This is a genomic window from Youngiibacter multivorans, from assembly GCF_017873395.1.
Lineage (GTDB): Bacteria > Bacillota > Clostridia > Clostridiales > Clostridiaceae > Youngiibacter > Youngiibacter multivorans.
The window spans coordinates 1-56,774 of sequence record NZ_JAGGKC010000028.1; the positions used below are offsets into that span (position 1 = coordinate 1).

At 46.8% G+C, this 56,774-nt stretch carries 43 protein-coding genes, 1 pseudogene, 1 riboswitch and 1 other annotated feature; of the genes and pseudogenes, 33 read left to right on the forward strand and 11 right to left on the reverse strand.

Annotated features, from left to right (window positions below; translation table 11 throughout):
- Nucleotides 1–136: 136 nt before the first annotated feature.
- Nucleotides 137–3,178: pseudogene (locus J2Z34_RS14080) on the reverse strand (vitamin B12-dependent ribonucleotide reductase); the annotation flags it as partial.
- Nucleotides 3,179–3,328: 150 nt separating this feature from the next.
- Between J2Z34_RS14080 and J2Z34_RS14085 the strand changes: the two are divergent.
- From J2Z34_RS14085 to J2Z34_RS14095, 3 genes are read left to right on the forward strand one after another with little or no spacing between them, the layout of a single operon-like run.
- A complete protein-coding gene (locus tag J2Z34_RS14085) occupies nucleotides 3,329–3,841 on the forward strand; it encodes a gamma carbonic anhydrase family protein (RefSeq protein WP_209460507.1) in 513 nt (170 codons plus the stop codon).
- A complete protein-coding gene (locus J2Z34_RS14090; protein WP_209460508.1) occupies nucleotides 3,838–4,689 on the forward strand; it encodes a CvfB family protein in 852 nt (283 codons plus the stop codon). The genes J2Z34_RS14085 and J2Z34_RS14090 overlap by 4 nt, the downstream gene beginning before the upstream one ends.
- A 1-nt stretch (nucleotide 4,690) precedes the next feature.
- A complete protein-coding gene (locus J2Z34_RS14095) occupies nucleotides 4,691–5,170 on the forward strand; it encodes a GAF domain-containing protein (RefSeq protein ID WP_209460509.1) in 480 nt (159 codons plus the stop codon).
- 150 nt (nucleotides 5,171–5,320) lie between these two features.
- Here J2Z34_RS14095 and J2Z34_RS14100 read toward each other — a convergent pair whose 3' ends face one another.
- Complete coding sequence (locus tag J2Z34_RS14100) at nucleotides 5,321–7,987, reverse strand: cation-translocating P-type ATPase (protein WP_245250794.1); 2,667 nt, start codon at nucleotides 7,985–7,987, stop codon at nucleotides 5,321–5,323.
- 95 nt (nucleotides 7,988–8,082) lie between these two features.
- Nucleotides 8,083–10,002 carry an NAD(+) synthase gene (locus tag J2Z34_RS14105; RefSeq protein WP_209460510.1) on the reverse strand — a complete coding sequence of 640 codons (1,920 nt, stop codon included), beginning with the start codon at nucleotides 10,000–10,002 and terminating at the stop codon, nucleotides 8,083–8,085.
- A gap of 479 nt (nucleotides 10,003–10,481) precedes the next feature.
- Here J2Z34_RS14105 and J2Z34_RS14110 point away from each other — a divergent pair, with 479 nt between their 5' ends.
- The 18 genes from J2Z34_RS14110 to J2Z34_RS14195 all read left to right on the forward strand — a co-directional run bounded on the left by J2Z34_RS14110 (nucleotide 10,482) and on the right by J2Z34_RS14195 (nucleotide 29,684).
- On the forward strand, nucleotides 10,482–14,162 hold the full coding sequence (locus J2Z34_RS14110; RefSeq protein WP_209460511.1) for a phosphoribosylformylglycinamidine synthase: 3,681 nt from the start codon (nucleotides 10,482–10,484) through the stop codon (nucleotides 14,160–14,162).
- 23 nt (nucleotides 14,163–14,185) lie between these two features.
- Complete coding sequence (purE, locus tag J2Z34_RS14115) at nucleotides 14,186–14,665, forward strand: 5-(carboxyamino)imidazole ribonucleotide mutase (RefSeq protein WP_209460512.1); 480 nt, start codon at nucleotides 14,186–14,188, stop codon at nucleotides 14,663–14,665.
- Nucleotides 14,665–15,369 (forward strand): phosphoribosylaminoimidazolesuccinocarboxamide synthase, encoded by a 705-nt coding sequence (gene purC, locus J2Z34_RS14120; RefSeq protein WP_245250795.1) that lies wholly within the window; start codon nucleotides 14,665–14,667, stop codon nucleotides 15,367–15,369. Before purE ends, purC begins: the two co-directional genes overlap by 1 nt.
- On the forward strand, nucleotides 15,369–16,769 hold the full coding sequence (gene purF / locus J2Z34_RS14125; protein ID WP_425348052.1) for an amidophosphoribosyltransferase: 1,401 nt from the start codon (nucleotides 15,369–15,371) through the stop codon (nucleotides 16,767–16,769). The genes purC and purF overlap by 1 nt, the downstream gene beginning before the upstream one ends.
- Nucleotides 16,762–17,763: a phosphoribosylformylglycinamidine cyclo-ligase gene (gene purM / locus J2Z34_RS14130; protein ID WP_209460513.1), complete on the forward strand. Its 1,002-nt coding sequence runs from the start codon at nucleotides 16,762–16,764 to the stop codon at nucleotides 17,761–17,763. The genes purF and purM overlap by 8 nt, the downstream gene beginning before the upstream one ends.
- Entirely contained in the window at nucleotides 17,751–18,329 is a 579-nt protein-coding gene (gene purN / locus J2Z34_RS14135; protein WP_209460514.1) for a phosphoribosylglycinamide formyltransferase, read from the forward strand. The genes purM and purN overlap by 13 nt, the downstream gene beginning before the upstream one ends.
- A gap of 10 nt (nucleotides 18,330–18,339) precedes the next feature.
- Nucleotides 18,340–19,848 carry a bifunctional phosphoribosylaminoimidazolecarboxamide formyltransferase/IMP cyclohydrolase gene (gene purH, locus J2Z34_RS14140; RefSeq protein WP_209460515.1) on the forward strand — a complete coding sequence of 503 codons (1,509 nt, stop codon included), beginning with the start codon at nucleotides 18,340–18,342 and terminating at the stop codon, nucleotides 19,846–19,848.
- An 11-nt stretch (nucleotides 19,849–19,859) separates the two neighbouring features.
- On the forward strand, nucleotides 19,860–21,104 hold the full coding sequence (gene purD, locus J2Z34_RS14145) for a phosphoribosylamine--glycine ligase (RefSeq protein WP_209460516.1): 1,245 nt from the start codon (nucleotides 19,860–19,862) through the stop codon (nucleotides 21,102–21,104).
- A 127-nt stretch (nucleotides 21,105–21,231) separates the two neighbouring features.
- A riboswitch (SAM riboswitch) is annotated at nucleotides 21,232–21,335 on the forward strand.
- A gap of 74 nt (nucleotides 21,336–21,409) precedes the next feature.
- Entirely contained in the window at nucleotides 21,410–22,381 is a 972-nt protein-coding gene (locus J2Z34_RS14150; protein ID WP_209460517.1) for a methionine ABC transporter ATP-binding protein, read from the forward strand.
- Nucleotides 22,371–23,012 (forward strand): methionine ABC transporter permease, encoded by a 642-nt coding sequence (locus J2Z34_RS14155; RefSeq protein WP_209460518.1) that lies wholly within the window; start codon nucleotides 22,371–22,373, stop codon nucleotides 23,010–23,012. Before J2Z34_RS14150 ends, J2Z34_RS14155 begins: the two co-directional genes overlap by 11 nt.
- 55 nt (nucleotides 23,013–23,067) lie before the next feature.
- Nucleotides 23,068–23,904: a MetQ/NlpA family ABC transporter substrate-binding protein gene (locus J2Z34_RS14160; RefSeq protein ID WP_209460519.1), complete on the forward strand. Its 837-nt coding sequence runs from the start codon at nucleotides 23,068–23,070 to the stop codon at nucleotides 23,902–23,904.
- 190 nt (nucleotides 23,905–24,094) lie between these two features.
- Nucleotides 24,095–25,357 carry a 4Fe-4S dicluster domain-containing protein gene (locus J2Z34_RS14165; RefSeq protein ID WP_209460520.1) on the forward strand — a complete coding sequence of 421 codons (1,263 nt, stop codon included), beginning with the start codon at nucleotides 24,095–24,097 and terminating at the stop codon, nucleotides 25,355–25,357.
- Nucleotides 25,358–25,369: 12 nt separating this feature from the next.
- Nucleotides 25,370–26,242: an RnfABCDGE type electron transport complex subunit D gene (locus J2Z34_RS14170; RefSeq protein ID WP_209460521.1), complete on the forward strand. Its 873-nt coding sequence runs from the start codon at nucleotides 25,370–25,372 to the stop codon at nucleotides 26,240–26,242.
- Nucleotides 26,242–27,249, forward strand: a complete 1,008-nt coding sequence (locus tag J2Z34_RS14175) for an FMN-binding protein (protein WP_209460522.1) — start codon at nucleotides 26,242–26,244, stop codon at nucleotides 27,247–27,249. The genes J2Z34_RS14170 and J2Z34_RS14175 overlap by 1 nt, the downstream gene beginning before the upstream one ends.
- A gap of 9 nt (nucleotides 27,250–27,258) precedes the next feature.
- Nucleotides 27,259–27,945 (forward strand): electron transport complex subunit RsxE, encoded by a 687-nt coding sequence (gene rsxE / locus J2Z34_RS14180; RefSeq protein WP_209460523.1) that lies wholly within the window; start codon nucleotides 27,259–27,261, stop codon nucleotides 27,943–27,945.
- Between the two features lies 1 nt (nucleotide 27,946).
- A complete protein-coding gene (gene rsxA / locus J2Z34_RS14185) occupies nucleotides 27,947–28,525 on the forward strand; it encodes an electron transport complex subunit RsxA (RefSeq protein WP_209460524.1) in 579 nt (192 codons plus the stop codon).
- 12 nt (nucleotides 28,526–28,537) lie between these two features.
- Nucleotides 28,538–29,371 (forward strand): RnfABCDGE type electron transport complex subunit B, encoded by an 834-nt coding sequence (locus tag J2Z34_RS14190; RefSeq protein WP_209460525.1) that lies wholly within the window; start codon nucleotides 28,538–28,540, stop codon nucleotides 29,369–29,371.
- An 82-nt stretch (nucleotides 29,372–29,453) separates the two neighbouring features.
- Nucleotides 29,454–29,684: a hypothetical protein gene (locus J2Z34_RS14195; protein WP_209460526.1), complete on the forward strand. Its 231-nt coding sequence runs from the start codon at nucleotides 29,454–29,456 to the stop codon at nucleotides 29,682–29,684.
- A 55-nt stretch (nucleotides 29,685–29,739) separates the two neighbouring features.
- On the opposite strand, the gene fabG is transcribed toward J2Z34_RS14195, so the two are convergent.
- From fabG to J2Z34_RS14220, 5 genes are all read right to left on the reverse strand, one after another.
- Complete coding sequence (gene fabG / locus J2Z34_RS14200; protein ID WP_209460527.1) at nucleotides 29,740–30,480, reverse strand: 3-oxoacyl-[acyl-carrier-protein] reductase; 741 nt, start codon at nucleotides 30,478–30,480, stop codon at nucleotides 29,740–29,742.
- A gap of 87 nt (nucleotides 30,481–30,567) precedes the next feature.
- Nucleotides 30,568–31,854, reverse strand: coding sequence for a GntP family permease (locus J2Z34_RS14205; protein WP_209460528.1), 1,287 nt, complete (start codon nucleotides 31,852–31,854; stop codon nucleotides 30,568–30,570).
- A gap of 64 nt (nucleotides 31,855–31,918) precedes the next feature.
- Nucleotides 31,919–33,466, reverse strand: a complete 1,548-nt coding sequence (locus tag J2Z34_RS14210) for an acyl CoA:acetate/3-ketoacid CoA transferase (RefSeq protein ID WP_209460529.1) — start codon at nucleotides 33,464–33,466, stop codon at nucleotides 31,919–31,921.
- Between the two features lie 305 nt (nucleotides 33,467–33,771).
- A complete protein-coding gene (locus tag J2Z34_RS14215) occupies nucleotides 33,772–35,241 on the reverse strand; it encodes a sigma-54 interaction domain-containing protein (RefSeq protein WP_342453194.1) in 1,470 nt (489 codons plus the stop codon).
- Between the two features lie 188 nt (nucleotides 35,242–35,429).
- On the reverse strand, nucleotides 35,430–36,608 hold the full coding sequence (locus J2Z34_RS14220) for an acetyl-CoA C-acetyltransferase (protein ID WP_209460530.1): 1,179 nt from the start codon (nucleotides 36,606–36,608) through the stop codon (nucleotides 35,430–35,432).
- A 212-nt stretch (nucleotides 36,609–36,820) separates the two neighbouring features.
- On the opposite strand from J2Z34_RS14220, the gene J2Z34_RS14225 reads away from it, so the two are divergent.
- The 4 genes from J2Z34_RS14225 (at nucleotide 36,821) to ymfI (ending at nucleotide 40,198) form a co-directional block, all read left to right on the forward strand.
- The gene (locus J2Z34_RS14225) at nucleotides 36,821–37,660 is read left to right on the forward strand and encodes a 3-hydroxybutyryl-CoA dehydrogenase (RefSeq protein WP_425348053.1); all 840 of its coding nucleotides are present in this window, start codon (nucleotides 36,821–36,823) and stop codon (nucleotides 37,658–37,660) included.
- A gap of 356 nt (nucleotides 37,661–38,016) precedes the next feature.
- Nucleotides 38,017–38,439, forward strand: coding sequence for an NfeD family protein (locus J2Z34_RS14230; protein ID WP_209460532.1), 423 nt, complete (start codon nucleotides 38,017–38,019; stop codon nucleotides 38,437–38,439).
- Complete coding sequence (locus J2Z34_RS14235; RefSeq protein ID WP_209460533.1) at nucleotides 38,439–39,380, forward strand: SPFH domain-containing protein; 942 nt, start codon at nucleotides 38,439–38,441, stop codon at nucleotides 39,378–39,380. Before J2Z34_RS14230 ends, J2Z34_RS14235 begins: the two co-directional genes overlap by 1 nt.
- An 89-nt stretch (nucleotides 39,381–39,469) precedes the next feature.
- Entirely contained in the window at nucleotides 39,470–40,198 is a 729-nt protein-coding gene (gene ymfI / locus J2Z34_RS14240; RefSeq protein ID WP_209460534.1) for an elongation factor P 5-aminopentanone reductase, read from the forward strand.
- 41 nt (nucleotides 40,199–40,239) lie between these two features.
- Here the strand turns inward: ymfI and J2Z34_RS14245 are convergent, their stop codons facing one another.
- Nucleotides 40,240–41,724: a HAMP domain-containing sensor histidine kinase gene (locus tag J2Z34_RS14245; protein WP_209460535.1), complete on the reverse strand. Its 1,485-nt coding sequence runs from the start codon at nucleotides 41,722–41,724 to the stop codon at nucleotides 40,240–40,242.
- Nucleotides 41,717–42,391, reverse strand: coding sequence for a response regulator transcription factor (locus J2Z34_RS14250; protein ID WP_209460536.1), 675 nt, complete (start codon nucleotides 42,389–42,391; stop codon nucleotides 41,717–41,719). Before J2Z34_RS14250 ends, J2Z34_RS14245 begins: the two co-directional genes overlap by 8 nt.
- A gap of 288 nt (nucleotides 42,392–42,679) precedes the next feature.
- On the opposite strand from J2Z34_RS14250, the gene J2Z34_RS14255 reads away from it, so the two are divergent.
- The 7 genes from J2Z34_RS14255 to J2Z34_RS14285 all read left to right on the forward strand — a co-directional run bounded on the left by J2Z34_RS14255 (nucleotide 42,680) and on the right by J2Z34_RS14285 (nucleotide 55,066).
- Complete coding sequence (locus J2Z34_RS14255; protein ID WP_209460537.1) at nucleotides 42,680–43,405, forward strand: class I SAM-dependent methyltransferase; 726 nt, start codon at nucleotides 42,680–42,682, stop codon at nucleotides 43,403–43,405.
- 10 nt (nucleotides 43,406–43,415) lie between these two features.
- The gene (locus tag J2Z34_RS14260) at nucleotides 43,416–44,651 is read left to right on the forward strand and encodes a M16 family metallopeptidase (protein ID WP_209460538.1); all 1,236 of its coding nucleotides are present in this window, start codon (nucleotides 43,416–43,418) and stop codon (nucleotides 44,649–44,651) included.
- A 2-nt stretch (nucleotides 44,652–44,653) separates the two neighbouring features.
- On the forward strand, nucleotides 44,654–45,295 hold the full coding sequence (locus J2Z34_RS14265) for a RecX family transcriptional regulator (protein ID WP_209460539.1): 642 nt from the start codon (nucleotides 44,654–44,656) through the stop codon (nucleotides 45,293–45,295).
- Nucleotides 45,296–45,538: 243 nt separating this feature from the next.
- Nucleotides 45,539–49,816, forward strand: a complete 4,278-nt coding sequence (locus J2Z34_RS14270) for a 2-hydroxyacyl-CoA dehydratase (RefSeq protein ID WP_209460540.1) — start codon at nucleotides 45,539–45,541, stop codon at nucleotides 49,814–49,816.
- 12 nt (nucleotides 49,817–49,828) lie between these two features.
- Nucleotides 49,829–50,042, forward strand: a binding site (T-box leader).
- 35 nt (nucleotides 50,043–50,077) lie between these two features.
- A complete protein-coding gene (locus tag J2Z34_RS14275) occupies nucleotides 50,078–52,717 on the forward strand; it encodes a valine--tRNA ligase (protein ID WP_209460541.1) in 2,640 nt (879 codons plus the stop codon).
- Nucleotides 52,718–52,840: 123 nt separating this feature from the next.
- On the forward strand, nucleotides 52,841–54,148 hold the full coding sequence (locus J2Z34_RS14280) for a bifunctional folylpolyglutamate synthase/dihydrofolate synthase (protein ID WP_209460542.1): 1,308 nt from the start codon (nucleotides 52,841–52,843) through the stop codon (nucleotides 54,146–54,148).
- A 72-nt stretch (nucleotides 54,149–54,220) separates the two neighbouring features.
- On the forward strand, nucleotides 54,221–55,066 hold the full coding sequence (locus tag J2Z34_RS14285; RefSeq protein ID WP_209460543.1) for a deoxyribonuclease IV: 846 nt from the start codon (nucleotides 54,221–54,223) through the stop codon (nucleotides 55,064–55,066).
- Between the two features lie 47 nt (nucleotides 55,067–55,113).
- Here J2Z34_RS14285 and J2Z34_RS14290 read toward each other — a convergent pair whose 3' ends face one another.
- Nucleotides 55,114–55,632: a DUF4364 family protein gene (locus J2Z34_RS14290; protein WP_209460544.1), complete on the reverse strand. Its 519-nt coding sequence runs from the start codon at nucleotides 55,630–55,632 to the stop codon at nucleotides 55,114–55,116.
- A 264-nt stretch (nucleotides 55,633–55,896) separates the two neighbouring features.
- Here J2Z34_RS14290 and J2Z34_RS14295 point away from each other — a divergent pair, with 264 nt between their 5' ends.
- Complete coding sequence (locus tag J2Z34_RS14295) at nucleotides 55,897–56,556, forward strand: single-stranded DNA-binding protein (RefSeq protein ID WP_342453195.1); 660 nt, start codon at nucleotides 55,897–55,899, stop codon at nucleotides 56,554–56,556.
- Nucleotides 56,557–56,774: the final 218 nt, after the last annotated feature.

Here is a 56,774-nt window from a genome sequence, read left to right on the forward strand (position 1 = left end):
GGAGTCCCATATCCTAACTTTTGCTCCAAAATAGGTATAACAATAGCAAAATCGACGAACCTTAAGTTAAGATTCGTCGATTTGTCTACAGTCTGACAATAAAGAGGGAAGCGTAAGCTTCCCTCTTTATTGCGTCTTATGAGCATCCTGTGGTTGATCCGCAGTCAAGGCATACCTTGCATGTGCCGTTTCTTACCATCCTTGTGCTTGAGCAGTTCGGACATACTGAATCATAGAGCTTTTCGCCGTTCTTTTCAGCATCCTTTATGACAGTCTGAGTTTCAAGTTTAAGAAGCGGCTTGCCATTTTCCTTCTTTGAACTCTCCTCGCTCTTCATCACTATCCTCGCCACGTTCTTCACTGGTCTGTTGATGAGGTCCTCCGCTTCAGGCTTGACCTGGACTCTGGTGAAGTCACCGAGCTCAAGGTCGATGACCTTGGATATCAGGTCTGATATTGAAGTCACGTTCTTGATGTAGGGATGCTTTGATACGAAACCATATGGCTCGTACTTCTGACCTCTCAGCATCTTCGAGATATCCTTCGGCGGTATGTGGTACTGGAGCATAACTGAGATAGTCTTTGAGAGAGAATTAAGGAGTCCTGTTATAAGAGTTCCTTCTCTGTCTGTGGTTATGTATATCTCCGAAATCTCGCCACGTTCGTTTCTGTTTACAGTTGTGTATATCTTGACATCCTCAATCTGGGCAGGGTGAGTATGTCCGGCCCTTATCCCTGTCATCTTTTCCCTTACTGATGACTGAGCTGGCTTTGATTCCTTCTTCTGAGCCTCTTTTGCGAACTGGAGCAGCGCGTCGTAAGTCAGGCTTTCGAGATTAAGGTTCCTGACCTCAGCATCAAGCCTGGTATTGAGAGGCTGTGCATACTTTGAGCCGTCCCTGTAGAGCGATATTCCCTTAACACCTGTCTTCCATGACAGAACTACAACATCCTTGAAATCCTCCACGGTGGCTTCCCTCGGAAGGTTGACTGTCTTTGATATTGCGCCTGAAACCAGAGGAGTAAGCGCTGCTACCATAAGTACGTGACCCATATGGTGTATGTATCTCTTTCCTGTTCCGCAGGTATTGGCAGTATCGAAAATCTGGTAATGCTCCTCCTTGAGGTGCGGAGCTCCTTCAATCTTTCCATCCTTTACCATGCCGTTTTCCTCAGCCCCGATATAAGCCATTATTTCTTCAATCTCTTCAGGCGAATATCCCAGGTTTTTGAGGGCAACTGAGATTATGGGGTTCGCGATGGTCATGAAACCTCCGCCAACAAGCTTCTTGTATACGACATGTGAGAAGAAGGGTTCAAGGCTTGTTGCCGCGCAGTCCATGGCAAAGGAAATCGTTCCTGTAGGGGCTATTACGGATACCTGGGCATTCCTGTATCCATGAGCCTCTCCGAGGTCCAGAGCATCCATCCATACTGACTTGAGAGTCTCTGACAATCCTTCCTGGCCAAGAGCCTCTAGCTTCTCATGGTCAACGGAGTAGGGGATGTAGTGGAGTCCTTCGTACTCGCTGTCAATTGCTCCTGCGACCCTTGCGTGATTCCTGATTACCCTCAGCATATAAGGCCTGTTCAGCTCGAACTTCTCGAAAGGACCTGCCTTTTCAGCCATCATTGCACTTACAGCGTAGCTCTTGCCTGTTATCATGCCTGTCAGGGCTGCGGCAAGTGTCCTTGCCTCATCCGAGTCGTAGGGCATTCCAAGGGCCATGAGGAGGGATGCAAGGTTAGCGATGCCAAGGCCTGTTGTCCTGAACATGTATGTCTTCCTTGCTATATCCTCGGTGGGGAACTGTCCCCACTGGATCGACCCTTCTAGGAGAAGCTGGGAAAGACCTATGATATGCGAATAGCCTTCCACATCAAACTGGTTTGTATCAGGGTTATAGAACTTGTACAGGTTGATCGATGCAAGGTTGCAGCTCGTGTCATCAAGGAATGCATATTCACCGCATGGATTTGTTGAATTGAGCCTGTTATGGTGTGCACCGATTTCTCCGTCCTCACCTGCAGGGCATGTATGCCATGCATTGAAGGTATCGGTGAACTGAGGTGCCGGATCAGCAGATTTCCATGCAGCTTCATTGAATTTATCCCACAGGTCCCTGACCTTCACGTTCCTGTTGACCCTCTCGTCCATTCTGCCGCGGAGAGTGATTTCCTGGTCAGGGTCGTTCTTAAGGGCCATAACCTTGTCCATGAATTCATCAGTAAGCCTTACTGAGTTATTGGAATTCTGGCCGGATACTGTCTCATAGGCTTCTCCATCCATATCGGCATCATAGCCCATCTTCGCCAGAGCCCTTACCTTATCCTCTTCCTTTGCCTTCCACATTATGAAGGTTTCAATCTCAGGATGGTCAATGTCGAGACATACCATCTTTGCGGCCCTTCTTGTAGTTCCGCCTGACTTGATCGCTCCGGCATTCCTGTCGAGACCCTTGAGGAAGCTCATTAGACCTGAAGATACTCCGCCACCTGAGAGCTTTTCGCCTACGCCTCTAATGGCTGAGAAGTTGGTTCCTGTTCCTGAACCGCCCTTGAACAGCTTGGTTTCGGTCACGTACTGCTCTGAAATCGAATGGCTTCCCAGAAGCTTGTCTTCAACCGACAGGATGAAGCAGGCGGATGCCTGTGTCCTGGAATACCCGTCCTCCGACAGCACTACCTTCCTCTGGATGGGATCGAAGTAGAACAGGTCGTTCTTGCCTCCTGATATGCCATAGCTCTGCTTGAGTCCTGTATTGAACCACTGTGGTGAGTTTGGTGCGTACATCTGGTTAAGGAGGCCGTAGACCATCTCATCATAGAATATGCTCCTGTCCTCGTCAGTGTCTATAAGACCGTCATCTATGAGTGCGTCAGCCCAGAAGCTTACCATCCTGTGAGCTACCTGCTTCATTGAGTTTTCATAGCCCAGTTCACCAGGAACTCCGGCTTTCCTGAAATACTTGGATGCTATTATGTCGACTGCATTCTGAGAATAAAAGGTAGGGAACTCAAGGTCCCTCATCTCTGTTAATATCCTTCCGGACTTGTAGTCCTTGAGGAGAACATCCCTCTTTTCCCAGTCGAACAGGTCATAAACCGTTTTTTCTTTATTATTCTCAAGCTCTTTAGTATAATAACGCTTGAACAGTTGTTTTAGTTTGCTCATTTCGTACCTCCTTGATTTGACTCGATAGTAACAGTATAATACTACATATAGTCACAAGCAAGCTGTAAACACACTACATATTGATTTACATTATGAACAAACAGTAAACCTGAAAACGTCCTGAGACGTTCGGAACCAAGAGGAGCAGTACAGTTGATAAGAGCTTTGGGAGAAAAGGTGCCTCGTGTCAATGAGGATTCATTCATCGCTGAGAATGCTATGGTCGTCGGCGACGTAAAGTTGGGCAGAGGAGTCTCGGTCTGGTATGGGTCTGTCCTGAGGGGAGACACAGGTCCGATTACCATAGGAGAAATGAGCAACATACAGGACCTGACGCTCATCCATGTAAGCATGGGAGGACATACTGACATCGGGAGCAACGTATCCATAGGGCACAAGTGCACCATACATGGCTGCACGATAATGGACGATACCCTTGTAGGAATGGACTCAATTGTACTGGACAGGGCTGTAATAGGCAGGTTCTGCATCATAGGCGCAGGAAGCCTGGTCACAAAGGGAACGGTGATACCTGATAAGGAGGTATGGGTCGGAAGACCGGCAAGGTTCCTCAGAAAATGCGAAGACAAGGATATCGAATATATACTGCATGCAGCGGAACACTACAGAGAGTTTTCTGCCATGCACAAGGGAGACGAAAAATGATAAAATTCGGAGATTTCAATGAACTGGCCGTCAAGAGAGCGGCGTCCTTCGGTCTTTACCTGGATGCCGGGACAGGGAACTCATCAGACGACATTCTGCTGCCAACTGGCAGCATCACTGGCGACAAGCCTGCCATAGGTGAATTGGTAAGGGTATTCATCTATAAGGACTCAAAGGACAGACTTATAGCGACCATGAAGACACCGCTGGCAAAAGTCAATGAACTGGCTTACCTTAAGGTTACCGGAGTGTCAGATTTTGGAGCCTTCTTGGACTTCGGGCTTGAGAGAGACATTCTCGTACCGAAGAGAGAGCAGAAGTATCCCATGCTCAAGGAAAGCAGCTATCTCGTATTCCTGTATGAGGATAAGACAGGAAGGCTTGCGGCAAGTACTGAGGTTGACAGATACCTTGAAAATGCTGAAGAGGGAACCTACAAGATGGGTGACGAGGTAAGGGGAGTTGTCTACGGCAAGCAGACCAACGATTCACTTATGGTAGCCCTTGACAACAAGTACAGGGCAGTTGTGCTGAAGACAGAGTACTTCACAAGGATACTTCCGGGAGAAATCGTGGAAGGCACAGTAAAGAAACTATATGAGGATGGAAGAATAGGCTTCACCCCGAGGAAGAAGATGGTTGAGGCAAAGGAAGAGCTTTCTGATAAGATCATGTCATACATCAAGTTTCATGGCGGATCCATGCCATACAACGACAAATCAACACCTGAGGAGATTAGTTCTGCATTTGCCAGCAGCAAGAACTATTTCAAGATTGCCCTTGGCAACTTGATGAAGAAGGGACTAATCGAGCAGGACGAAAATGGAACGCATCTTAAGGAGAAATAGCATGGATTTTGTATTCGAGAAGACACCCGACAGGGAAGCAAGGTTAAGGACTGCCAGGCTGTTCGTAAAGAGCCAGCTTGGGAAGGAGAAAGACCTTGTAGCAAATCTTTCCAACATAAGCGCAATACTTAAGGAATCGATGGACGACCTCAACTGGGCAGGCTTCTACATGATGAGGGAAGGGGAGCTGGTGCTCGGGCCTTTCCAGGGTAAGCCCGCCTGCGTGAGGATCAAGCCAGGTGAAGGTGTATGCGGAACTGCTGTGGCAGAGAGAAAGCCAATGCTCGTGGATGATGTGCATGCTGTAGAAAACCATATAGCATGCGATTCCGCGTCAAGATCCGAGCTTGTGGTACCTATATACTCCAATGGAGAGGTCTTCGGGGTCATCGACCTTGACAGCCCGAGTCTCGCAAGATTCACTGAACTTGAACAGCGCTATGTAGAGGAAATTGCTGAACTTATAGGAAGCTCCCTATAATAGGTGAATACTTCAGATTGAAATGAGTTTAAGTTGGACATAATTGTCTGATGATGAAGATTTTGATAAAAAATGGGCAGCTGCCGGTTAATCCGGCTGCTGCCCATTTCATTGCATTAAGTTCTTTTAGTGTCTTTGACCTGATGTCTGTTAGTCGTCGTCAGCTCCACCCAATCGTCTGAATAGCTTTATAATCTCATTGACGATAAGAGGTATGAGAGACAGGCAGACGACAAGCACCCAGTCTCCGAATGGCAGGTTGTGGACCTTGAAGGCCGCTGCCAGCGGTGGTATCGATATTACTCCAAGCTGGAGCAGTATGCCTACGAATATGGATCCTATGAGATACTTGTTGGTGAACAGGCCTACCTGAATTATCGATTTTGTAGCGCTCCTCATGCTGAGTGCATAGAACAGCTGAGTAGTTGAAAGAACTACGAACGCCATTGTCCTTGCATACATCAGCACATCCTCTGAGGCTGTCGCGGAATCCCATATGGATACTCCTCGCTCTCTCAGTCCGAAATAGAATGCGAACAGTGTCAGAGATCCAATTAGTATACCGCCTATAAGGGCTCTTACTGCGGCTCCGCCTGCGAAGAAGCTTTCCTTCGGATCTCTCGGCTTCTTCTTCATAACGTCATGGTCGCCTGGATCAACTCCAAGCGATATAGCTGGAAGAGTATCAGTGACCAGGTTGACCCAGAGTATCTGAGTCGGAAGCAAAGGTATCGCAAACGAGAAGAGGACTGATACGAATATGGCTACAATTTCTCCAAGGTTGCAGGAGAGGAGGAATATGACTGCCTTCTTGATGTTGTTGTAGATGTTCCTGCCTTCCTCTATGGCTGCGACTATGGTGGTGAAATTATCGTCAGTAAGAATCATGTCAGCCGCTCCCTTGGAGACGTCAGTGCCAGTGATTCCCATTGCAACACCAATGTCAGCATGCTTGAGCGACGGTGCGTCGTTGACTCCGTCACCAGTCATGGAAACAATGTTTCCTTTAGCCTTATAAGCCTTTACTATCTTTACCTTGTGCTCAGGGGAGACTCTCGCGAATACCCTGTAGTTGTTTATATTTTCTGCAAAAGTCACTTCGTCCAGCTCTTCGATCTCGGCACCGGTAAGCGCCTGATCAAGCTTCTCGGCTATTCCAAGTTCCCTGGCTATTGCTACGGCAGTGTTCTTGTGGTCGCCAGTTATCATTATGCTGGTTATTCCGGCACCCTTGGCTGCAGCTATTGAATCCTTAACCTCAAGCCTTGGAGGATCTATCATCCCGACGAAACCAAGGACTGTGAGTTCCTTTTCCATCTCTTCAGGCTCGATCATGCTGTCTACATCCTTAAATGCAACTCCAAGTACCCTGAGGGCCTGGTTAGACATGCTCTCGCTTTCTTTGAGGATCTGATACTTTATCTCGTCAGTAAGCGGTCTTACCTTGCCATCAACGAGTATACTCGTTGAGATTTTAAGTATGTTGTCTATTGCACCCTTTGTATGAACCCTGAAGCCGTCGCCTTCTTTGTTGAGAGTGGACATTAGCTTCCTGTCTGAATCGAAAGGCTTCTCATTTACTCTTGTGAACTCGGAATTCAATGGTTCCTTGTACATGTTGTGCCTGTTTCCGAGAATAATAAGGGCAACCTCTGTGGGATCTCCTGTCGATTCCTTTCCATCGCTTGTAGCATCAGAACAAAGGACGAAGGACCTTATCAGTTCTCTGGCATCCTCTCCAGCCTGCAGTTCTTCACCCTCCCTGTCGAGGCTGACAAGATTGTCAAGAGTATAGTGTTTGACTACGGTCATCTTGTTCTGTGTAAGTGTTCCGGTCTTGTCCGAGCAGATTATGTTTACCGAGCCTAAAGTCTCGACTGCAGGCAGCTTCCTGACTATTGCGTTTATCTTGGACATCCTTGTGACGCCAAGGGCAAGTACTATTGCCACGATCGCAGGAAGTCCTTCAGGGATTGCTGCGACAGCAAGGCTTATTGCTGTAAGGAACATGTCAAGCACCGGTCTCTTCTGGACTATTCCAACGAGGAACATAATGGCAGTGATTCCGAGAGCAAGCTTTCCAAGGGTTTTTCCAAGCTCATCCAGCCTTACCTGGAGGGGAGTCATGCTTTCCTCGTCTTCATTGAGGCTCTTGGCGATGCTTCCTATTATTGTGTTCATTCCGGTATGTACGACTAAGCCTTCGCCTCTTCCGTAGGTCGCAAGAGTTGACATGAAGGCCATGTTATTCTGGTCTCCAAGGGGAACTGATTCACCCTGAAGGATCTTCGAGGCATCCTTGTCGGTAGGCACTGATTCGCCTGTAAGCGCTGATTCTTCAATCTGAAGATTCTTGCTCTGAATAAGCCTCAGGTCTGCAGGAACATACCTGCCCGCATCGAGTATGACAATGTCTCCGGGCACAAGCTCGGTTGAATTGATTTCAACCTCCTTGCCGTTACGCCTTACGATGGACCGTGGTGTCGTAAGCTTGTTGAGTGCCTCGATGGCCTTCTCGGCCTTGGCTTCCTGGATGACTCCTATGGCAGCGTTAAGCACAACTACTGCGAGAATGATAATTGCATCCGCATACTCGTGGACAAGTACTGTCACGACAGCAGCAGCGAGTAAAACGTAGATAAGCGCATCCTGGAGCTGTCCGAAAAACAGCGAGATCAGCGACTTCTTCTTCTTTCCTTCCAGCCTGTTGGGGCCGAACTTTTCCTGTCTCTCCGAAACTTCCGCATCTGACAGCCCGAGGGCTGCATTTGTCTGAAGCTCGTTAAGCGCATCTTCATGTGATTTTGAATACCACAAATTGATTCACCTCTCAAAAATATTTAGACAATAACAAAGTTAGTTTACCAAATCTCAGGGATTAATTCCACATAAACCGTCAGAGTGCGCGGTAATCATTCCTCTTCAAGCTCCCTGATGAATGTTGCGAACGAAGCATCCGATGGCATCCTCAGGTCTCCTCTCGGAGAAAGGGCTATGGTACCAACCTTCGGACCGTCAGGCATGGCTGACCGCTTGAACTGCTGAGTGAAGAACCTTCTCAGGAAGAACTTCAGCCATTTCCTTATTTCATCACTTCCGTAGGTACCCTTGAAAGCATGCTCTGCCATGAACAGTATCTTATCGACCGTCGCCCCGTACCTCATAAGGTGATAAAGGAAGAAGTCATGGAGCTCATAAGGTCCGATGATATCCTCGGTCTTCTGTGATATCTCGCCGTTTTCATTCTTTGGAAGCAGCTCAGGACTGACCGGTGTATCAAGGATGTCCAGGAGTATTTCAGATATCCTGCCGGTAAATTCATGCTCTGCCGCATACCTCACCAGGTATCTCACCAGGGTCTTCGGAATTGATGAATTCACCCCATACATGGACATCTGGTCACCGTTGTAGGTGCACCATCCCATGGCAAGCTCAGACAGGTCGCCTGTGCCTACGAGAATTCCATATTCCTTGTTGGCTATATCCATGAGGATCTGAGTCCTCTCCCTGGCCTGCACGTTCTCATAGGTCACATCATGGACAGAAGGGTCATGGCCAATATCTTTGAAATGCAGGAGACATGCTTCCCTTATGTCGATTTCCCTGAAGGTCGTACCAAGCTCCCTGCAAAGCTCGACTGCATTCTGATATGTCCTGTCGCTGGTTCCGAAGCCCGGCATGGTGATCGTGACGATGTCTGACAGGGGCTTCTCCATGATCTTCATGGCCTTTACCATCACAAGAAGTGCAAGGGTGGAATCCAGACCTCCTGAAATTCCTACAATTGCTTTCCTTGCACCAGTGTGGACAAGCCTCTTGACGAGTCCATGGCTCTGGATGGACAGGATCTCTTCACATCTCATCCTTTTTTCCTCTTCATTCCTTGGAACGAAAGGGTGGGGGTCTATGAATCTGTCAAACGCAAATAGGTTTGACCTGTCCTGGGCGAACTTCACCCTTTCAGCAATAAAGGCTTCCGGAATCTCAGCTTCCCTGAAGCTGGAGTTCTTTATCCTTTCACCCCTGATCCTTGAAAGGTCAATATAGGCTGATATGGTTTCTGAACCGATCACGAACCTTTCATTTTCAGCAAGGATGGTCCCGTATTCAGAAACCATGAGATGCCCTCCGAAAACTACATCGGTAGTCGATTCCTCGACTCCGCAGGAGCTGTATACATAAGCTCCGATATTCTTCGATCCCTGTATCCTCACCAGGTCTTTCCTATAGCTGCTCTTTCCGACAAGCTCGTTGGATGCCGAAAGATTAAGTATGATTTCCGCTCCCTGCAGAGACAGGTAAGAGGAAGGGGATACAGGCGCAAAGAGATCCTCGCAGATCTCCACCCCGAAGGTATAGTCTCCGCAATCAAAAACGAGGCTTCCGAAAGGAATGTCCTTCTGGAAGGGCAAATCGATGTACTTTGTCATCGCATCCCTTGCTCCTGCGAACCACCGTGACTCATAAAATTCTGAATAGTTGGGTATGCTCCTCTTTGGCACTATACCAAGGACCTTCCCCCCCTTGAGGACTGCCGCACAGTTAAAGAGCCGCCCCTTAAAGTTCAGTGGAAGACCGACCGCTATCGCCAGCTCCTTTCCCTTTAGCTCCGCAGCCAGCACATCAAGCCCCATAAGGGACTTTTCAAGCAGGTCTCCTGTGAGAAACAGGTCTGCTGATGTGTAACCAGTGATGCACAGCTCCGGGAACACAGCCAGACGGACTCCCTCCACCTCCATTCCATGCATGAGCTGCGTTATCTCACTCAGGTTATACTCGATATCAGCTACCTTCAATGATGGCTTTGCTGCCGCCACCTTCAAATAATCCATATGCTCAACTCCCGACAAAATCATATTGTTGACATTACCCCTTTTATTATATCATCACTATCGCCATTCTAGCGAAAAACATTGGGTTAGCAAGAGCGGGATCAAAACTTAAATAAATATAATAAACTGAGCTGAGGGATTCACTTTGTTAACAAACACAAAACGAAATCTTCAACTTTTAGTATTAATATGGATACGGATACTCCTCTTGGGGCTGTCTGTACAAAGTTTCATCTAAAGCCTTTGTAACCAGGTTTGTGTAAAATTCCGGAGATTTCTGGCTTCATTATGTTTTAACTGTGTTGTGACTGCACTATGAAAATGATGTTGGCGAGATTTGCCGTTTTACCGCGCAAAGTTTAAAAATCCCGCTTATCGTTCGTTATAACACGAACGATGAGCAGCAAAATACAACTAAACATTGACTTTGTTCACAGTTTTGTTAATATTTAAGTGAAGAATGTTCGCTGGAGGTTCTCATGGATCAAAATATTTATGTTGAAAAGAAAGAAGGCTACCGGAACGAAGCAGAAGGGCTCGCCAAAGAAATGCGGGAGATGCTCGGCATCGTTACAGCAGTCAGGATAGTCAATATCTACACAGTATACGGGCTTGATGATAAGGAAATCGGGGAGGCTAAGGTCAAGATATTTTCTGAGCCTTCCATTGATACGGTTTACGAAGACAATTCATTCCTGGATGGCCTGGACCATTTTGTGCTTGAGCCGCTGCCAGGTCAGTTCGATGCAAGGGCGAAGGCATCAGAAGAATGCATACAGCTGATACTTGGTAATTTCAGAGCAAGGGTCCGATGCAAGAAGCTTTACGGGTTTAACGGGCTGTCAGTCAGGGATATCCTGAGAGTAAGGGACTATGTACTGAATCCTGTGGAAATGAGGGAAGGTAGTCTCAAGGTGGAGCCGCTTCATGGAGAAACACCGGTGAGGCAGGTCGAGACAGTCAAGGGCTTCAGGTACTTCAACCAGAAGGAGCTCATGGATTTCCTCAGGAAGAACTCACTTGCCATGACGTATGATGACCTGCACCTTATACAGGACTACTACATGGATGAGAAGAGAGACCCTTATATAACTGAAATAAAGGTGTTTGACACCTACTGGTCTGATCACTGCAGACACACTACATTCAATACCGTCATAAAGGACGTCGAGTTCCTGTCAAATTCAGACAGGGAAAAGGCAGCATATGAGAGGTATATGGAGCTCAGGAAATCGCTCAGGCGTGAGAGCAAGCCTGTGACACTGATGGACATAGCGACCATAGGAGCCAGGTACCTCAAGGCAAGGGGACTTGTAAAGGACCTTGATGTTTCTGAAGAGATCAACGCATGCAGCATAGAGCGTGAGATCGAGACCAGCTCAGGCAAAAAGAATATCCTCATCATGTTCAAGAACGAGACCCACAACCATCCAACTGAAATCGAGCCGTTCGGAGGAGCTGCCACATGCCTCGGCGGAGCCATCAGGGACCCGCTAAGCGGAAGAAGCTACGTATATCAGGGAATGAGGATAACTGGCTCAGGTGACCCTAGGAAACCATTGAAGGATACTCTTCAAGGCAAGCTTCCGCAGAGGGTCATAACCAAGGGTGCGGCAAAAGGCTTCAGTTCCTATGGAAACCAGATTGGCCTTAACACCGGATTCGTTGAGGAAGTATATCATGACGGATATGTGGCAAAGAGAATGGAAGTCGGCGCAGTCATAGGCAGCGCACTGAAGGAAAATGTGATCCGTGAGACGCCGCAGCCTGGTGATGTTGTTATTCTCATCGGCGGCAGGACAGGAAGAGACGGGATCGGCGGAGCCACCGGTTCATCGAAGATACACTCAGATTCATCTCTACAGGAATCAGGATCAGAGGTCCAGAAGGGAAATCCCGTTGAGGAGAGGAAGATACAGAGGTTCTTCAGGAATGAGGAAGCAGCAAAGCTGATCGTGAGATGCAATGATTTCGGTGCAGGCGGAGTAAGCGTTGCAATAGGAGAGCTTGCCGACTCCCTGGATATCTATCTTGACAGGGTTCCCAAGAAATATCAGGGACTTGATCCAACTGAAATAGCCATATCCGAATCTCAGGAAAGAATGGCTGTTGTGACAAGAAAGGGTGATGCTAAAAGGTTCATGGATCTGGCATCAGAGGAGAACCTCGAGTCAACCATTGTGGCTGAAATCACCGATTCAGGAAGGCTTAGGATGCTTCACGGCGCAGATATCGTCGTAGACATCAGGAGGCGTTTCCTGAACACAAACGGCGCAAGTGCCTATACATCAGTTGCGGTAGACAAGTCCTCTGCATCAAAGAAAAGGAAACAGACATCTGCAAGAAATTCAATGGAAGCAGCACTCAATGACCTTAAGTCAGCTTCACAGAGAGGTCTCCTCGAGATGTTTGACACGACCATAGGAAGAAGCCAGGTAGTGCTTCCCTATGGTGGAACAAGTCAGGATACGAAGAGCCAGGGTATGGTTTCTCTTATACCCCTAAAGGGTTTGGTCACCGATGAGGCAACCGTCATGACATATGGCTTCGACCCTGATGAAAGCTCCGAAGATACCTTCACCGGAGCATACAGGGCTGTGGTTGAATCCCTGGCTAAGATGGTGACGCTTGGAGCCTCCCACAGGGATGCAAGGCTTTCCTTCCAGGAGTACTTCGAAAGACTTGGAACAGACAGCATCAAATGGGGAAAGCCATTTTCGAGCCTGCTAGGTGCACTTGCTGCACAGCTTGACTTCAAGGTTCCTGCGATTGGAGGAAAGGACTCGATGTCCGGTACGTTCAATGACATAAGCGTACCTCCGACTCTCATTTCCTTCGCGGTAAACACAGTGAATGTACATAAGGTCATAACAAACGACCTGAAGGCTGAAGACAGCATTCTGGCAGTCCTTAGGACTACTGAGAATGACGGACTTTACACCAGCGATTCTTTCAACATGAATGCAGAGCTTATATTCGACCTGAGGGACAAGAACCTTCTGCTATCAGCCGACACACTGAAGAGAGGAATCTTCAGGACTTTAACCAACATGGCACTTGGTAACAGAACAGGTTTCAATGTCTCTGAAACTAAGGACCTTTTCCTTAAGGATCCAGGCAGCTTTGTGGTGCAGGTCAAAAAGGAAGCTCAGACACTTCTCGCAGGAAGCGGAGCAGTCATAATTGGCACAGCAGGAATTGGAAATGAAGCGGTATTCGGTGATGAATCCTTCTCCTTTGATGACGTCAAGTCATCAGTTGACGAACCACTCAGGAAGGTATTTGGCCTCGGCGAGAGAAGCGGTGACAAGCTTATAAGGATGCTGTCTGAAAAGACTGCGCCGGCAATAGCAAAGAGGGTTCCTCAGCCAAGGGTGCTCATACCGGTTTTCCCGGGCTCAAACTGCGAATATGACCTTGAGCAGGCATTTACAGAAGCAGGCGGAAAGGTTTCGACCTTCGTCTTCAGAAACAGCGAAAAGGATCTTCTGGAATCAATAAGAAACCTTGCGAAGGCTGTAAAGGAAACCAACATACTAATGATCCCCGGTGGATTCTCAGCAGGTGATGAGCCTGAAGGATCAGGAAAATATATAGCGAACATCCTGAGGAATGCTGAGGTCAGGGATGAGGTCATGAATCTTATCAGGAAGAGGGATGGACTCATACTTGGAATATGCAACGGCTTCCAGGGTCTTGTCAAATCCGGGCTGCTACCTTATGGAGAGATCATAGAGCCGAAGGATCACATGCCTAACCTGACGTACAATACAACCGGAAAGCATATGAGCGTAATGTCAAGAACCATGGTTACGTCTAAGAACACACCTTGGCTTTCAGGTGCAGTCCTGGGACAGGTATACGATGTGCCAATATCCCATGGCGAAGGACGGTTCGTGGCAGATGAGAAGACTCTTATGGAACTCATGAGGAACGGTCAGATAGCTACACAGTATGTGGGGCCTGATGGAATACCAACCATGGAAGCTCCATATAACCCCAACGGCTCGATGATGGCAGTAGAGGGTATTACCTCAGCTGACGGACGGGTCTTTGGCAAGATGGGACACACTGAAAGATATAGGCCGGGACTATACAAGAACTACAAGGGAACATACCTTGAGAACATGTTCAAGTCAGGAGTAGATTATTTCAAGTAACAAAGACATAAGGAGTGAAACGAATGAAGGTTCTGATCATATTCGGAAGCCAGTCGGACAAGGACACCATGAAGAACGCCAAGCTGGCACTCGATGAATTCGGGATTGAAAGCACATCCTACGTGCTTTCAGCCCACAGGGTTCCAGAGAGACTCGAGGAGATTCTTGCACAGAAGGAAAAGGAAGGCTATGAGGTTGTCATAGCCGGAGCAGGACTTGCAGCTCATCTGCCAGGAGTCATCGCATCAAAGACCATCCTCCCGGTAATAGGGGTTCCCCTTAAGGGAGCGCTGGAGGGACTGGATGCACTTTACTCGATAGTGCAGATGCCGAAGCCAATACCGGTTGCGACAGTTGGAATCGGAAATGCATACAATGCCGGCATACTGGCGGCTGAAATGCTTGCAATCAAGTACCCCGAGATAAAGGATAAGCTCATAGCTTTCAGACAGGACATGAAAAAGAAGTTTTTGGAAGAAAATTCAGTGGAGGTAATATATTAATGGGAAAAATGCTTTACGAAGGAAAGGCCAAGCAGATATTTGAGACCGAAAAGGATGACGAGGTCATCGTATACTACAAGGACGACGCGACCGCATTCAATGGAGAAAAGAAGGGAACCATCGAGGACAAGGGCGTTCTCAACAACAGGATCACCGAGACACTATTCACTTACCTCTCCAAAAATAGCGTAAAGACACACTATATCAAGACCCTGTCAGACAGGGAACAGCTGGTGAAGAAGGTTTCAATAATTCCCCTTGAGGTCATTGTCAGGAACCTGGCAGCAGGCTCCATGGCGAAAAGGCTGGGAATAAAAGAAGGCACTCCCCTTAAGACAACAGTGTTTGAAATCTGCCTCAAGGATGACTCACTTGGAGATCCGATGATAAACGACACTCATGCCGTGGGTATAGGTGCTGCCACATTTGAAGAGCTCAAAGAGATCTATGCCATGACAGATAAGATAAATGAGCTGCTTAAGGCTTATTTTGACAAGATAGGTATAATCCTCGTGGACTTCAAACTCGAGTTCGGCAAGGACAAGGATGGCAACATACTGCTCGCTGACGAGATAAGCCCGGATACCTGCAGGTTCTGGGACAAGGTGACTCTTGAGAAGCTTGATAAGGACAGGTTCAGGCGCGATCTCGGCAACGTCAAGGGTGCCTACGAAGAGATCATGGGAAGGATGAATAAGATATAATGATGTTCATTAACGATGACAAGTTCAAGGAAGAGTGCGGTGTCTTCGGCATCAGCTCGAAGGGCAAAAATGCCGCATACGCCGTGTTCGACGGCCTGTATGCTCTGCAGCACAGGGGCCAGGAGAGCGCAGGCATAGCCTCGGTTTATAACAGCGAAATAATCGTCAGGAAGAAGATGGGGCTTGTTGCAGAAGCGATAGACAAGTGCGACCTCGAGGACCTGAAGGGCGAGATAGCGATAGGACATGTCAGGTATTCGACACAGGGAGACTCAAACGTAATCAATGCACAGCCGCTGACATCCAAGTCCAAGCACGGATCCATGGCGGTGGCGCATAATGGGACACTTGTCAACGCTGATGTCATAAGAAGCCTTCTCGAGGATGGCGGTTCGGTGTTTACCACCGAGACTGATTCCGAGGTGATACTTAACCTTATAACAAGGGCACTACCAAAAGGACCTGAAAAGGCCATAATGGACACTGTGAAGACCGTCAAGGGAAGCTTTGCTCTTGTCATAGCCTACAGGAACAAGCTAATAGGAATAAGGGACCCTCACGGTATCAGGCCGCTCTGCATAGGCACAAAGAACGGTGACTATATCCTCGCATCTGAAAGCTGTGCAATTGACACTGTAGGCGGAACGCTCCTCAGGGACGTTGAGGCTGGTGAAATGGTAGTCATCGAGGATGGTGTACTTACTTCGTATGTATATTCAGAGAAGACCAAGGGACAGACATGCTCTTTCGAGTATATCTACTTTGCAAGGCCTGACAGCGTAATTGACGGAATAAGCGTCCATTCGCTGAGGGTGAAGACCGGAGAGGAGCTTTTCAAGGAGCATCCAATAGAGGCTGATGTGGTTATTGGAGTCCCAGACTCAGGACTAGCAGCTGCTATCGGATATTCAAGGGCTTCCGGGATACCATTTGATATCGGATTCTCCAAGAACAAATACATTGGCAGAAGCTTCATCGCCCCATCCCAGGAAGAGAGGGAAAGGGTGGTTTCACTTAAGCTCAATGCCCAGAAGGAAGTAGTCAAGGGAAAGCGAGTGGTCCTCATCGACGATTCCATTGTAAGAGGAACCACCTCCAGGTACCTGGTTGACCTTCTATACAGGGCTGGTGCTACCGAGGTCCATTTCAGGGTAAGCTCTCCGATGGTAAAGTATCCGTGCTATTTCGGCATAGACACGCCATACAGGAAGCATCTCATCGCAGCAGTCATGACCAAGGACGAAATCAGGGACCACATAGGCTGCACAAGCCTCGAGTACATTTCAAAGTCCGGTCTTGTCAGGTCGCTTGGCAGGGACAGCTTCTGCACGGGCTGCTTTACAGGAGTATACCCGCTGGGAGCTCCCAGCGAATTCATGGAGGTGTTCAACAATGCTTGATTACAAGGAATCCGGAGTCGATATTGAAGAAGGCTACCGGTCTGTAGAAAAGATCAAGGCTCATGCCGCAAGGACCCTGAACAGCCTGGTGCTTAACAGCATAGGCTCATTCGCCGGAATGATGGAGCTTCCGAAGGGATATGAAAATCCCGTGCTCATCACAGGAACAGATGGCGTGGGAACCAAGCTTAAGATTGCATTCGCTCTGGGACGCTACGATACATTTGGTATTGATGCTGTCGCAATGTGCGTCAATGACATACTCTGCCATGGTGCGTTTCCTCTCTTTTTCCTTGACTACATAGCCTGCGGGAAGCTTGATGCGAAGGTCGCCAGCGACATTGTCCTGGGGGTTTCCGAAGGCTGCCTACAGGGCGGATTGGCACTTATAGGCGGTGAGACTGCTGAGATGCCAGGATTCTATGAGGAAGGCGAGTACGATATAGCCGGATTTGCAGTCGGAGTACAGGAAAAATCAAAGATCATCAACGGGTCTAAGATAATAGAAGGTGACATCCTCGTAGGACTAAGGTCTTCTGGCTTCCATTCTAACGGCTTCTCGTTACTCAGGAAGATCTTCACTGACCTTGCAGAAGACTTCGAGGGAGGCACAATCGGAGAATACCTTCTTACACCGACGAGGATATACAAGGACATAGTAATGAAGGCCATGGAAAAATTCGATATCAAGGGAATGGCACACATTACCGGAGGCGGTCCAATCGAGAACATACCGAGGATATTCAGCGGAAAGACCTTGGATGCAGTCTTCCTCAAGGACAGCTATGAGCTTCCTGCAGCATATTCACTCCTGAAATCAAAAGGCTATGAACCTGATTCACTTTACAATACGTTCAACATGGGCATAGGCTATGTCTTCTGCATCGCAAAGGAAGACAAGGATGCTTTCCTTGAAATGCTCAGGTCTGAAGGTGAGGATCCGGTTGAGCTCGGATATGTCAGGAAAGGCGAGGGGGCCCTATGTATAGAATAGCAGTGCTCATCTCGGGAACTGGAAGTAACCTCTTGTCACTCATCGAGGACTCGAAGGCAACAGGACTTTACGAGATAGCCATAGTTGTCGCAGACAGGGATGCCAAAGGAATAAACCATGCTTCTGAAAATTCGATACCCTACCTTGTCCTTGACAGGAAGGATCCGCTTCTTTCAGACAAGGTACTTGAAGCAGTAAAGGGGACGGACCTTGTGGTCCTTGCAGGCTTCCTTTCAATTCTCAAAGGCCAGATACTAAAGGAATACAAGGACAGGATAATAAACATCCATCCGTCTCTTCTTCCTCAGTTCGGAGGAGAGGGCATGTACGGACTTAAAGTCCACGAGGCAGTGCTGAAAAGCGGAAAGCTTATTTCAGGCTGCACTGTGCACTACGTCAACGAGGATGTTGATGCCGGAAGGCTGATACTCCAGAGCATAGTATCCACTGAAGGGGCTACTACCCCCGAGGAGCTGCAGGCGAGGGTACTTGGGAAAGAGCATGACACTCTGACTACTGCAGTCAGGATGCTGGCCATGGAAGGTTCAACCAGGGGCATAAGATAAGGAGGATAAGATGAGAGCACTTATAAGCGTATTCGACAAGACAGGACTTAAGGAACTGGCGCTGTTCCTTGAGAAGAACGGTGTGGAGATAATCTCGTCGGGAGGTACATACAAGTATCTTCAGGCAGAAGGAATAAAGGTCAGCACGGTAGAGTCAGTCACTGGCTTTCCTGAAATACTTGACGGAAGGGTAAAGACACTTCATCCTTCCATTCACTCAGGCATACTCTACATCAGAGAGAACGAAAGCCATGCCAGGCAGGTGAAGGAACTTGGAATAGAGGGCATCGACATAGTATGCGTAAATCTCTATCCCTTCTTCGACAAGCTGAAGGAAAACCTCCCTGAGGAAGAGCAGATAGAGTTCATCGATATCGGCGGTCCGACAATGCTGAGGGCAGCTGCCAAGAATTTCAGGGATGTGTACGTCCTAAGCGACCCAGGTGACTACGAAGGATTCATATCAGGCTTCAGTTCCATGGAATCTGACCGATATGGAGAATCAGCGGTCTCCTTCAAGAAGCATCTTGCAGGAAAAGTATTCAGCCTGATGGGAGCTTATGACAGTGCTGTAGCTACATACATCCTTGGAGGATCTTTCAACGAATACCTGAACCTCTCATACAGGAAGGTCAAAGACCTGAGGTATGGAGAGAATCCGCACCAGAAAGCCGCGTATTATGAGTCCCTTACAGCGCCTGGTGCTCTAAAGGACATGGAGATCCTCTGGGGCAAGGAGCTTTCCTACAACAACCTTAAGGACATGGATATAGCCTGGAAGTCAGTCTGCGAATTCGAGGAGGATGCATGCTGCGCTGTGAAGCACAATACACCATGCGGCTTCGCCCTTGGGAACGGCAGCTTTGATGCCTACAGGAAAGCATATGAGTGCGATACCGTATCCATATTCGGAGGGATAGTTGCCCTCAACTGTCAGGTGACCAAGGAAGCTGCAGAGATGATGAACAACATATTCCTCGAGGTAGTAATGGCACCGTCTTTCACAGATGAAGCGCTTGAGATACTGAAGAAGAAGAAAAACCTGAGGATAGTGCGTCTCGAGGCAAAACCATCGCAGATCGCATCTGCAGTTACTCTTGACGGTCTCATCCTTACTCAGGATGAGGATCTGGACTTTGTAAAAGAAATGAAGGTCGTTACAGAGAAGGTTCCAACCAAGGAAGAGATGGATGAGCTTGTTTTCGCAATGCGAGTTGTAAAATATGTGAAATCCAATGCCATTGTCGTTTCAAGGGACCGTATGGCAGTTGGAATCGGCGGCGGCCAGGTCAACAGGATAGATGCGGCTAAGTTTGCGCTCTCAAGGGGCGAAGGAGCCACAGTCATGGCATCCGACGCATTTTTCCCGTTCGGGGATGTGGTTGAAGAGGCAGGCAAGTATGGCATAAAGGCCATAATACAGCCAGGCGGATCCTTAAAGGACCAGGAATCAATAGACAAGTGCAATGAGCTTGGAATTTCCATGGTGTTTACATCCATGCGCCATTTCAAGCACTGATGGGGGAACATATGAAGATACTCATAATAGGGGAAGGTGCAAGAGAGCACGCGATTTCCAAGAAGCTGGCCAAGTCGGACAGGGTTGATAAAATATTCATAGCACCTGGAAACGGCGGCACCTCAAGAGAAAATAAATGTGTGAACATTCCTGTCACTGATTTTTATGAACTCAGGGACTTCGCAGAATCAGAAGGCGTTGGCATAACCATAGTAGGTCCTGAGGTTCCGCTCATGGAAGGCATAGTAGACATATTCCATGAAAAAGGTCTTAAGATAATCGGGCCTGACAGGAAATCCAGCCTTCTTGAAGGTTCCAAGGCTTTCTCCAAGGAATTCATGAAGAAGTACGGAATAAAGACCGCTGCCTATGAGACCTTCACTGACTTTGACAAGGCTCTCCAGTATGTCAAAGGACATGAATATCCGCTTGTAATCAAGGCTGACGGACTGGCACAGGGTAAAGGCGTGGAAATACCCTTTACCTACGAGGATGCAAGGAGGATACTGGAAAGCTTCATGCTCGAAGGGAAGTTCAAGGATGCAGGCAAGACCGTCGTCATTGAGGAATTCATAACCGGTAAGGAAGCCTCGATAATTTCAATCTTCGACGGAAAATCAATACACCCATTCATATCAGCGATGGACCACAAAAAGATTGGTGAAGGAGAGACCGGACTTAATACTGGAGGCATGGGATCCCTGTGCCCTAATCCTTATTACTCCGAGGCCGTAGAGAAGGACTTCAATGAAAACATTCTTGCGAGGACCCTTCAGGGACTTGTCGCAGAGAATCTGATTTTCACAGGGATAATCTTCTTTGGCGTAATCATGAATGAAAAGGGTGCGTATCTTCTTGAATACAACTTAAGGTTCGGAGATCCTGAGACCCAGAGCCTGATGGAGCACCTGGACAGCGACCTTCTGACTATATTTGAGAAGGCTCTGGATGGAACGCTTGCTGAAGGGGACATCAGCTTCAAGGATGGGAAGACCCTTTGTGTTGTACTTGCAGCCAAGGGTTACCCTGAAACCTATGTAAAGAATGTCGAGGTATCCGACCTTGAAGATGAAGGAGTTTCGTTCTACCTTTATTCCTCGGACTACAGGGACGGTAAATTCATATCAAAGGGCGGCAGATTCCTTTCTGTGGTTGCACATGGAAAAGGTGATGAGGTATTTGACAAAGTTTACGGAAACATCAGGAAGATCGAGAATGAAAATGTCTGCTACAGAAGGGATATCGGAAGAGTCTGATAAATATCAGTCAATTTTCTATCCGATAGAGAATAATATATTTTTTACCTGATTGGTGTTTTATCCAATTTGTTCTATTGACATTGATAGAAAAAGACACTAAACTATGAAGAAATGAATATTCATTTTCTTATCAAGAGAGGTGGAGGGACAGGCCCTGTGAAACCCGGCAACCGATACTTTAGGGTATACGGTGCCAATTCCTTCAGTAGCGATACTGGAAGATGAGAATAGATTCGGCTTCGCGCGCCTGGTTTATTCTCAGGCGCTTTTTCTTTTACATTTTTCTACATAGAGGTGCACAATTGATCGATATCGAAAACATCAACAAAAGCTACGGTGATCTGACAGTCCTCGAAGACGTCTCAATGAGCATAAACAAAGGCGAGATATTCGGGATAATAGGTCACAGCGGTGCCGGCAAATCGACACTGTTAAGATGCATAAACGGACTTGAGCCTATAGGCTCTGGCGACATACGGATCGATGGCAGAAGCGTCAGGTCCATGCAGGGTGAAGAGATGCGGCAGCTGAGAAAAAAGCTGTCAATGATTTTCCAGAACTTCAACCTCCTGAACCTGAAGACTGCATACGAGAACGTGGCCCTGCCCATGGAAATCTGGGGTTACGGCAAAGAGGAAACCAAGAAAAGGGTGCTTGAGCTGCTAAGACTTGTAGGCCTTGAAAATAAGGCAAGAAACAAGCCTAAGGCACTGTCTGGCGGAGAAAAGCAAAGGGTTGCCATAGCAAGGGCGCTTGCAATGGACCCTGAAGTGCTTCTTTGCGACGAGGCTACTTCAGCGCTCGATCCGAAAACCACCAAAGAAATCCTGCAGCTACTCGACAAAATCAACAGGGAGCTTGGAATTACCATAGTGATTGTCACCCATCAGATGGAGGTAATCAAGGAAGTCTGCCATAGGGTGGCTCTCATGGAAAACGGCAAGGTACTTGCTCAGGGAGAGGTAGGCGAGCTGTTCCTGAAACCTGGCAGCGAGCTCAAGACACTTCTTGCAGAAGACGAGTGGGACCATCTGCCTCCTGGCATCAACATAAGGATTGCCTTCACCAGGGAATATACCAACGAAAGTGTAATTACAGAAATGGCTAGGGAGCTTGATACCAACTTCTCCATAGTATGGGGAAAGCTTGAAAAATTCAGGAGCGATGTTCTTGGAAACCTTGTATTGAACATTGAGCCTAAAGACAAAAACAGGATAATCGAGTACCTCGAGAAAAGGGGACTTTCCTGGGAGGTGCTGACAGATGAGCTTTGATCTGATATTTAAGGCTTTTCAAGAATCGATATACATGATACTAGTTGCTTCTGCTCTTTCAGTATCATTCGGATTTCTGCTGGCAGTAGTGCTGGTCTATACCAATCCGAAGGGACTTAAGCCGAATCCTGCTGTTTACAAGGTGCTGGACTTCGTAATCAACATGTTCAGGAGCTTCCCGTTCCTGATACTCATGATAATGCTGTTCCCCCTCGCAAGGCTTCTTGTAGGAAAGACCATAGGTACCACTGCAGCCATAGTTCCTCTGTTCATCGGAGCGATACCTTTCGCTGCAAGGGTCATAGAGAACGCATTCTACTCGGTGGATTATGGTATCATCGAAGCGGCCAAGTCGCTTGGTGCAAACAACAGACAGATCATACTCAAGGTAATGCTTCCCGAAGCAATGCCTAACATCGTAGCAGGTATCACCAATACCGTCATAAGCATAGTTGGATATTCTGCCATGGCGGGATCCATTGGCGGAGGCGGTCTTGGAGACATAGCGATACGTTACGGTTACCACAGGTACCAGATGGATGTGCTTTATGTCACTGTAATCATACTTTTCCTTCTTGTCCAGCTGTTCCAGACCATAGGAAACATAATATACAGACGACTCGTCAGATGACGCGCGAAAATTTGCTTCATATATAATACAAAAACAAAAAACGGAGGGATTCAACATGAAATCAAAGAAACTAGTAGCACTTGGACTTACACTCGCTCTTTCAATAGCTGCTGCAGCTTGCGGCAGCAAGACTCCTACACCCACAACGGCACCTACTGCAGCACCTACAAAGGTCGAACTTAAGACTCTTAAGGTAGGAGCGACTCCTGTTCCACATGCTGAGATACTTGAAGTTGTAAAGCCACTGCTTGAGGCTAAAGGCTACAAGCTTGAGATAGTAGAGTTCACAGACTATGTGACTCCTAACAAGGCTCTGTCAAGCAAGGAGCTTGATGCGAACTTCTTCCAGCACGTTCCTTATCTCGACGAGATGAACACAAAGGAAAACCTCAAGCTCACCTACACTGTAAAGGTACATGTTGAGCCGATCGCGTTCTATTCAGAGACTCTGAAGGACATCAAGGAACTCAAGGATGGATCGACCATCGCTATACCAAATGACCCGACAAACGGAGCAAGGGCACTTATACTCCTTGCGGCAAACGGACTCATCAAGGTCAAGGACGGCCTTCTCATAACTGCAATGGACATTACTGAGAATCCGAAGAACCTCAAGTTCGAAGAGCTTGAAGCGGCAGCTATCGCAAGGGCACTTCAGGATGTTGACGGCGCTGTCATCAACACCAACTACGCGCTTGAAGCAGGTCTCAATCCAGTAGCCGACGCCCTGATAATCGAAGACCAGGAGTCACCATACGCGAACATACTTGCCGTAAGGGAAGACAACAAGGACGATGCTGGCATCAAGGCACTGGGAGAAGCTCTCAATTCTCCAGAGGTAAAGGCATTCATCGAGTCAGAATACAAGGGTGCGATAGTTCCAGCGTTCTAATAATTATTCAGTTGTTACTTGTTTGTGAACAAAAATTAAAAATATATTTCTTCAGGGAAGCGTTGAATACCAACGCTTCCTTTTAAAATTCAGCTTGTTAAAACATTTACAATTATTGAGATACTTTGAATACGGTGCTATACTGAATAAGGTATTTGTTATATTTTAGATAATTTTCAGGAGGATTCATATGAAATTATTCTCTATTTCAAAATCAGTACATGTACCAAAGTTCAAGCCAACTGAGAGATTCAGTGGAATAACGGTCATGGATGCAGGGAAGACCCTGTACTACTCGCTTTCACAGCAGCACAATCTCGTGTGCGAGCCTGCAGTGAAGAGAGGCGACAGAGTTCTTGTCAACCAAGTAATCGGTGTCAGCACGAACAAAAGCGTGGTACCGGTTTATTGCGGCGTTTCTGGAACAGTCAAGCAGATTGTACAGAAGTACGACCTCTCTGGTGACAAGGTCAACATGATCGTCGTGGAGAACGACGGACTCTACGAGACCATGGAAAGAACGGCTTTGAACTATGGAGCAATGTCCCTCGATGAAATCAAGGATGCCGTAAAGGAACTTGGAGTAATCGAAACACAGAACCTTTCAAACCGGAAGCGCGGACTGCACCTGTCATTTAGGAGCAACCCAAAGCACATACTGCTTAACGCATCCGAAAGCGGCCTTTATGGCGTGCTTGGTGAAGCCCTGTACACCTCTGTCAAGGATGATTTCATACTTGGAATCAACATCCTCAAGGACATCTACAAGACTGCAGAGATATCGCTTCTCATAACAAGCGATGCTGAATCACTTGCAGGATTCACTGATGCCGTTGCAGGAACAGGGGTAAAGGTCGTCGCAAAGGTACCTACCCAGTTCTATCATGACATGAACCTTGCTGCCAGAGATGTATATGGTGATTTTGCCATGAAGGACACAATGGTTATTGATGCCTTCATGCTTCCTTCTGTTGCAAGAGGTCTCGCAAGAGGCGAACTAAGCCATACCGACCTTATCATGGTGTCGGGAGAGGCTGCCGGCAAGAAGGGAATGTATAGGGTACCACATGGCACTCCTATTTCTGAAATCATGGCTGCTGCAGAGGTTAAGGATCCTTTCAGGATTGTTGCCGGATCCATCCTTGCAGGTAATGCAGTATTTTCCAGTGAAGCTCCTGTCAACAGGGGAATCAAGGAACTGCTTTTCCTATCTGAAGCTGAGGTTTCCAAAGAAGAGGAAGTCAACTGCATCAGGTGCGGAAGATGCGCTGACGTATGTCCGGTAGGGCTCAAGCCTTATGATCTGAACGCATTGGTAATAGTAAGGGACTTTGACTCATTCTTCGCAGAAAGAGGCGGAATGTGCGTTGAGTGCGGACTTTGCTCGTACATCTGCCCGTCAAAGAGACATCTTACTCAGTCATTCAAGACTGCTAAGAAAGTCAAGAGATAGGAGAGGGGAAACATGGAAAACAGAATATTAACAGTAGCTTCATCACCTCATATCAAATCCTCTCTGAGGGTAAGCACGATCATGAGAGATGTGCTGATAGCTCTTTTGCTCCCTGCAGCTGCAGGAGTATATTTCAATGGAATAGAAGGACTTTATCTGATAGCTGCAACAATAGCATCAGCTGTAGTCTCTGAGCTCGTATTTTCAAAGATAATGAGGAGGCCTCATACCTTAGGTGACCTGTCAGCGGTGGTTACCGGTTTGGTCACTGCACTGGTGCTTCCACTTGCTACACCGCTTTGGGTAGCAGGAATATCTTCCTTATTTGCAATAATCGTTGTAAAGTGCCTTTTCGGGGGACTTGGGCAGAACTTCATGAATCCGGCAGTAACCGGAAAGATCTTCGTTGCGACTGCATACGGCAGACTTATGACTACTGTTCCATTCTCTTCAGACGATGCAATGACAAGACTACTTGGACAGGCGGGAGGAAACCTCGGTGAGGCTTCAGTTGCCGCCATAATAATCGGAGGTATCTACCTTATCGTAAGAGGTGTGATACGTGCCAGGATTCCAGTGACAATTATTGTCATTAGCTTGTTATACTCTGCAATAGTCCTTGGTGATGTAACAGTTCTCGGACTGAACGGAAGTGTATATCTTGCAGCGTTCTTCCTTGCCACTGATTATGCAAGTTCAGCGACTACAAATGAAGGTAAGCTTGTATTTGCAGCAGTGGTCGGACTTCTGGGCAGCCTTTTCATAGGAAAATCCGGGAATGCCGAAGGTATTTATTATGCCGTAATACTTGGCAATATCTTCGCACCATTCATCGATACCTTCTTCAAGGGAAAAGTTGACACCAAAAAGGAGGCAAACGCATAATGGACAAGGTCAAATCAAGTAACAAGGATTTTATGGAATGGCTGAAGCTTGGATTGGTCCTGGTAGTCATTACTGCTGTTGTCGCCGTAATAATGGCTTATATCAATACCTCGACCAAGGACATCATAGCAAAGAACAACATGATCAAGCAGGAAGACCTCGAATATGTCATGGCTGGAGCTGATGATGTTGCAGCATACGGCGGTACTATGCCGGGTGAGGATTCCAGTATTAAGGAAATCTATGAGGCCAAGGCTGGCGGAAGCGTTATGGGCTATGTATACAAAGTATCAGTCCAGGGCTACAAGGAAATGGTTGACGTTCTTGTTGGCATAAAGACAGATGGAAACATCGGTGCAGCTAAGGTAACAAAGCTCGCTGAAACTCCTGGCCTTGGTGCTCTTGTACAGGAACCCAAGTACATCGACCAATATACTGGTAAGCCAATTGCTGAGAGCTTCAAGGTTGTGAAGGCTGCACCTGCCAATCCGAATGAGATTGAGTCAGTTTCGGGCGCAACCATTTCATCGAATGCGGTTGCCACAGCGATAAACGATGCTGTTAACCACTATAAGACAGAAATAAAGGGTGAGGCCGTGGTTGAAGAGCCTAAGTCAGAGCCTACTATCGAAAACATGCTTCTTGATGGCGATGCCATGGAAGAAATGACCGGAGACCTTAAGACTCTGAAAGTAACCAAGGCTGGAGCAGTCACAGGCTATATAGTCTATGGCGAAGGCAAGGGCTACTATGACACACCAATCATCGTTGCAGTTGGTTTCGACCTTGCGACGAAGAAGATAACAAACATTATGGTAACCGAACAGAACGAGACACAGGGTCTTGGAACTGCAATCACAGATGTTGAATTCAGTGAAATGTTCCAGGGCAAAGATGCGCAGGCTCAAAAGATTGAAGTATACTCAGGCGCATCAGTAAGCTCCGAAGGTGCCATAAAGGCAATAAACGCCGCTATAACATACTTCAACGATGTTCTGGCGAAGTAGGGGGTTGACATGGGAAAATATTTTGAAAGAATAACTAACGGACTATTCAAAGAAAACACCATATTCGTACAGCTTATAGCCATGTGTCCGCTACTGGCAGTTTCAACAAGCCTTGTGAATGCAATAGGAATGGGAGTGGCAGCAACAGCTGTCCTCATATTCTCAAACCTGTTCATTTCACTTCTCAGAAACTTCATACCGGACAAGGTTAGAATACCCGCATTCATTGTAGTCATAGCTGGTTTCGTATCAGCGGTTGACATGCTAATGGCAGCTTACACGGTTGATCTCTATAATTCGCTTGGAATATTCATTCCGCTTATAGTTGTTAACTGCGTAATACTCGGAAGAGCAGAAGCATATGCCAGCAAGAATCCACCCCTGCTTTCGATTTTTGACGGAATAGGTATGGGACTTGGTTTCACTCTGGCTCTTTCAGCACTGGGTGCTACAAGGGAAATTCTCGGAGCCGGAACTCTTCTCGGAATAAAAGTAACTCCAGACTTCTTCCAGCCTGCCAATGTCTTCATTCTGCCTCCAGGAGCTTTCCTGGTACTCGGTATGATGATGGCATTCCTCAACAGCAGGAAAATCAAGAAGGGCGAAGCAGCACTGAAGCTTCACGATGATGCTCTGCTTCTAGCTATGGTCGGTGCAGATGCAAAGCCAAATTTGACATCTGAGGAGGAGAACTAGAATGGGAGAACTGTTTGTAATATTTCTTAATGCGGCTCTTATAAACAACTTCGTGCTTTCAAAGTTCCTTGGTATATGTTCTTTCCTTGGAGTTTCCAAGAAAAGGGATGCAGCTATAGGAATGGGCCTGGCGGTAACGTTCGTCATGGCTATGGCATCTGCCGGAGCATGGCTGATAGATACTTTCCTTCTCAATCCGTTCGAGCTCGGATATCTGAGAAGTATAGCGTTCATACTTGTTATTGCTGCGCTTGTTCAGTTCGTTGAGATGGTAATTAAGAAGATCAGCCCCGGACTTTACAAGGCTCTTGGAATCTACCTGCCGCTCATAACCACGAACTGTGCCGTTCTAGGTGTGGCCCTGCTCAATACACAGGAGTCGTACACATTCATAGGCAGCATAGTCAATGGAGTTGGAGCTGCTGCCGGTTACTTCCTGGCAATCGTCCTTATGGCTTCCATAAGAGAGAGACTGGAAAAAGTCAGCTCGATACCTGTTGCATTCAAGGGACTGCCATTGACCCTGGTCATTGCCAGCCTTATGTCACTTGGGTTCCTGGGATTCCAGGGACTTATATAGGGGGGTATTGAGATGAAGGAAGTGTTGACAGCCGTAGCGGTGCTCTCATCGCTGGGTCTGGTATTCGGAGTTCTTCTTGGATTCGCCTCCAAGGTATTTGAAGTCAAACAAAATCCACTCGTAGGTGACGTCCTGATGGTTCTGCCAGGTGTAAACTGTGGCGGATGCGGTTATGCAGGATGCGAGCAGTATGCAATCGCTGTAGCAGACAACGGAGAAGTTCCTACTCTCTGTTCAGTCGGCGGATCACCAGTGGCTCTTAAGATCGGCGATCTCATGGGAGTCAAGGTTTCCGCAAGTGAAAAGATGGTCGCATATGTCAAGTGTAACGGAGATTGCGACAAAGCAAAGCAGAAGTATGAGTACCATGGAATCATGGACTGTACAAGCGCAGCCGCACTCCCAGGAGGCGGAGCGAAATCATGCTCTTATGGATGTCTCGGACTTGGAACCTGTGTAAAGGCATGTGAGTTCGATGCTATCAGGATAATAGATGGAATCGCCATAATTGATGAATCAAAATGCACCAATTGTGGAGCATGCATGAAGGTCTGCCCTAAGAACCTCATCGAATCAGTTCCTGAGAACTCAAGGGTCAGGGTTGCATGCAATTCCAACGATTCTGCCAAGGATACCATGGGAAGCTGTAAGGTAGGCTGCATAGCCTGCAAGAAGTGCGAGAAGGCGTGTGAGTTCGATGCTGTGCATGTGAATGACAACCTCTCGAAGATAGATTACTCAAAGTGCACACAGTGCAAGGCTTGCGTTAAGGCATGTCCTACAGCATCCATTGAAGATATATTCCAGATCAGCAAGGTAGAAAAGAAATCAAAGGCAACTGCATAAAGAAATCAGGAGGACATGGATATGTCCTCCTTTCTTTTTAGGATATAATTGAGTCATAAATGAACTGACTGGATGTGATGATATGGTTCCATGGCTTTACCTGGCAGCGGGTGTGGCAGCTGCCGCCCTGATATTTGTACTGCGTAACTGGAAGGGGAGCAATTCTTCTGGAAACGACCCTATAGGTGCAGCAGCGGCATTTCTCATAATAATGGGAGTCATATTCGGTGAAAATGAGAACCTTGCTTATGGTTTCATCGGATTTGGAGCTGCGCTTTTTGTATTGCTCCAGATTGTCAAGCCAAAGAAGTAGGGGAGAAGTCTGAAATAGTCTATATTACAAAGGCCGGCAAAACCGGCCTTTATTGTTATAGTACCACTCCACCATCTACAGACAGAACAGTTCCTGTTATGAATGATGCTTCTTCTGATGCGAGGAACGCGTAAGCATTTGCAATGTCTTCCGGAGTTCCGAGCCTTCTCAGAGGAGCCTTGCCTTCCATCATCTCTATGACCTTCTCAGGCATCTTCTTGACCATAGGGGTTGCTATGAATCCTGGTGCAATGGCATTGACCCTGATATTCTTCTTACCGAGCTCCTTGGCCCAGGTCTTGGTCATTCCGATTACGCCCCACTTGGTAGCTGCATAATTTGTCTGTCCAAAGTTGCCGTAAAGGCCAACAACTGAAGATGCATTAAGAACAACACCACCGCCATTGTCGGACATTACCGGAACTACAATCTGCGTGCAGTTGAATACTCCCTTGAGGTTGACATCAATTACCTTGTCGAAATCCTCTTCAGGCATCTTGACAAGCTGGTTGTCTGCGGTTATTCCTGCATTGTTGACTAGTACGTCTATCTTTCCCCACTTGGATACCACATCGTCGACCATAGTCTTAATCTGGTCCCTGTTGACTACATTGACTTCGTATGCCAGAAACTCTGCGTTCATTTCCTTTAGCTCAGCTGAAATTTCATCCATCGAGCCGAGTCTTACATCGCAGATTACAACCTTAGCGCCTTCGGCAGCAAACTTCAATGCAGTGGCTTTACCAATACCCTGAGCCGCTCCAGTGACAATAGATACTTTTCCCTCTAATCTCATGTTAACCTCCCTAACTGGTATATTTTCCTTTAAATGAGAGGAATATGCATTTCTGCATATTCCTTAATTTTTGCTAGGTTTTATGTCTTACAGTATTCCGAATCCTGCGTAAAGTACGATACAGATTGCAGTTGCGATTATTGGATTTACAAGGCTAGTCATCATTATATCGATATATGAATCCTTGTGTGTAAGTCCAGTAACAGCCAGCAGAGTCAGGACAGCTCCATTGTGGGGGAGTGTGTCAAGTCCGCCTGATGAGAGTGAAGCTATTCTATGGAGAGCTTCAGGTGAAACACCTGTTGTTGTCGCAAGCTCCATGTACTTTGCTCCAAGTGCCTCAAGTGCTATTCCCATACCGCCTGATGCCGATCCAGTTGCTCCAGCAAGTACATTTACTGCAACAGCTTCAGATATGAGTATATTTCCCTTTATTCCAAGGAGAAGGTTTGTAAGGTCCTTGAATCCTGGTACGGCTTTAACAACCGAACCGAATCCAACAGCTGCTGATGTATTGATGATAGCGAGTACTGATCCTGCTGCGCCGTCGTTGATGGTCTTCTGAAGATTCTTAAGCCTAGTGAATCCTACTGCTATACCAACAATTATTCCGGCAGCAAGAGCTACGACGATGTTCTGCTTGAGAACATTGAGGACAACTACGACAACGATAAGAGGAAGTATTGCAAGGGCTGGATTCATGAGGTGCTCGTGGTCTACAGACTCAAGCTTCTTATCTGGCTCAACAAAGCCTTCTCCCTTTGCTTCATACTGCTTCTCTCTATAGGTCAGCCATAACATACCAAATACGAGCATAGCGATAGTTGCAACGATACCAAGTATCGGAGCAGCTGTTGCGGTAGTTCCGAAATACTTCATCGGAATGAGGTTCTGTATCTGTGGTGAACCAGGAACTGCTGTCATCGTAAATCCGAATGCACCAAGAGCTATTGCTCCAGGAATAAGCTTCCTTGTTATGTTAGCTTCCCTGAAGAGTGCAAGTGCGAGTGGATATACTGCGAAAACAACAACGAACAGGGATATTCCACCGTAGGTAAGTACTGCACAACCAAGGACAATTGCAAGCATTGCCCTCTTCGCTCCAAGTACCTTTGCGATCCATGAAGCTATGGACCTTGCCGCACCGGATTCATCCATTATCTTACCGAAAATCGCACCAAGCATGAATGTAGGGAACCATGATTTTGTGAATCCTACGAATCCAGTCATGTATGTGTCGGTGTACATCGGAAGGAGATCAAGACCTCCAGTGAGTCCAACGACAAGTGCGCAGATAGGAGCTATCCATATGATGGACATGCCTCTGTACGCGAGGAACATAAGTAGTGCAAGACCTAAGAAAATACCAAACATTTTACTCCTCCTTATAATGAAGATTATATAATATAAATATTATATACTAGTAGTAAGTGGGGGATTACAGTACCAGTTTCATTGGTTCCGGTCTGAAGATCCTCTCGTCCATGATCTTCAAATCGGGTGATATGCCGGGCTCGAAATCCATCTGGTCAAGTATGTCCTTCTGAAGTTCTACACCTGGAGCAATTTCTGTAAGCACAAGTCCTTCCTGTGTCAGCTCGAAAACGGCTCTTTCAGTTACATAAAGCACTTCCTGCCTGATTTCCTTTGCATATTCGCCAGAGAAGGTGATCTGCTCTACATCCTTAAGGAATTTCTTTACTTTTCCTTCCTTGTTGATGATGAGCCTTCCGTCGCCGACAGCAAGTTCAAGTCCGCCTGCGGTGAATGTTCCGCAGAATATGACCTTCTTGGCATTCTGTGTGATGTTGATGAATCCGCCGGCTCCAGCTATTTTCGGTCCGAACTTGCTGACGTTGATGTTTCCGATCCTGTCGCACTGCGCAAGGCCTAGATATGCCACGTCAAGTCCGCCGCCGTCATAGAAATCGAACTGGTAGGGCTGGTCGATGATCGCTTCTGCATTTGTAGCTGCGCCGAAACTCAGACCGCCTGCAGGTATTCCGCCTATAGGACCAGGTTCTACTGTAAGCATCAGGCCCTGAATATTCTCCTCGTTTGCCACTATGGAGACTCCCTCAGGCATTCCGATACCGAGATTGATGATCGCATGAGGAACTAGTTCCATTGCGCATCTTCTGGCTATGACCTTTCTTTCGTCAAGTTCAAGAGGCTTGACAGAGTTTACAGGCACCTTGACTCCTCCGGTATAAGCTACATTGAAAGCTTCTGAGAATGTCTGCATATGGTTCTTCATGTCCGCGACTTCAACAATCGCATCCACATAGATCCCAGGCACCTTTACCATCCTTGCGTCGAGGGTTCCTGCCTTGACAACCTTTTCGACCTGTACTATGACAGTTCCGCCAGAGTTGTAGGCTGCCTGAGCCAGTGAAAGGGCTTCAAGAGTTCCTGCTTCCTTCTCCATCGTTACGTTGCCTTTTTCATCAGCATATGTACCTCTGATAAGTGCCACGTTGATAGGGAAGTACTTGTAGAGAAGGTATTCCTCTCCGGCAACTGTGATCAGTTCAACAATATCCTCAGTTGTCTTTGTGTTGAGCTTGCCACCTTCGACCCTTGGATCCACGAAAGTCTTCATACCTACCTTTGTGATCATTCCGGCTCTCTTGGCAGCTATCTCCCTGAACAGTTGAGATATGGTTCCCTGTGGAAGGTTATAGGCTTCGATCTTGTTATCCATCGCAAGCTTCTGTACCTTCGGTACCAGGTTCCAGTGACCGCCGATTACTCTCTTCAGCAGGCCTTCGTGACCAAGATGATTCAGTCCTCTTTCTTTTCCATCGCCTTGTCCGGCTGCATAGACCAGTGTGAGGTCCCTTGGCTCACTTGTTTCAACGAACCTTGCTTCAAGAGCTGCTTCGACTTCCTCAGGAACAGCGTTTCCTACGAATCCGCTTGTAGCTACAGTATCTCCTGATTTGATCAGTTTTACAGCTTCCGCTGCAGTCAAAAACTTAACCAATTATTTTCCTCCTTTCGATATATTACAAAATACTATATGCAAGATTCGTGCCAAGAGGAGAAATAGGGTGTTTTTATGCTTTTTTGTACTTTTTTCGTTCAAAAACCCTGATAAAAGTAAACATTTGCAATGAAGTGAATCTCGAAACCTGAAAAACCTTTCATGTTGTGTCCAGATTTTGTACAGTATTTTTTGTTAAAGTTTAAACGTTTTCATAGAATTGATGAATCTCAACGTTTTGTAGGTTTGCTTTATAAAAAAGTGAATAACTGTACAGAATATTTACACTGTCCATAAAATGCACACTACAATCCATATGCCTTCATCTTCTCATAAAGGCTGGTTCTGCTTATATCAAGTTTCAGTGCAGCCCTGAGCTTGTTTCCTTTAAATTCTTCAAGGGCATCTTTTATCGCCTTTTTTTCGATTTCCTGGGTTATTTCCTTCAGCGAGCCTTCCATCCTGATTGGCACTATCCTTCCACCTGCATGATTGTCATGCCTGGATACGCTTTGGGTAATGTATCTGGGCAGCTGTTCGATTCCAATGGCTGCCTGCTTGTCAACAAGGTTCAGTGCCCGTTCTATAAGGTTACCCAGTTCCCTGATGTTACCAGGCCAATCGTAGGCAGAGAGGGCAGTCATGGCATCATCTGAAATATCAGTGACGTGGCGTTCCATTTCAGAAGAGATGCTCTTCATTAAATGTCTGGCAAGAACAGGAATATCTTCCTTCCTTTCCCTAAGTGAGGGTATCTGTATGTTGATTACATTAAGCCTGTAATAAAGGTCTTCCCTGAAGGTCTTCAGCTTTATCATCTCTTCAAGGTTCCTGTTGGTTGCAGCGATTATCCTGACATCAACCTTCTGGCTCTTTGTTGCGCCTATCCTTTCAATTTCCCTTTCCTGTATGACCCTCAGAAGCTTCACCTGCATCGGCAGGGGAAGATCACCTATTTCATCAAGGAAAATGGTGCTCTTGTCAGCAAGCTCGAATTTTCCTGGCTTGCCGCCTTTCTTGGCTCCCGTGAACGCCCCCGATTCATATCCGAAAAGCTCAGATTCAAGCAGTTCGCTTGGGATGGATCCGCAGTTAACCTTTATCAGGGGATACTGGCTTCTCGGGCTTGCATTGTGTATCGCATGCGCGAAAAGCTCTTTACCGGTTCCACTTTCTCCAAGGATCAGCACATTGGACTTTGAGGGGCTAACCTTCATCGCCAGATCCTTTGCTCTCTTCATTGGAAGGCTTTCGCCAACAATGTTTTCAAAAGTATAGTTTCCTCCAAGGGCTTTCCTGAGCTCTGTCTTGTAGAACTCAAGCTGCTTTTCCATTGACTGTACGTGTTTGACATAAGAATCAAGCTCTGAAATGTCCCTGAATATTACCGATCCTACTGCGCCAACAAGCTTGTCGTTGTGGTACAGGGGAATCCTGTCAGCAACCATGAGGTTGCCCTTGATCTCCTGGATGTCGCCGATTTCCTTCTGCTCGGTCTGAGCCACGATATGCATCCTGGTGTTCTCGATGATCTCCGTAACATGCCTGCCTACTGCGTACTCCTGAGTCACACCCACGAATTCACAGTAGCTTTTGGTCATCATTATTATGTAGCCTTCAGTATCAACTACAACCATCCAATTATACAGCTTGTCGAATATCTGCCTGTATAGATTGAACATGAACTTGAGCTCAGGAGTAAATTCAGCTATTTCATTATGTTCTTCCCTGAAGAAGTTCAGCTTCAGATATTCATCTTTCCTTACTATTGACACTGTCCCACCTCAATCTTATTGTATTAAGCCATAGGCCATTTCTTTAATGATACTATTAATTCTATTTCATTATATCATTTTCAAGAAAAGTTATGTAATCGATATCTTCTGGAGCGTAACAATATCAGAGTATAAAAAAAGAGGGCAAATGCCCTCCAAACTATGCGGTAATATCAAATAAAATTAAATTATCTTCTGACTATGACTGTTGTTCCCATTCCTCCGCCTATGCAGAGAGTTGCAAGCCCTAAGTTAACATCTCTCTTCTTCATCTCATGGAGAAGGGTGATAAGTATCCTTGCTCCTGAGGCTCCTACAGGATGACCGAGGGAGATTGCTCCGCCATTGACATTTACCTTGTCTTTGTTCCACTTGAGTTCCTTGCCTACAGCAAGGGACTGGGCTGCAAAGGCCTCATTAGCCTCGATAAGGTCCATGTCATCTATAGTGAGTCCAGCCTTTTCAAGTGCCTTTCTCGATGAAGGTACAGGGCCTATTCCCATTATGGATGGATCCACTCCTGCGCTTGCAAAAGAAACTATTGTAGCCAATGGAGTTACTCCAAGCTCTTCAGCCTTTTCCTTTGACATCAGAACCAGAGCAGCCGCTCCATCATTTATTCCTGATGCATTTGCAGCAGTTACTGTACCATCCTTCTTGAACGCAGGTTTGAGCTTTGCCAATCCTTCGACTGTGACTCCCTTCTTGGGGAACTCATCAGTGTCAACAACCTTGGGATCACCCTTTCTTTGCGGGATAAGAACAGGTACTATCTCATCCTTGAATTTTCCTTCTTCAATTGCCTTCTCAGCCTTGTTCTGGCTCCATGCCGCGAATTCATCCTGATCTTCGCGGGTAATGGAGTACTTTTCCGCAAGATTTTCAGCTGTGACGCCCATATGATAGTTGTTGAAAACATCTGTCAGAGCATCCTTTATCAGGGAATCCACTGCCTTGTCGTCTCCCATCCTCATACCGAATCTGGCAGAGGGAAGAAGGTAAGGGGACATGCTCATGTTTTCGGTTCCACCTACAACAACTATGTCATTTTCACCTGACATGATGGTCTGGGCTCCCAATGCAACAGTCTTGAGTCCTGAACCGCAGAGCATGTTGATTGTAACTGCGGGAACCTCCTGTGGAATACCGGCCTTCATCGCTGCCTGTCTTGCTACACCCTGACCCAGTCCTGCCTGGAGAATGCAACCAAGATAAACATCCTGCACCTGGTCAGGAGTGATCCCTGCCCTTGACACCGCTTCTTTGACTGCTGCCGCTGCCAGGTCTACCGCTGATACATCCTTGAACTGGCCGCCGAAGCTGCCGATTGCAGTCCTTACACCGCTGGCTATTACTACTTCTCTCATTTCTACCTCCTGAAACATATTTTTATTGGCAATACCTTTATAGCAATTCTTATGCCAACTATGTATACGACTACAAAAATATGAATGTTTTTTCATGTATTTATTTCTAAACCTTTACATCTGACTTTTTTTTGAATATAGTCATTTTAGATACTATATCGAAAGGGGTGAAGAAAGTCAGGTGATGGTTATGCCATAACCTGATGAAAGGTATGAAAGTATTCGTTGTTGGAGCAGGAACCATGGGATCGGGCATTGCCCAGGCATTTGCGCAGGGTGGCTGGGAAGTAGGCATGTACGACGTTGCCGAAGGATTCGCAAGAAAGAGTCTTTCAGGCATGCTTGGAAGGCTTGCAAAGCAGGTTGAAAAAGGAAAGCTTTCGCAGGAAGAGTGTGACAGGATATCGGGGAGCCTGAAGGTTTACGATGATCTTTCTGGCGCAGCAGACTGTGACCTGGTGCTTGAGGCAGTAGTTGAGAAGATGGAGGTCAAGAAGGCACTTTTCAAGGATCTGGATTCGATTTGCAATGATACAGCCATTTTCGCTTCAAACACTTCATCCCTGTCAATAACTGAAATGGCTTCAGCTACAAAGAATCCAGGAAGAGTAATTGGAATGCACTTCTTCAATCCGGCACCAGTCATGAAGCTCGTTGAAATCATCCGGGGCCAGCTGGCTGATGCGGAGACCTTCAAGCGTGCAGTTGAATTTGCAAAGACAATTGGTAAAGATCCTGTAGAGGTTACAGAAGGTCCAGGCTTCGTAGTCAACAGGATACTCATCCCGATGATAAACGAAGCGATCGGAGTCCTTGCAGATGGCTTCGCCTCAGTTGAAGACATAGACAAGGCAATGAAGCTGGGAGCTAACCATCCTATGGGACCTTTGGCGCTGTCAGACCTTATCGGGAATGACATAATCCTTGCGATCATGGAAGTTCTCCATAAGGAAATGGGAACAGACAAATACGCTCCGCATCCGCTTCTTAGAAAGATGGTAAGGGCAGGACTGCTCGGAAAGAAGACAGGAAGGGGATTCTACCAGTATTGACCAATATGGGCCGCATCATTGCGGCTCTTTTGTTTTATTCTTAATACTGATATCAGTTCATCTGACCGTATGGTTACAAATTTGTAAATTAACTGTTTTGAAATATATTTCTATATATTTTGTGTTACTATGTAATAGAGCGGTTGAAACTGCCTTAAATAGCACTGTTGAGCGCCTCTTATTTAGACAGGGCTGAAAAGCGAAGATAAACCGAGAAAAACAGAGCCTGATGAAGATGAAACCAGCGGCTAATATAAAAGCAGTTGGGATTACCTTAAAATGCAGTATTTAATACCATATCACGCTTTGAGATGCTCTCTTATGCTGATATAATAAGACACAAGGAGGGATGAAACTTGAATTGGATTTGGTTGGTACTGATCATTGTCGTCGTAGCTTTTGACGTTGTAACCAGCAATGTGCTGCTGTCCTGGCTTATGGTGGGATTTGTCGCTGCATGGCTGGCAGGATTCTATGTTGAATTCACTTACCAGGTCCTGATAGCGGTTGTTCTTGGAATTGTATTCCTTGGAATAGGAAACAGCATTTCTGAAAAGTACATACGCAACAGGATTAAGAACGAACCCATACTCGTAGACAAGATAGTGGGGCAGGTCTTCATTGCTGAGGACAAGATCGAAAGGACATCACAGCAGAAGATCAACGGTATTTACTGGGCTATAGTGAACGATGGAGAGACCATTCTGCCTGGCGAGAGCTTCAGGGTAGTCGGTATAAAAGAGAACAAGCTAACAGTCGTGAAGGAGGAAAAGAAGTAATGGAATACATCATCGGTTTTGCAATTCTGGCACTCATCATACTCATTGTCCTTTTGACAAGCATAAAGGTAGTCAACACAGGGTATGTCTTCGTACTTGAAAGATTCGGACAGTTCTACAGGGTTCTGCAGCCTGGATGGCACGTCATAATCCCATTCGCTGACTTTGTCAGAAGAAGGATATCTATGAAACAGCAGATACTCGACATACAGCCTCAGAATGTAATAACAAAGGACAACGTAAAGATATCCGTGGATAACGTAATATTCTATCAGGTACTGAACGCAAAGGATGCGGTCTACAACATAGAGAATTATGTATCAGGTATCATGTACTCGACAATCACCAATATGAGAAACATAATCGGTGACATGACCCTTGACGAAGTTCTGGTAGGAAGAGACAAGATAAACCAGAAGCTTCTGAGCATAGTTGACTCGATAACTGATGCCTACGGAATCAAGATACTGTCAGTTGAAATCAAGAACATAGTTCCTCCTGAAGAAATCCAGAACGCCATGGAAAAGCAGATGAAGGCTGAAAGAGAGAAGAGAGCAGCCATCCTCATAGCTGAAGGTGACAGGAACTCCAGTATAGCCAGGGCAGAAGGAGAAAAGCAGAGCAACATCCTCCGTGCAGAAGCGGAGAAGGAGTCCAACATCAGAAGGGCTGAAGGACTCAGGGAATCACAGCTCCTCGAAGCTGAAGGTAAGGCGAGGGCAATCGATCTGATAGCCAAGGCTGAAGCACAGGCTATCATGGATGTCAACGGAGCAATCATAAATTCCGGAACTGACGCGAGAGTCATAGCTCTCAAGCAGGTAGAAGCTTTAAGGGATCTTTCAATGAATCCTGCAAACAAGCTCATACTCCCCGTAGATGCCATAGGCTCACTGGGAAGCATCGCAGCCATAGCAGATATCCTGAAGGGATCGAAGTAGAATTAAGGACAAAAAGGACGGATTTCCGTCCTTTTTCTTTATTAAATGAAAGCCTGACTGTATAATCGACTTTGAGAGGATGTGGTCATATGGCAAAGACAGCGCTCGTAACAGGAGCAAGCGGTGGAATCGGCGGAGCTATTGCAAAAAGGCTGAGTGAGATGGGATATAGCCTTATCCTCATGTACGGGACCAATGATGCCGGCATAACGGCACTTAAGGAAACACTGTCAGGCAACCCAAATGTTGAAGTCATAAGCTGCGACTTCAAAGATGGTGCAAAAATGAATTCAGTCTCGAGATTGTTATCTGAGAAGCATAAAGATGTTGAAGTTATAATACATGCAGCCGGCATATCGAAGCGGGAAATCTTCCATGAAATGTCCACGGAAGATTTCGAGAATCTGATTTCTGTAAACATCAAGCCCCTTTACTATATCTCAAGGGCATTAATACCTATGATGATTGAAAAAGGCACTGGTGACATAATTTCAATATCATCTATCTGGGGTTCCAGGGCTGCATCCTTGGAGGTTGCGTATGCCATGACAAAAGGTGCTCTTGAACAATTCACGAGAGGCCTTGCAGCCGAGCTTTCGCACATGGGGGTGAGGGTTAATGCCATAGCCCCTGGAGGTATAGACACCGAGATACTCTCAAACCTTTCAGTTTCAGAAAAGGATGAATTTCTTAGTGATATTCCCTTCAAGAGGCTTGGACGTCCTGAAGAGATTGCAGACCTTGTTGAATTCCTGCTTACAAAAGGCAGATACATGACAGGCCAGGTAATAACCATTGACGGGGGATATACATTATAGAAACTGACCTGGGAGTGAATTTCTCCCAGGTCATAATTAGCTTATAAGAACTTCACAGTGAATTCAATCCCCTTTGTTCCGTCAAGGGTAGTCACGTTCCTGATTCCATATTCAAAGCCATGCTTATCAAGTATGTTCCTTACGATTGAAAGGCCGAGGCCTGAAGATCCTTTTACACGCTGTCTGGATTTGTCCTTCTTGAAGAACTGCACCCAGATGTTCTGAAGGTCCTCCTCGGAAATGAACGCCGGGCTGTTTGTAACCTTCAAGATAGGTCCCATGACGGATTCATCGTCTGTCAAACTGATTGCTACTTTGCCATTCGTTCCGGTATAGGTTAGCGCATTCTTAAGTATGTTCCTCAATACTATCGTCATCTTCTCCTTGTCAGCCTCAATTTCCACTTCAGGATATATCCAGGATTCTATTGTAAGGTCCTGCCTGATGCCCTTGAATGCAGATTCAGTCTCAGTAATCAGTTTGCTCAGGTCAAAGCGCATGATATTCAGACTGAACGCCTCTGATTCAGTATATGAAAGCTCCAGCATATCTCTGATAAGCGCTTCCATGTTTCTTGATTCATCAAGGATTATTCCCAGATATTCCTTTGAGTCATCAATGACGACACCGTCAAGTATACCTTCAGCATAACCCTGTATAAGTGCAAGTGGTGTCTTCAGCTCATGGGATATGTCCCTTATGAAGTTTTTCCTCTGGTCTTCAAGCATGTCTTTCCGGTTAAGGTCCTCCTCAAGCAGAAGGTTCTTGGATTTAAGGTCTTCAAGCGCCAGCTGAAGGTTGGATGAAAGTGATGTAAGGCATCTGTCAAGGTCTCCAATCTCATCTGACCTTTTTGATGTGTCCCTTTCGACAAAGCTGAGGGATGCAAGCTTTGAAGCATCCTTTGCAAGCTTTCTCAGAGGCTTTGTGACCATCTTTGATACCACAACCGAAATCATGGCAGTCACAATGAGACCGCCTATGAAGAGGTATATGAAGAATTGCTTGATGGTTTCAGCCGACTCCCTGATCGGAATCATGGAGGATATGGATATAGCGATTGAATCGTCTATGGCAAGTACTGAAACAGGGACTGCAGAAAGGAAATATTTTATTCCTCTTGTCTCCTCCACATACTCCCTTGAAATTCCTGAAGTTCCGTACAATTCGTCCTTAACGGCTTCATTCAGTGCAATGTCATTGAAGAAGCTTCTGAGTATGTAGATGGAATTTTCATCGACATTTCCGCCTTTGGATGACATATACATAAGGTCGCCGGATCTGGTGTATATGAAAAGCCTTGCGGAATTCTTAGCCTCGTAGTCTGTTATGTCTCCAATGAAGCTTTCAGGCGAGCGGGGAGTGACCTCGGAAAATTCTACAAGATTCTCCCATAAGGCCTTCCTCTTGACATTCTCATAGTAGGTTTCAAAATAAAGGGTCATGAACAGCATGGAAAGCAGAAGGAGTGACGATACCATGACTGTGGTCAGAAATGCAAGCTTGTTGGTTATCGACCTAAACATTTTCTTCCACCAGGAACCTGTATCCAGTTCCTCTCACTGTCATTATGTAGCCCGAAGCTTTGCCCAGCTTCTCCCTGAGTCTTCTTATGCTGGTATCGACTGCTCTCAGGTCACCCTCATAGTCAATGCCCCAGACCCTGTCAAGAAGCGTTTCTCTGGAGAAAGCAATGTTGCTGTTCATTGCAAGGAAAAGCAGAAGCTCGTATTCCTTCTTTGTAAGCAGAGCTTCCTCACCTGAAACGAATATCCTCTGTGACCTGGTGTCAATGCTGAGAAAGCCTGCTTCAATCTTACCGTTTCTTCCTCCATCCTGCCTGGAGAAGAAAGCGTGAATCTTTGCCATAAGTACCTTTGGTGAAAATGGCTTGGTCACATAATCATCGGCTCCGGCCACATATCCCTCAAGCTTGTCAGTATCCTGACTCCTTGCCGTCAATACGATGACAGCTGTATCCTTTGTTTTCCTCAGCTCCTTCAGCATTGTCATGCCGTCCATGAATGGCATCATCATGTCGAGGAGTATCAGGTCATAGTCTCTGGTTAGTGCCTGCTTAAGGCCTTCGGCTCCGTCAGAGGCAAGTGTGACCTCGTAGCCTTCCTTCACCAGGTAATCCCTCAAAAGATTTCTCATCCTGACTTCGTCTTCAATTACGAGTATGTACTTCATTCAAACCACCCGTCCGTCGATTCCAGATAGCAGAACCATCTGAATCCATATTCTCATACTATTATATCATCCGGACCGTTTCTTGCACTTGTCCGGCTTTAAAGCAAATTCACTTCTTCTAAATGATAGCAGGTCAATGTGACAGGTCTGTTACATTTCTTTTCATTGTCTGAAGGCTCTGCAAGCTGTATAATGTTTAGATGGACGCATATTGAGTCTATTTCAAAACACAATCGATTTAAGGCCTTAAGAGAGATCTTGCCGACTATATAACGGGGAGGAATGGAATTGAAGTTTTATGAGATCCTTGCCACGCACTATGATGATATTTTCCCGCTGAGCGGCAACACTCTGTCTTTCCTTTCAGAAGGGCTGGAGCCGGAGGCCAAGGTGCTCGACGCTGCATGCGGCACTGGCACCTACGCAATCGCCCTTGCTGGAAAAGGCTTTCAGACAGTAGGTGTCGATATAGATGAATCAATGGTGGCAATTGCTGAAGCTAAGGCTGTCATGCTGGATGCAGACGCTGATTTCATAGTTTCTGACATGATGGACATTGACCTTGTCTGCACAGATGAGATGGATATGATCTTCTGCATCGGGAACTCCTTGGTACACCTTAAGGACAGGAAGCAGGCGCTTGACTTCATAAAGACATGTCACGGGCTTCTTACATCTGGCGGCAGGATAATTCTTCAGATAATCAACTACGACAGGATTCTCGACGAATCCATTACCAGCCTTCCGACTATCGAGGTGAGGGAAAAGGACATAACCTTCGTTAGGAACTACAAGCTGGATCCAGATACGATGAAGATTGAATTCAGGTCAAAGCTCAGGGTAGGTCCTGAAGAGGTGGGAAGCTCTGTAATGCTTCTTCCACTCAGAAGGTCTGAGCTAGAGGATATGCTGGAATCCGCCGGTTTCAAGTCAATAGAGTCATTTGGAGGCTTTGACGGAAGTGCATGGGACAAATCAAAACTACCTCTGGTTATGAGGGCAATAAAAGCTTAGGAGCCACTACATGATAGACAAAAAGAACAGCTGCAAGACGACTACCCTCGAAAACGGACTCCAGGTAGCGATCATCAAGAAGGATGGAGCTCTATTTTCCTGCAACATTGGAATTCGGACCGGAGCTCTTCATGAGGGTCCGACGCAGAAGGGTATATGTCATTTCCTTGAGCACATGATGTTCAAGGGCACAATCTTCCGAAACAACAAGACGCTGAATGAAGACCTTGAGTATCTCGGCGGCGATTACAATGCATTCACAGACTATATTTCAACTGTCTTCACGATAACCGCCCTTCAGGAGGAGATCTCCGAAGGTCTTGGGATACTAAGTGAGATGGTCAGATTTCCTGCATTTCCGGAAGATGAGATGGAAAAGGAGAAGGGTGTCGTACTTTCAGAGCTGAAAGCGACTCTTGACGACACCGAGTCACTTACTCTCAACCTGTTGAACCGGAAGGCATACAGGAAAAGTGGTCTTAGGACTGACATTCTCGGCACGAAAAATTGTATAAGCGGATTCACCAGGAAGAAGCTTGTTGACTTCCATTCAAAGCACTATGTTCCTGGTAACGCACTCTTGACCATTGTGTCACCACTCGAATTCAATCTCGTTCTTAAAATTGTCAGGGACATATTCGGTTCCTGGTATGGGGAAGCTCCTTTGAAGAAAGAGATTATTTTCGAGAAAAACCACCCAGGAAGGTTCAAATCATCAAAGCCAATGGAACAATCAGCGATTGGAATGCTATATACCTTCGAGATCGAGGAGGCTGAAAAGCTGCCGCTGCGCATACTAAACTACAAGCTCGGCAACTCCGCAAACTCAATGCTCTTCAGGAAGCTTCGTGAAGAGATGGGGCTGGCCTACGATGCTTATTCGGACCTTGACCTTACAGACAGGATCCAGAGCTTAACGATATACACTCAGGTCCACGACGACAGCACTGAAGTCGCCCTCGAAATTATCAGGGGCATTACCGAAGGCCTTGCAGCAGGCTCTGCAATAAACGAAAGGGACCTGGAGGTCATGAAGAAGGTAATGAAGACTGGTGTAATGTCCACGCTTGAAGACACTCACCACCTTTGTTCATGTATAATGGATGACCTGATCGACGGAGAAACACCGATGAAATTCCTTGAGGACATTGAGGACCTCGAGAAAGTAACCCTGGAAGATGTTTCAAGCGTTGCAGCAAAGGTGCTCACGGACCCTACCATATACATACTCAGGGCAGGTGACTGAATTTGAAAATTTTATCAATCGAGGACGACAGAAGGGATAAGGACAGGTCCAGACTGACAATGGATGATGGCAGCATCTATCCTTGCCACAAAGAGCTGATAGTGAGGATGCACCTTAAGACGGGCATGGAGTTCGACGAAGCCTCGCTCAGGGATATGGTAAGCGCAGATGAAAAGCTCAGGGCAAAGGATGATGCATTTACATTTCTCGAAAGAGGCTACAAGACTCTTGAAGAGGTCAGAAGAAAGCTATCAGCAAAGGGCTACGATGAGGACACCATAGGTTCAGTATCCGGCCTGCTTGAAGAGTACCGGATGGTAGATGATGAAAGGTATGCAAGGCTTTATTCGAACGAGAAGATAAGGAAGGCCGGGGTGCTGAAGATCCGTCACGACCTTCAGGCAAAGGGTGTTGACAAGGAGACGATAGAAGTCGCAATCGGCAGCATGTCTCCTGATGCTGAAAGAGAATCCTGCAGATCACAGGCTGCCAAAAAGCTTGAGCTGCTCAAGAAGAGGGAAAGCGACCAGTGGAAGCTTCGCAGCAAGCTTTATGGCTTTCTGGTAAACAAGGGTTTCTCAAGGGACACTGTTTCTGCTGTACTTAGAGAGCTCCTCACAGATGATGAAATTGATTTGGACTAATTCTTCGACAGGCTGAATTTTGCTTCAAGCCTGTCTGTTTTATTGGTTTTGAGCCTTGAAACCCTTTCCAATTCTTAATTATTTCTTGATAATACAAAATTTACAATTTGGTGATATAATATATTATTATTCAGTCCTCCGCTAATATATTAGCGGTTATTTTCATGAAAGACATATTTTGCCAACTGACTATCAAAGAGAGGTGAAGGGTGCCGTGCCGCTTTCGCGGATCGGGCCTAGTTTATGAAAGACAGATTGTACATAGGTCTGGATGTGGGTTCCACTACAGTCAAGATCGCAGTCCTGGATAAGAATTCAAGACTGGCATACAGCGACTATAAAAGACATTACTCCGATATCAGGAGCACTGTCGTGGACTGCATAAAGGATGCATACGATGCTTTCGGGCAGCGTGAAGTCACAGTGAGTGTAACCGGCTCTGGCGGAATGTCCGTCTCAGGCTGGCTGAAGATAGATTTCGTACAGGAGGTAATAGCCTCCACCAAGGCAGTTGAAGAGTTCATCGGGCATACAGATGTAGCCATCGAGCTTGGCGGTGAAGATGCAAAGATTACCTATTTCGACGGTTCAATAGAGCAGAGGATGAATGGTACCTGCGCAGGCGGTACCGGTGCTTTCATCGACCAGATGGCAGCTCTCCTTAAGACCGATGCCACTGGCCTGAACAACCTGGCGAAAGGCTCCACATTCATATATCCTATAGCTGCAAGATGCGGTGTATTCGCAAAGACTGACGTTCAGCCTCTAATCAACGAGGGAGCGAAGAAAGAGGATATAGCCGCTTCCATATTCCAGGCAGTGGTGAACCAGACCATATCAGGACTTGCCTGCGGAAAGCCTATAAGAGGCAACATAGCCTTCCTTGGAGGACCGCTTCATTTCCTGTCGGAGCTTAGGACAAGGTTCATCGAGACGCTTCACCTTTCTGAAGCTGCTGCGATAGTTCCAGAAAATGCTGAGCTCTATGTTGCCATGGGTGCTGCCCTCCATTCAAAGGAGACCTATTCACATGATTTCCAAGTCCTTAAGGACAGGGCTGAGAAGCTTAAGGGAGTATTTGTAAAGGAAGTTGAAAGGCTGGATCCTCTATTTGCTGACAAGGCTGATTTTGATGCGTTCAAGTCAAGACATGACCTGGCTAAAGCTGAAAGGGCGGACCTTTCCAGCCATACCGGTCCCTGCTACCTTGGTATAGACTCAGGTTCCACAACATCAAAGCTCGTGCTCATGGATGATGACAGGCGAATCCTGTACTCATATTATGGAAGCAACAAGGGTGAGCCTCTCAAGCTCATAGTATCGATACTTAAAGACCTTTACTCTAAGCTGCCTGAAGGCGCATATATAGCAGGAAGCACAGCTACAGGATATGGGGAGAGCCTCTTGAAGGCTGCCCTCGGTGTGGATTTCGGAGAAATAGAGACCATAGCGCACTATACTGCAGCAAACCATTTCCTTGAGGGCGTAGACTTCATCCTTGACATAGGCGGTCAGGACATGAAGTGCATGAAGATCAAGGATGGCGCAATTGATTCCATAATGCTCAATGAGGCGTGTTCCTCAGGATGCGGTTCATTCATCGAGAGCTTCTCAGAATCCCTGAACTTCGATGTGAGGGACTTCTCAAGGGAAGGCCTGTTCTCAGAAGAGCCTGTAGACCTGGGATCCAGATGCACTGTATTCATGAATTCAAGGGTGAAGCAGGCGCAGAAGGAAGGTGCTTCCGTGGGCGACATCAGCTCCGGGCTTTCATACAGTGTAATAAAGAACGCGCTTTTCAAGGTTATAAAGATCCGTAATCCTAAGGAGATGGGTGAAAAGATCATCGTGCAGGGTGGTACGTTCTATAACGACAGCGTACTCCGGGCATTCGAGAAGGTTTCAGGCAGGGATGCCGTAAGACCGGACATAGCAGGACTAATGGGAGCATTCGGCGCTGCGATAATCGCCAAAGAAAGGATGGAGGGGCAAAGGTCTACACTTCTTGGATCTGACGAGCTTGAGCTCCTATCACCCAGGGCTGAAATGAGGCGCTGCGGACTTTGTCTCAACAACTGCCCCCTTACTATAAACATATTCAGGGAAGGACATGAGTTCATCTCCGGAAACAGGTGCGAAAGACCCCTGGGCGTCATAAGGAAGAATGATGTTCCGAACCTTTTCGACTACAAGCATGACCGGACATTCTCCTACAAGAGCCTTGAAGAATCGGAGGCAACAAGAGGAACAGTTGGAATACCAAGGGTTCTCAACCTGTATGAAAACTACCCGTTCTGGTTCACTTTCTTCACAGAGCTTAAATACAGGGTTGTGCTTTCACCGAGGTCATCAAAGAAAATATACGAGCTTGGGATGGAATCCATTCCTTCAGAATCGGTTTGCTATCCTGGCAAGATAGTCCACGGCCACATAGAGTGGCTTGCAAAGAAGAATGTGGATATGGTCTTCTATCCTTGTATCCCATACGAGGAGAAGGAAGACACGGGAGCATCCAACCACTACAACTGTCCGGTTGTGACCTCATATCCTGAAGTCATAAAGAACAACATGGACATAATAAAGACAAATGGCATGACATACCTGAACCCTTTCCTGAACCTCTACAAGAGGAATGAGCTTCCAAAGAAGCTTCACTCGATTCTGTCGAAGTACAGTGACATGACGCTTCAGGAGGTAACCGCTGCGGTTGAAAAGGCCTATGCGGAGAAGGACCAGGTAAAGGAAGACGTCCAGAAGAAAGGTGAAGAAACACTGAGGTATATGAGGGAGCATGGCCTTAAGGGCATTGTGCTGGCCGGAAGGCCTTACCATGTGGACCCTGAGATACATCACGGGATTCCTGACATCATCAAGGACTTCGGTATGGCAGTTCTAACTGAGGATTCAGTAGCTCATCTTGGAAAGGTCGACAGACCCCTTCGGGTAATCGACCAGTGGACCTACCACAACAGGCTTTACAGGGCTGCTTCCTTTGTAGCGGGGAGAGATGACCTTGAACTTATTCAGCTCAACAGCTTTGGCTGCGGGCTTGATGCCGTTACTTCGGACCAGGTTGAGGAGATACTCCACAGCAAAGGGAAGCTGTACACGCTTCTGAAGATCGATGAAGGAAACAATCTGGGAGCAGCAAGGATCAGGATCAGGTCTCTCAAGGCAGCCATGGATGCAAGGGAGAGGAATTCCTTCGTAAGGAAGGACAGGCCCATTGTCTACGGCAGACCTCAGTTTACAATAGAGATGAAGAAGACACACACCATACTGGCCCCACAGATGTCACCCATACACTTCAGGTTCCTGGAGGCGGCTCTCAGGGCATCAGGCTTCAATCTGGTGGTTCTTCCAAGCGATGACAGAAATGCAATCGAGGAAGGACTGAAGTATGTAAACAACGATGCATGCTATCCTTCAATAATAGTTACTGGTCAGATCATAAACGCCCTGAAGAGCGGAAAGTATGATCCTGACAACACATCAACCCTGATAACCCAGACTGGTGGAGGCTGCAGGGCCACCAACTACGTCGGCTTCATAAGGAAAGCCCTGAGGGATGCTGAATTCCCGCAGGTACCGGTAGTGCCGCTCTCATTCCAGGGCTTCGAGAAGCATCCCGGGATGAAGCTGACCTTAGATACGATCAACCGTGTCCTGTTTGCAATACTTTACGGCGACCTCCTCATGAGGGTGCTTTACAGGGTAAGGCCATACGAGACCATAAAGGGTTCTGCGAACGCACTCTATGAGAAGTGGTCGGAAAAGCTGGTAAAGGATGTTTCCAACGGAAGCTTCCAGCTATACAAGGATAATGTACAGGGGATAGTCAGGGATTTCGACAACCTCGAGATAAGAAGCATTGTGAAGCCAAAGGTCGGGCTTGTAGGTGAAATACTGGTAAAGTTCCATCCGACGGCAAACAACAATGTGGTCGATGTCATCGAGAATGAAGGCTGTGAGGCGGTTATGCCTGACCTGACAGATTTCTTCCTATACAGCTCCTACAACAATATCTTCAAGCGGAAGGAGCTTGGCGGCAGCCTTAAGGGCGCAGTCACATCGAAGCTCATAATCGAAGCGATTGAAATCTACAGGAAAGCCATGAGGGATGCACTGTCTGAATCAGAGAGGTTCACTCCTCCCTCAAGGATCGAATCCCTTGCTGAAATGACAAAGGACGTGGTTTCCATCGGAAACCAGACCGGAGAAGGGTGGTTCCTGACAGGTGAAATGCTCGAGCTTATCCACTCAGGAGTTGAGAACATCGTCTGCATGCAGCCATTTGCCTGCCTACCGAACCATATCACAGGCAAGGGTGTCATCAAGAAGCTGAGGGAAGACAACAAGAACGTGAACATTACTGCCATAGACTATGATCCCGGCGCCAGCGAGGTGAACCAGCTGAACAGGATCAAGCTCATGGTATCGACTGCTTTCAGAAACCTGGAAAAGAACCAGAATCTTTCAGCAGTTGAAAAGACCTTGACAATAGAGAAGAGACACATATAATATAAGGGTATATATCAGGCATTGACGAAGAGGAGTATGCGAAGGGTCAGCGAAAAAGAGAGACCGCACCAGGCTGAAAGGCGGTCACGCAGGATTTTGCAGAAGGTAGCTTCCGAGCTTCCGGGCAGAAATTAAGTAAGTCCGGACGGTTTATTCGAACCGTTAATTTATCGAGTGCCCATGTAAGTGGGAAAAAAGGTGGTACCGCGGAGTCTTCGTCCTTTTATGGACGAGGGCTCTTTTTATTTTAAGGAGGATGCTATGGAAGACAGGAAGACGCTGGGAACAACGTATGATCCCAAGGAATTCGAGAAGAGACTATACGACAAATGGATGGAGATGGGAGTCTTCACTCCGAAGGTGAACAAGGAAAAGAAGCCTTACACCATAGTGATGCCGCCTCCGAACATAACCGGAAAGCTTCATATGGGACATGCACTTGACCTTACGCTTCAGGACATGATCATCAGATACAAGAGGATGCAGGGCTTCGAGGCACTGTGGCTTCCTGGAGAAGACCATGCTTCAATAGCAACCGAAGTAAGGGTTGAGAACGAGCTTCTTAAGCAGGGTATAGTAAAGAAGGAAATAGGCAGAGAGGCATTCCTTGAAAAGGTCTGGGAATGGTCAGACGAATACAGGGAAAGGATCAGGGAACAGATCAAAAAGATGGGCTCTTCCTGCGACTTCACCCGTGAAGCCTTCACCATGGACGAGAACCTCTCCAAGGCAGTCAGGACTGTTTTCGTAAAGCTGTATGATGAGGGACTGATATACAGGGGAAACAGGATGACAAACTGGTGCCCTAAATGCACCACTGCACTTTCAAATGCAGAGATTGAGTACAAGGAATCAGAGGGCAGCCTGTGGCACTTCAAATACCCTCTTACTGATGGAAGCGGGTACATCACAATAGCCACCACAAGGCCGGAGACAATGCTTGGAGACACAGCGGTAGCTGTAAATCCTGATGATGACAGATACAAGGCCCTCGTAGGCAAGACCCTCATGCTTCCTCTGATGGACAAGCAAATCCCTATAGTCGCAGACTCATACGTAGACGTGGAATTCGGTACAGGCTGCGTGAAGATCACGCCAGCCCATGACCCCAACGACTACCTGGTAGGGGAAAGGCACAACCTTCCCAGCGTGAACGTCCTTGACGACCATGGCAGGATAAACTCCAATGGCGGCAAATATGCCGGTCTTGACAGATACGAGGCAAGGAAGCTGATAGTTAAGGATATGGAGGCGCTTGGACTCCTTGAATCCATAAAGCCCCATCTCCACAACCTTTCCACCCATGACAGGTGCGGAACGGCGATAGAGCCGCTTATCTCCAAACAGTGGTACGTGAAGATGGAGCCCCTGGCAATACCTGCCCTGGAGGCAGTAAGGAACAAGGATACCAAATTCGTTCCTGAGAGATTCGAGAAGACATACTTCAACTGGATGGAAAATATCGAGGATTGGTGTATCTCAAGGCAGCTCTGGTGGGGACACAGGATACCAGTATGGTATTGCGACGCTTGCGGAGATACTATAGCATCCATAGATACTCCTCATTCCTGTCCTAAATGCGGTTCTGAAAAACTGAGGGAAGAGGAGGATGTCCTTGATACCTGGTTCAGCTCGGCATTGTGGCCTTTCTCCACATTAGGCTGGCCGGATAAGACAGAAGACCTGGAATACTTCTATCCTACCTCGACCCTTGTTACAGGATATGACATCATATTCTTCTGGGTGGCAAGGATGGTATTCTCCGGACTCTACAATATGAAGGAGACTCCATTTGACACAGTATTCATACATGGTATAGTAAGGGATTCAGAGGGCAGGAAGATGAGCAAGTCCCTTGGCAACGGCGTCGACCCTCTGGAGACAATAGACGAGTTTGGCGCTGATGCCCTGAGATTCATGCTTGTTTCCGGAAACGCTCCAGGAAATGACATCAGGTTCTATCCTGAGAGGGTCGAAGCAGCCAGGAATTTCGCGAACAAGATCTGGAACGCATCAAGGTTTGTCCTTATGAACCTTGATGGAGAGCTCCTTGAGAAATACAAAGAATCGAGAAGCTACTCCCTGGCAGACAGATGGATACTTTCGAGGCTTAACTCACTGGTTTCCGATGTCACCGCAAACCTTGACAGATTCGAGCTGGGAGTCGCTTTGCAGAAGGTCTATGACTTCCTGTGGAACGAACTCTGCGACTGGTATATAGAGCTTATCAAGCCTGTGTTCTATAATGGCACTGATGAAGAGAAGGGCACAAGCTTCAACGTCATAAGGAATGTCCTTATTGCCGGCCTTAAGCTCCTCCACCCGGTAATGCCGTTCATCACTGAAGAGATTTACAGTCACTTAAGTGAAGATGCTACTATAGTGACAGCTGCCTGGCCGCAATCTGACGAAACTCTGGTAGACCTGGCAACAGAAAGGAACATGAATGCAGTCATCGAAGCCATCAGGAGCATAAGAAACCTGAGGCAGGAGATGAATGTGCCTTCATCAAGGAAGTCCAAGCTCAGCATCCTTCCACAGGAAGGGATGGGCGAAGCCTTCGTTATGGCCACCGATTATCTCAAGAAGCTTGCATTCGCTGACGAGGTGGAGCTGGTAACAGCCGAGCCGGACGGAAAAAACAATGTTGCTGTTGTCACAGGCGACGCAAGGATATTCATACCACTACTGGACCTCATTGACAGGGACAAGGAAATAGAGAGGCTGAAGAAGGAAGAAGAAAAGCTCATGAAGGAGATTGTCAGGGTAACCTCCAAGCTTACAAACGAGAAATTCATCTCCAAAGCACCTCAGTCAGTAATTGATGAGGAAAAGGAAAAGGGTGCCAAATATGAGGCCATGATCCAGTCAGTAAGGGACAGGATAGAGTCGTTATCCTGATAAAACATAGGATAAGAGGCTTGACTTTGCACCACAAAACTTGAAATGGTGACACAATTTGAAATGATAAAAGGGCAGGGCAACGGACCGTAGGTCCATAGTCCTGCCTTTGTCGGAGGCATGATGGATTACATTGAAGCACTTAAATATATCCACGGGATTCCAAGAGCTCCCGAACGCACAGGACTTGACAGGATGAGGTCGCTCATGCGCCACCTTGGAAACCCTCAGGATGGACTTAAGTTCATCCATGTGGCAGGAACCAACGGCAAAGGGTCCACATCAAGGATCATTTCTCTTATCCTGGAGAAGTCAGGATACCGGACCGGACTATACACATCGCCTTTCATCGAGGTATTCGAGGAGAGGATTCAGGTCAACAGCAGGTACATTAGCCATGAAGCACTTGCAAGGCTGACCGGAAAAGTCAGGGCTGCGGTAACTGATGTGATGGCGGAAGGGCATTTCAATCCAACCGAGTTCGAGGTGGTCACAGCCATCATGTTCCTTTACTTCAAGGAAATGGACATAGACTTTGGAGTCATAGAAGTCGGGCTTGGTGGGAAAAATGATGCTACAAATGTGCTTCTACCCGTACTCTCCGTAATAACCTCGATCAGCTTCGACCATGTTGAAGATCTGGGTGACACAATCGAAAGCATAGCAGGCCATAAGGCAGGGATAATCAAGAAGGCTCCCTCAGTATCCGCACCGCAGGATATAAAGGCAGCTGAAGTTCTGATAGAAAGGGCGCATGGTACAGGATCTGACCTAACCTTCATCTCTGGGGAAGATATAAGATATATTGGAATGGATGAATGGAAACAGCTTATTGAACTCACGGTCAATCCCTGGGGAACTATAAAGTCCCATCTAAGCCTTCTCGGAAAGCATCAGCTGGAGAACTCCCTGCTTGCTGTGACGGCTGTCTCAAAGCTCGTCAGCCTTGGCTTCTACGTGCCTCATGATGCAGTAGTGTCAGCACTTGATGAGGTAATCTGGCCTGCACGGATGGAACGATTCGGAAAAGATCCTGTGGTCATCCTCGACGGTGCGCATAATCCTGACGGTATGCGGAACCTCATTGAAAGTGTTGACACCTATTTCAGGGATGTTCCCCGTGTTGTGATACTTGGCATTCTGAAGGACAAGGAGGCTCATCTTATGGCAGAGCTTGCCTCACAAGGCGCACAGGCTGTCATCTGTACATCTCCTCCAACTCCACGGGCGCTCACACCCGGAGAGCTCATGGCATATGTCCCTGACCATATTGAGCGTATAGCTGAGCCCTCTTATGAGAAGGCACTGGAGACTGCAAAAAAAATAAGCGGGCCCTCCGGTCTTATCCTCATCACAGGCTCACTTTACATGATGGGGGAATTCAGGAAGGTCCTGAGAAAAAGAGAAAACGAAGGTCTATATAAATATTAAATTTTACACAATTCAATTATCTCCCGATTTGTTGTATACTATCTGTATAAGCAAAACAGGGAGATGATTTTTTTGTTCAATATTGGCTGCCATCTTTCCTCATCAAAGGGATTCCTTGCGATGGGAGAAACAGCTTCAGAAATAGGTGCCAACACTTTCCAGTTCTTCACAAGGAATCCAAGGGGAAGCAAGGCTAAGGATATTGATCCTGAGGATTCAAGGGCACTTGTCGCATACATGTCAAAAAATGGATTTGGAAAAATACTAGCACATGCGCCATATACTTTAAATCCGGCGGGAGCAGACCCAAAGGTCAGGGATTTCGCTGAGATGGTCATGAAGGATGATCTCGTGAGGATGGAACACGTCCCAGGCAGCTACTACAATTTCCATCCGGGAAGCCATGTAGGGCAGGGGCTTGAAGAGGGGGTCCAGCTTATTTCCGGACTTCTCAACAGGCTGCTTTCAGAGGAGCAGACCACAATAGTGCTGCTTGAGACCATGGCGGGAAAGGGCACCGAAGTCGGAAGGACATTCGAGGAGCTGCAGATGATACTCGACAGAGTTGTGCTGAAAGACAAGGTCGGCGTTTGTCTGGATACGTGCCATGTGTATGATGCAGGATATGATATTGTTAATGACCTTGAAGGGGTACTGGGGGAATTCGATAGAATTATCGGACTTGAGAAGCTTAAGGCTATCCACATAAATGACAGCAAGAATCCGTTCTCCAGCCATAAGGACAGGCATGAAAAGATAGGGGAGGGTTCCATAGGCTTCGCTGCATTCTCAAGGATAATCAACCATAAATATCTAAGAGACCTTCCTTTCTATCTGGAGACTCCAAACGAGCTTGACGGATATGCAAAGGAAATCGAGATGCTGAAGGCCGCAAGGACCTTAAGCCAAAATTCTTGAATATAAAAGGGACAAAGCAAAACCTTTATGGCTGCTATGTCCCTTTCCTATTTGACAAGAAGTCTGTATAGTATTCCGTAAATCGCAGACGAATCCTTCCTCCAGCTGTGCATGGCGCTTTCTGCACTATCCTTGTCCGGAAGCGAAAGTGTCAGCCCTATGATCTCCCTCTCATCCTCAAAGGCAGAGAGTCTGACCACGAAGGTACCACGTTCACCTTCTTCTATGGAAGTGGATACAGTCGCTTCCCGAATGAGCTTGTCCATGCTTCTCTCGATGCATTCATCGACTGCCTTTGTCTTCCTCGGATTCATCCTGTCGGAAAAAAGCGTAAGCATTTCCTCTCCTGTTTTTGTGAGGTGAAGGGTATCTGAACCTCTTATTGTTACCATTCTTATGCAGTCTGCTTTCTCAAGCTCGTCAATATACGTCTGCAAGTCGAAGTAATTCATGAAGATGCTGCTCAAAAGAAGGTCTGACAGCTGATCCTTGGTGAGCTCAACCTTAAGGCCTTTTATCGCATACATTATAAGCAGTTTATTTTCAGCAAGGCTATTGTTTTCCAATTTGCACCTCCAAAGTCCACATTTAATGATACAGAATTTTGCAGGTCAATTCAATCATGGATGCCAGCTTTTTGAACTCAGTTATCATTTAGAAAGTGAAAATATTTTCATCTTTTCATTGCTATCGTTCTAATTTTCTTGAAATCGAATACACATTTGATATAATTAGTATTGAGTCTTTGTTTTGGGGAACAGAGGCCAGTGGGCATGCTCGTATTTTCGAGGTATGGCCTTTTCCAATACCAAAGAAAGAGGGGTAACAGAGTGGAGAACTACACAGAGAACAACAGTATTACTCTAGAGGGGCTGGTGCTCAAGAAACCACAGGTGAGCCATGAATTGTACGGCGAGGTATTTCATGTATTCGAGCTCGAGGTGGACAGGCTGAGCGAATCAAAAGACATACTCTGCGTCACTATTTCAGAAAGGCTTCTGACTGATATGACACTCAGTGTAGGAGACTTCATCAGGGTCAATGGTCAGCTGAGAAGCTACAACAAGGTAGTGGAGAACAGGAACAAGCTGGTTCTTACTGTTTTTGCCAGGTCCATTGAGGTACCGGAGGAACGTGCCAAGGATCCCAATGAGATACTTCTAGACGGATTCATATGCAAGGCTCCTGTATACAGGAAGACCCCCTTCGGCAGGGAGATAACTGATATTCTCGTTGCCGTTAACAGGGCTTACAACAAATCCGACTACATCCCGATAATCGCCTGGGGAAGGAATGCACGGTATTCCAAGAACCTTGAGATAGGGGAGAGGATAAAAGTCTGCGGCAGGCTTCAGTCAAGGGAGTACGTCAAGAATGTGAGCGAAACCGAAAAGGTAACAAGAGTTGCGTACGAGGTGTCAGTCTCAAGGCTCGAGCTGGTAAAGCACGACGAATCAAGGAGTGAAGAGGAAGAATCTTCGCTTGCATAGGTAAATTACAAGGCGTAGGGCATAAGCTCTGCGCCTTGTTTCATGCTCACCAGATTTCATACTGTGAATGACGGGGGCCTAATCTAAGAGTCTTGAAGAAATTTATTGTGCTGAAAAGTATTTATGGTTAATTGAAAAAGCAACTTCCACTTTGCCAAATAGAATTCCACTAATTTAGGAATCTGGGATTTCTTTGATGTACATGGTTTTTTAGACAG

Bases quoted from the DNA above. Each gene is read 5' to 3' on its own strand.
- J2Z34_RS14095 (WP_209460509.1), top strand. From the start codon at position 4,691: ATGGATTTTGTATTCGAGAAGACACCCGACAGGGAAGCAAGGTTAAGG.
- J2Z34_RS14250 (WP_209460536.1), bottom strand. From the start codon at position 42,391: ATGAAGTACATACTCGTAATTGAAGACGAAGTCAGGATGAGAAATCTT.
- J2Z34_RS14195 (WP_209460526.1), top strand. From the start codon at position 29,454: ATGGTTCCATGGCTTTACCTGGCAGCGGGTGTGGCAGCTGCCGCCCTG.
- J2Z34_RS14165 (WP_209460520.1), top strand. From the start codon at position 24,095: ATGAAATTATTCTCTATTTCAAAATCAGTACATGTACCAAAGTTCAAG.
- J2Z34_RS14170 (WP_209460521.1), top strand. From the start codon at position 25,370: ATGGAAAACAGAATATTAACAGTAGCTTCATCACCTCATATCAAATCC.
- purH (WP_209460515.1), top strand. From the start codon at position 18,340: ATGAGAGCACTTATAAGCGTATTCGACAAGACAGGACTTAAGGAACTG.
- J2Z34_RS14205 (WP_209460528.1), bottom strand. From the start codon at position 31,854: ATGTTTGGTATTTTCTTAGGTCTTGCACTACTTATGTTCCTCGCGTAC.
- J2Z34_RS14105 (WP_209460510.1), bottom strand. From the start codon at position 10,002: ATGGATTATTTGAAGGTGGCGGCAGCAAAGCCATCATTGAAGGTAGCT.
- J2Z34_RS14270 (WP_209460540.1), top strand. From the start codon at position 45,539: ATGAAAGACAGATTGTACATAGGTCTGGATGTGGGTTCCACTACAGTC.
- rsxE (WP_209460523.1), top strand. From the start codon at position 27,259: ATGGGAAAATATTTTGAAAGAATAACTAACGGACTATTCAAAGAAAAC.
- J2Z34_RS14225 (WP_425348053.1), top strand. From the start codon at position 36,821: ATGAAAGTATTCGTTGTTGGAGCAGGAACCATGGGATCGGGCATTGCC.
- J2Z34_RS14090 (WP_209460508.1), top strand. From the start codon at position 3,838: ATGATAAAATTCGGAGATTTCAATGAACTGGCCGTCAAGAGAGCGGCG.
- rsxA (WP_209460524.1), top strand. From the start codon at position 27,947: ATGGGAGAACTGTTTGTAATATTTCTTAATGCGGCTCTTATAAACAAC.
- J2Z34_RS14275 (WP_209460541.1), top strand. From the start codon at position 50,078: ATGGAAGACAGGAAGACGCTGGGAACAACGTATGATCCCAAGGAATTC.
- J2Z34_RS14110 (WP_209460511.1), top strand. From the start codon at position 10,482: ATGGATCAAAATATTTATGTTGAAAAGAAAGAAGGCTACCGGAACGAA.
- purM (WP_209460513.1), top strand. From the start codon at position 16,762: ATGCTTGATTACAAGGAATCCGGAGTCGATATTGAAGAAGGCTACCGG.
- J2Z34_RS14260 (WP_209460538.1), top strand. From the start codon at position 43,416: ATGATAGACAAAAAGAACAGCTGCAAGACGACTACCCTCGAAAACGGA.
- J2Z34_RS14190 (WP_209460525.1), top strand. From the start codon at position 28,538: ATGAAGGAAGTGTTGACAGCCGTAGCGGTGCTCTCATCGCTGGGTCTG.
- purF (WP_425348052.1), top strand. From the start codon at position 15,369: ATGATGTTCATTAACGATGACAAGTTCAAGGAAGAGTGCGGTGTCTTC.
- purN (WP_209460514.1), top strand. From the start codon at position 17,751: ATGTATAGAATAGCAGTGCTCATCTCGGGAACTGGAAGTAACCTCTTG.
- J2Z34_RS14160 (WP_209460519.1), top strand. From the start codon at position 23,068: ATGAAATCAAAGAAACTAGTAGCACTTGGACTTACACTCGCTCTTTCA.
- J2Z34_RS14280 (WP_209460542.1), top strand. From the start codon at position 52,841: ATGGATTACATTGAAGCACTTAAATATATCCACGGGATTCCAAGAGCT.
- ymfI (WP_209460534.1), top strand. From the start codon at position 39,470: ATGGCAAAGACAGCGCTCGTAACAGGAGCAAGCGGTGGAATCGGCGGA.
- fabG (WP_209460527.1), bottom strand. From the start codon at position 30,480: ATGAGATTAGAGGGAAAAGTATCTATTGTCACTGGAGCGGCTCAGGGT.
- J2Z34_RS14235 (WP_209460533.1), top strand. From the start codon at position 38,439: ATGGAATACATCATCGGTTTTGCAATTCTGGCACTCATCATACTCATT.
- J2Z34_RS14175 (WP_209460522.1), top strand. From the start codon at position 26,242: ATGGACAAGGTCAAATCAAGTAACAAGGATTTTATGGAATGGCTGAAG.
- J2Z34_RS14155 (WP_209460518.1), top strand. From the start codon at position 22,371: ATGAGCTTTGATCTGATATTTAAGGCTTTTCAAGAATCGATATACATG.
- purD (WP_209460516.1), top strand. From the start codon at position 19,860: ATGAAGATACTCATAATAGGGGAAGGTGCAAGAGAGCACGCGATTTCC.
- purC (WP_245250795.1), top strand. From the start codon at position 14,665: ATGGGAAAAATGCTTTACGAAGGAAAGGCCAAGCAGATATTTGAGACC.
- purE (WP_209460512.1), top strand. From the start codon at position 14,186: ATGAAGGTTCTGATCATATTCGGAAGCCAGTCGGACAAGGACACCATG.
- J2Z34_RS14220 (WP_209460530.1), bottom strand. From the start codon at position 36,608: ATGAGAGAAGTAGTAATAGCCAGCGGTGTAAGGACTGCAATCGGCAGC.
- J2Z34_RS14245 (WP_209460535.1), bottom strand. From the start codon at position 41,724: ATGTTTAGGTCGATAACCAACAAGCTTGCATTTCTGACCACAGTCATG.